The 44,728-nt window shown below is 65.8% G+C and carries 40 protein-coding genes and 1 tRNA gene (1 of these 41 only partly in view); 21 read left to right on the top strand and 20 right to left on the bottom strand.

Annotated features, from left to right (window positions below; all coding sequences use genetic code 11):
- Nucleotides 1–63: 63 nt before the first annotated feature.
- From AC1RDS_RS01750 to AC1RDS_RS01730, 5 genes are read left to right on the top strand one after another with little or no spacing between them, the layout of a single operon-like run.
- Complete coding sequence (locus AC1RDS_RS01750; RefSeq protein WP_492226646.1) at nt 64–1,248, top strand: restriction endonuclease subunit S; 1,185 nt, start codon at nt 64–66, stop codon at nt 1,246–1,248.
- A 29-nt stretch (nt 1,249–1,277) separates the two neighbouring features.
- Nucleotides 1,278–1,691, top strand: a complete 414-nt coding sequence (locus AC1RDS_RS01745; RefSeq protein ID WP_092698595.1) for a hypothetical protein — start codon at nt 1,278–1,280, stop codon at nt 1,689–1,691.
- 13 nt (nt 1,692–1,704) lie between these two features.
- Nucleotides 1,705–2,274 carry a type II toxin-antitoxin system MqsA family antitoxin gene (locus AC1RDS_RS01740; protein ID WP_492226643.1) on the top strand — a complete coding sequence of 190 codons (570 nt, stop codon included), beginning with the start codon at nt 1,705–1,707 and terminating at the stop codon, nt 2,272–2,274.
- The gene (locus AC1RDS_RS01735) at nt 2,262–2,687 is read left to right on the top strand and encodes a hypothetical protein (RefSeq protein WP_492226642.1); all 426 of its coding nucleotides are present in this window, start codon (nt 2,262–2,264) and stop codon (nt 2,685–2,687) included. The genes AC1RDS_RS01740 and AC1RDS_RS01735 overlap by 13 nt, the downstream gene beginning before the upstream one ends.
- A gap of 17 nt (nt 2,688–2,704) precedes the next feature.
- Nucleotides 2,705–2,959, top strand: a complete 255-nt coding sequence (locus tag AC1RDS_RS01730; protein WP_139285363.1) for a restriction endonuclease subunit S domain-containing protein — start codon at nt 2,705–2,707, stop codon at nt 2,957–2,959.
- 62 nt (nt 2,960–3,021) lie between these two features.
- On the opposite strand, the gene AC1RDS_RS01725 is transcribed toward AC1RDS_RS01730, so the two are convergent.
- Complete coding sequence (locus AC1RDS_RS01725) at nt 3,022–3,336, bottom strand: hypothetical protein (protein WP_287877521.1); 315 nt, start codon at nt 3,334–3,336, stop codon at nt 3,022–3,024.
- A 256-nt stretch (nt 3,337–3,592) separates the two neighbouring features.
- Nucleotides 3,593–3,677, bottom strand: a tRNA-Leu gene (locus tag AC1RDS_RS01720).
- Between the two features lie 39 nt (nt 3,678–3,716).
- Here AC1RDS_RS01720 and cysM point away from each other — a divergent pair.
- From cysM to AC1RDS_RS01705, 3 genes are all read left to right on the top strand, one after another.
- Complete coding sequence (gene cysM / locus AC1RDS_RS01715) at nt 3,717–4,619, top strand: cysteine synthase CysM (protein WP_092701008.1); 903 nt, start codon at nt 3,717–3,719, stop codon at nt 4,617–4,619.
- 90 nt (nt 4,620–4,709) lie between these two features.
- Nucleotides 4,710–5,288: an NUDIX domain-containing protein gene (locus AC1RDS_RS01710; protein WP_026434556.1), complete on the top strand. Its 579-nt coding sequence runs from the start codon at nt 4,710–4,712 to the stop codon at nt 5,286–5,288.
- A gap of 5 nt (nt 5,289–5,293) precedes the next feature.
- Nucleotides 5,294–5,521, top strand: coding sequence for a sulfurtransferase TusA family protein (locus AC1RDS_RS01705; protein ID WP_026434555.1), 228 nt, complete (start codon nt 5,294–5,296; stop codon nt 5,519–5,521).
- A gap of 63 nt (nt 5,522–5,584) precedes the next feature.
- On the opposite strand, the gene galU is transcribed toward AC1RDS_RS01705, so the two are convergent.
- From galU to hemC, 9 genes are all read right to left on the bottom strand, one after another.
- On the bottom strand, nt 5,585–6,478 hold the full coding sequence (gene galU / locus AC1RDS_RS01700) for a UTP--glucose-1-phosphate uridylyltransferase GalU (protein WP_026434554.1): 894 nt from the start codon (nt 6,476–6,478) through the stop codon (nt 5,585–5,587).
- A 29-nt stretch (nt 6,479–6,507) separates the two neighbouring features.
- Entirely contained in the window at nt 6,508–9,384 is a 2,877-nt protein-coding gene (locus AC1RDS_RS01695; protein WP_092701005.1) for a valine--tRNA ligase, read from the bottom strand.
- 485 nt (nt 9,385–9,869) lie between these two features.
- Nucleotides 9,870–10,442, bottom strand: coding sequence for a YceI family protein (locus AC1RDS_RS01690; RefSeq protein WP_092698392.1), 573 nt, complete (start codon nt 10,440–10,442; stop codon nt 9,870–9,872).
- Between the two features lie 52 nt (nt 10,443–10,494).
- Entirely contained in the window at nt 10,495–11,070 is a 576-nt protein-coding gene (locus AC1RDS_RS01685; protein ID WP_287877513.1) for a YceI family protein, read from the bottom strand.
- Nucleotides 11,071–11,103: 33 nt separating this feature from the next.
- A complete protein-coding gene (locus tag AC1RDS_RS01680; RefSeq protein WP_287877511.1) occupies nt 11,104–11,679 on the bottom strand; it encodes a cytochrome b in 576 nt (191 codons plus the stop codon).
- 242 nt (nt 11,680–11,921) lie between these two features.
- Nucleotides 11,922–13,199, bottom strand: coding sequence for a heme biosynthesis HemY N-terminal domain-containing protein (locus AC1RDS_RS01675; protein ID WP_492226641.1), 1,278 nt, complete (start codon nt 13,197–13,199; stop codon nt 11,922–11,924).
- Nucleotides 13,200–13,361: 162 nt separating this feature from the next.
- Nucleotides 13,362–14,489, bottom strand: coding sequence for a uroporphyrinogen-III C-methyltransferase (locus AC1RDS_RS01670; protein ID WP_492226640.1), 1,128 nt, complete (start codon nt 14,487–14,489; stop codon nt 13,362–13,364).
- Nucleotides 14,486–15,295, bottom strand: coding sequence for a uroporphyrinogen-III synthase (locus tag AC1RDS_RS01665; RefSeq protein ID WP_492226639.1), 810 nt, complete (start codon nt 15,293–15,295; stop codon nt 14,486–14,488). The genes AC1RDS_RS01670 and AC1RDS_RS01665 overlap by 4 nt, the downstream gene beginning before the upstream one ends.
- Nucleotides 15,296–15,302: 7 nt before the next feature.
- Nucleotides 15,303–16,241, bottom strand: a complete 939-nt coding sequence (gene hemC, locus AC1RDS_RS01660; RefSeq protein ID WP_492226638.1) for a hydroxymethylbilane synthase — start codon at nt 16,239–16,241, stop codon at nt 15,303–15,305.
- A 132-nt stretch (nt 16,242–16,373) separates the two neighbouring features.
- On the opposite strand from hemC, the gene ppc reads away from it, so the two are divergent.
- Entirely contained in the window at nt 16,374–19,163 is a 2,790-nt protein-coding gene (gene ppc / locus AC1RDS_RS01655) for a phosphoenolpyruvate carboxylase (RefSeq protein ID WP_092698378.1), read from the top strand.
- Between the two features lie 24 nt (nt 19,164–19,187).
- On the opposite strand, the gene AC1RDS_RS01650 is transcribed toward ppc, so the two are convergent.
- From AC1RDS_RS01650 to AC1RDS_RS01635, 4 genes are all read right to left on the bottom strand, one after another.
- The gene (locus AC1RDS_RS01650) at nt 19,188–20,453 is read right to left on the bottom strand and encodes an AI-2E family transporter (protein ID WP_492226637.1); all 1,266 of its coding nucleotides are present in this window, start codon (nt 20,451–20,453) and stop codon (nt 19,188–19,190) included.
- A gap of 221 nt (nt 20,454–20,674) precedes the next feature.
- Nucleotides 20,675–21,574, bottom strand: a complete 900-nt coding sequence (locus AC1RDS_RS01645; protein WP_092698374.1) for a sulfurtransferase — start codon at nt 21,572–21,574, stop codon at nt 20,675–20,677.
- 63 nt (nt 21,575–21,637) lie between these two features.
- Complete coding sequence (locus tag AC1RDS_RS01640; RefSeq protein ID WP_492226636.1) at nt 21,638–22,549, bottom strand: DMT family transporter; 912 nt, start codon at nt 22,547–22,549, stop codon at nt 21,638–21,640.
- A 131-nt stretch (nt 22,550–22,680) separates the two neighbouring features.
- Nucleotides 22,681–23,820 (bottom strand): aromatic ring-hydroxylating oxygenase subunit alpha, encoded by a 1,140-nt coding sequence (locus tag AC1RDS_RS01635; protein WP_092698370.1) that lies wholly within the window; start codon nt 23,818–23,820, stop codon nt 22,681–22,683.
- Between the two features lie 321 nt (nt 23,821–24,141).
- Here AC1RDS_RS01635 and xseB point away from each other — a divergent pair, with 321 nt between their 5' ends.
- From xseB to AC1RDS_RS01610, 5 genes are all read left to right on the top strand, one after another.
- A complete protein-coding gene (gene xseB / locus AC1RDS_RS01630; protein WP_092698368.1) occupies nt 24,142–24,384 on the top strand; it encodes an exodeoxyribonuclease VII small subunit in 243 nt (80 codons plus the stop codon).
- On the top strand, nt 24,369–25,388 hold the full coding sequence (locus AC1RDS_RS01625; protein WP_492226635.1) for a polyprenyl synthetase family protein: 1,020 nt from the start codon (nt 24,369–24,371) through the stop codon (nt 25,386–25,388). Before xseB ends, AC1RDS_RS01625 begins: the two co-directional genes overlap by 16 nt.
- Nucleotides 25,389–25,481: 93 nt before the next feature.
- Complete coding sequence (gene dxs, locus AC1RDS_RS01620; RefSeq protein ID WP_092698364.1) at nt 25,482–27,368, top strand: 1-deoxy-D-xylulose-5-phosphate synthase; 1,887 nt, start codon at nt 25,482–25,484, stop codon at nt 27,366–27,368.
- Nucleotides 27,369–27,544: 176 nt separating this feature from the next.
- Complete coding sequence (locus AC1RDS_RS01615) at nt 27,545–28,627, top strand: TRAP transporter substrate-binding protein (RefSeq protein ID WP_492226645.1); 1,083 nt, start codon at nt 27,545–27,547, stop codon at nt 28,625–28,627.
- A 202-nt stretch (nt 28,628–28,829) separates the two neighbouring features.
- Nucleotides 28,830–29,912, top strand: a complete 1,083-nt coding sequence (locus tag AC1RDS_RS01610; RefSeq protein WP_287877497.1) for a TRAP transporter substrate-binding protein — start codon at nt 28,830–28,832, stop codon at nt 29,910–29,912.
- Between the two features lie 297 nt (nt 29,913–30,209).
- On the opposite strand, the gene AC1RDS_RS01605 is transcribed toward AC1RDS_RS01610, so the two are convergent.
- From AC1RDS_RS01605 to AC1RDS_RS01595, 3 genes are all read right to left on the bottom strand, one after another.
- Nucleotides 30,210–32,039: a TRAP transporter large permease gene (locus tag AC1RDS_RS01605; RefSeq protein WP_092698360.1), complete on the bottom strand. Its 1,830-nt coding sequence runs from the start codon at nt 32,037–32,039 to the stop codon at nt 30,210–30,212.
- Nucleotides 32,040–32,059: 20 nt separating this feature from the next.
- Nucleotides 32,060–32,695, bottom strand: coding sequence for a TRAP transporter small permease subunit (locus AC1RDS_RS01600; RefSeq protein WP_287877495.1), 636 nt, complete (start codon nt 32,693–32,695; stop codon nt 32,060–32,062).
- A 182-nt stretch (nt 32,696–32,877) separates the two neighbouring features.
- Complete coding sequence (locus tag AC1RDS_RS01595; RefSeq protein WP_287877493.1) at nt 32,878–34,005, bottom strand: substrate-binding domain-containing protein; 1,128 nt, start codon at nt 34,003–34,005, stop codon at nt 32,878–32,880.
- Nucleotides 34,006–34,055: 50 nt separating this feature from the next.
- Between AC1RDS_RS01595 and AC1RDS_RS01590 the strand changes: the two genes are divergently transcribed.
- Genes AC1RDS_RS01590 through AC1RDS_RS01580 form a run of 3 tightly spaced genes read left to right on the top strand, consistent with a single transcriptional unit; the run spans nt 34,056 to nt 36,411 of the window.
- Complete coding sequence (locus AC1RDS_RS01590) at nt 34,056–34,793, top strand: ABC transporter permease (RefSeq protein WP_092698354.1); 738 nt, start codon at nt 34,056–34,058, stop codon at nt 34,791–34,793.
- The gene (locus AC1RDS_RS01585; protein ID WP_092698352.1) at nt 34,790–35,587 is read left to right on the top strand and encodes an ABC transporter ATP-binding protein; all 798 of its coding nucleotides are present in this window, start codon (nt 34,790–34,792) and stop codon (nt 35,585–35,587) included. Before AC1RDS_RS01590 ends, AC1RDS_RS01585 begins: the two co-directional genes overlap by 4 nt.
- A complete protein-coding gene (locus AC1RDS_RS01580; RefSeq protein WP_092698350.1) occupies nt 35,584–36,411 on the top strand; it encodes an ABC transporter substrate-binding protein in 828 nt (275 codons plus the stop codon). Before AC1RDS_RS01585 ends, AC1RDS_RS01580 begins: the two co-directional genes overlap by 4 nt.
- A gap of 179 nt (nt 36,412–36,590) precedes the next feature.
- Here the strand turns inward: AC1RDS_RS01580 and AC1RDS_RS01575 are convergent, their stop codons facing one another.
- Together AC1RDS_RS01575 and AC1RDS_RS01570 are read right to left on the bottom strand one after the other, a co-directional pair.
- The gene (locus AC1RDS_RS01575; protein ID WP_287877488.1) at nt 36,591–38,288 is read right to left on the bottom strand and encodes an ABC1 kinase family protein; all 1,698 of its coding nucleotides are present in this window, start codon (nt 38,286–38,288) and stop codon (nt 36,591–36,593) included.
- An 85-nt stretch (nt 38,289–38,373) separates the two neighbouring features.
- On the bottom strand, nt 38,374–40,125 hold the full coding sequence (locus tag AC1RDS_RS01570; RefSeq protein WP_287877486.1) for an ABC transporter ATP-binding protein/permease: 1,752 nt from the start codon (nt 40,123–40,125) through the stop codon (nt 38,374–38,376).
- Nucleotides 40,126–40,410: 285 nt separating this feature from the next.
- Between AC1RDS_RS01570 and AC1RDS_RS01565 the strand changes: the two genes are divergently transcribed.
- The 4 genes from AC1RDS_RS01565 to AC1RDS_RS01550 all read left to right on the top strand — a co-directional run.
- Nucleotides 40,411–40,881: a (2Fe-2S)-binding protein gene (locus AC1RDS_RS01565; RefSeq protein WP_092698342.1), complete on the top strand. Its 471-nt coding sequence runs from the start codon at nt 40,411–40,413 to the stop codon at nt 40,879–40,881.
- 18 nt (nt 40,882–40,899) lie between these two features.
- Nucleotides 40,900–43,287 carry a xanthine dehydrogenase family protein molybdopterin-binding subunit gene (locus tag AC1RDS_RS01560; protein ID WP_492226634.1) on the top strand — a complete coding sequence of 796 codons (2,388 nt, stop codon included), beginning with the start codon at nt 40,900–40,902 and terminating at the stop codon, nt 43,285–43,287.
- Nucleotides 43,288–43,442: 155 nt separating this feature from the next.
- The gene (locus tag AC1RDS_RS01555) at nt 43,443–44,234 is read left to right on the top strand and encodes an FAD binding domain-containing protein (protein ID WP_492226633.1); all 792 of its coding nucleotides are present in this window, start codon (nt 43,443–43,445) and stop codon (nt 44,232–44,234) included.
- Nucleotides 44,235–44,343: 109 nt separating this feature from the next.
- Nucleotides 44,344–44,728: the start of an AAA family ATPase gene (locus AC1RDS_RS01550; RefSeq protein ID WP_092698336.1), read on the top strand. The gene runs 542 nt beyond the window's last position; only the first 385 of its 927 coding nucleotides appear in the window; it begins with the start codon at nt 44,344–44,346; its stop codon lies beyond the right edge, outside the window.

Below are 44,728 nucleotides of genomic sequence, written 5' to 3'. Positions count from 1 at the left end.
CACGTAAGATAGTCAACCAGCTTCACGAAATCGGTGAAGGTTCAATGAGCCTCACACACAGAAATTCGGACAGGCCCGGCAAACGTTAGCCAACACGTCACCATCATTCGCGCGGTGCTGCCGGAACTTAATGCCTTCTTGCACAAGGTGCTTGTCTCTCGGCACGTTCAACAGACCGTCATGGATGTGCAGGTCGGCGTCTCACGAGAAGGCTTGAGCATTGCCAAGCTCGGCCAGTTCCTGATTCCGGTGCCGCCGTTGCCCGAACAATCCCGCATCGTCACCCGCGTCGAAGAACTCATGCGCCTGTGCGATGCGCTGGAGGCCAAGGGCCGGCTGGAATCCGCCCAGCACGCCCAACTGCTCAGCACCCTGCTGGGCACACTCACCGCCAGCACCACGCCCGAGGAGCTGGCCGCCAACTGGCAGCGCGTGGCCCAGCACTTCGACCTGCTGCTGGACCGCCCCGAAGCCATCGACGCTCTGGATCAAACCCTGCTGCAACTGGCCGTGCGCGGCCTGCTCGTGCCCCAAGACCCCACCGATGAACCCGCCAGCGTTCTGCTGCAAAAGATCCGCGCCGAAAAAGACCGCCTCATCGCCGCAGGCCAGATCAAACGCGACAAGCCCCTGCCGCCCATCACCGACGAGGAAAAACCGTTTGAGTTGCCGGTGGGGTGGGAGTGGGTGAGGCTGCAACAGGCGTATGACGTACGCGACGGAACGCACGATACCCCCAAATATCAGTCCACGGGATTTCCGCTTGTAACAAGCAAGAATCTCTATGGGGGGGTGCTTGATTTATCAGACGTAAAGCTGATTTCGCCTGCTGATCACGAACAGATATCTGCTCGTTCCAGAGTTGATCGCGACGATATTCTCTTTGCAATGATTGGCAGCATTGGAAATCCCGTCATTGTTGATATAGATACAGAGTTCAGCGTAAAAAACGTCGCGCTATTCAAGTATTACGCGGCCGCCTTGTCCTGCCCCAAGTACCTTTTGCTTGTGTTGCAGGCTGAAGCGGCGGGGATGAAAGAACGTGCTGCTGGTGGCGTGCAATCTTTCATTTCGTTGGGGCAACTTCGCTCATCCGTGGTTGCTCTTCCTCCTCTCTCCGAACAGTCCCGCATCGTCAACCGTGTCACTGCCCTGCGCCGCCTGTGCTCCGACCTGCGCCAGCGCCTGGCCGAACGCCAGTCCGTGCAGGCCCGTCTGGCCGAGGCGCTGGTGGCTTCTGTGGCGTGACGATCCCATCCTCCATATAAATTACCATAATGGTAAAAATTTTCGTCCTTTCGGAGTACAGTCTGAATCCTCCCGAGGACGGGCAGGGGCGCGTCAAGATCGCGAACGGGCCGCTGTACGAGCTGCAGCTGGTGCAGACCTTGGCACGTGATGAGAGCCGAATCAACGCCTGGACGGAGAAGTGCCGCAAGGATGTGCGCAAGTGGTTTGACGATGACTTGGAGCGCGTGGGTGATTTGATCTCGGTGCTGAAGCCGGGGGATTACATCGACTCGGAATGGTGCGAAAACGGCAAGGGTGCCTGGGCGGCCTGTGACGCCTATAGCATCAGCTTGGTAGAGACCGCTCCGGCGACGGGGCGGCCTGTTCGGATGGAATATTTTTTGAAGTTTGCTGTGAGCAAGACCGGGGCCTTGGTCCTGATCGTGTCTTGCCACGCTTGAAAGGAGTGCCTCGATGAGCGCACAAGAACTGTGCCCCATTTGCGGTGAAGGCCATGTCTTCGCATCGGTGCAGATGGTGGAGAGTGAGTACAAGGGCCACAAGGCAAACCTGCCCTTGCATTACAAGCAGTGCGACACCTGCACGTCTGATTTTGCTGGGATGGCCGAAAGCAAGCTGAACAAGCGTGTCCTGATGGCATTTCGCAAGCAGGTGGATGGGTTGCTGACCGGTGAGGAGATCACCGCGCTACGCAAACAGTACAAGCTCACCCAGGCCCAGGCGGCCAGGCTGTTTGGCGGCGGCCCAGTGGCGTTCAGCAAGTACGAAAACGACGGTGTGGCCCAGTCAGAGGCGATGGACACCTTGCTGCGTCTTGTGCGCCGCAGCCCTGAAACTTTTTGGGCGCTGGTCGAAGAGAAGGGTATGCAGGGCGAGTTCACGCAGCAGCGCAAGCCGGTGCACGTGGGCGCCAAGGTGGTCAATCTGACGGCAGTGCGTGCAGAGATGGAGCAGACCGAACCGCGCTACAGCCCTAGGCCATTCCGCCGATTCACCCATGGTGAGGCGTCATGTCAGAACTAAGCGTACCTCGCCCCGTGCTACGGACCTTCCGCGTTCTGGCCTTCTCAGGCCAGAACAAGGGGGATGCTGCCGGCATGCAGATGCAGATGAACTTGCAACAGGAAATTGACTTGGCCTTGGCCGTACCCATCGTTGCAGGGGCGGGGCTGATGTTGGGAGTCATGATCAAGCTGCAGGCCACGGCAGCGAATCCGCAGGACGCCACCGATGTGGCCACATTTTCCGGTGAGTACGAAGCAAAGTTTTTCTATTCGAGCGAGGTTTCGGAAAAGTCGGTTGCGCCTCTGCTGGAAGACAACGATTACCAGTACGTACTTGTGGCCCAGGCATATCCGCTGGCAATGACGCATTTCCGGCGAGAGCTTCAGGCCATGGGACTGGATGCGCGGGAGTTGCCGCTGGGGTTGGCCTAGGTTCTCTTGAACATCGCATGACGGCAACCTGTTGGCTCCAGTCCGACTTGTTTGTCGGTACTATCGATCCCGGCCGCAGCAACGGCGTTCCTCACATTTCCACCAAACAGGTTGCGGGGCTTGTCTTTGCATTGCCTCCCCTCGCCGAACAAGTCCGCATCGTCGCCCGCGTCGAAGCCCTGCGCCGCCTGTGCGCCGACCTGCGTCAGCGGCTGAGCGCCGGGCAGGCCACGCAGGCGCGTCTGGCCGAGGCGCTGCTTCAGGCCGCCTGAAGGCCTGGCACGCGCGGCGGCTGTGCGCCGCGCGCAGGTGCATGCGGCCCGGCACCGACTGCTCAGTCGTCGTGCCGCTTCCCGTGCTTGCCCCCATGGCCGCGGCCGCGCCAGCCGCGGTTGCCTTGGTCGTCATCGTCGTCACGCTCGCGCTGGATGTAGACGGGCCGCGGGGCCACGTAGACGGGTTGCGGCGCATACACCGGGGCCGGCTGGACATAGACCGGCGCGGGGGCATACACGGGGGCCACCGGTACGACCGCCACGCCGGGCAAGTTCACACCGATACCCACGCTGACATTGGTGCCGGCGCTGGCGGCGGCACTGAGGAGGAACAGGGCGCCGCCGATCAGGCCGTTGGCAGAGATTCGATTCATTTTCATTCGCTCTTTCATTCTTGTGCGGAAAACCGCAGCGTCAGTCAATCAGCACGTCGATGCTGCGGACGCATCCGCGCCCCCTGCCGTCCAGGGACCATAACCGAACAACGGCGGGCCGAAGGGTCGCGTTGACGCGCGGGGTGTAACCAACTGCACAGCTGCGCGCGGGCGTGAAAAAACCCGCAATGCCGGCGGGCATGCGGGTTGCTGGGACTCATGGCGCTGACGGCCAGAGCCATCTGACATGATCAGATGGTGCCCGGGGCCGGAATCGAACCGGCACGCCTTGCGGCGGGGGATTTTGAGTCCCCTGCGTCTACCAATTTCACCACCCGGGCAGAATATGTGAAGCCCTGAATTATGGCACAGTAGGGCGTATGAAATATCCGACGATTGAAGACGCGGTAGGCCAGACACCGCTGGTGGCGCTGCAGCGCATTGGGGCCCAGGACAACGCAGCGCGGGGCAATGTGGTGCTGGGCAAGCTGGAGGGCAACAACCCGGCCGGGTCGGTGAAAGACCGCCCTGCGCTGTCCATGATCCGCCGCGCCGAAGAGCGTGGCGACATCCGCCCCGGCGATACGCTGATCGAGGCCACGTCGGGCAACACCGGCATTGCGCTGGCCATGGCGGCGGCCATCAAGGGCTACCGCATGGTGCTGGTGATGCCCGAGGACCTGTCCATCGAGCGCGCGCAGACCATGAAGGCTTTTGGCGCCGAGCTGGTGCTGACGCCCAAGAGTGGCGGCATGGAGCATGCCCGCGACCTGGCCGAGGCCATGCAAAAGCGTGGCGAGGGCAAGGTGCTGGACCAGTTCGCCAACCCCGACAACCCGCGCATCCACTACGAGACCACCGGCCCCGAGCTGTGGGAGCAGACGGGCGGGCGCATCACCCACTTTGTGAGCGCCATGGGCACCACGGGCACCATCACCGGGGTGTCGCGCTTCCTGAAAGAGAAGAACCCGGCCATCCAGATCATCGGGGCGCAGCCGCAAGAGGGCTCGCGCATTCCGGGCATCCGCAAGTGGCCGCAGGAATATCTGCCCAAGATCTACGACGCCACGGCGGTCGATGAGATGGTCTATGTGAGCCAGGACGACGCCGAGGAAATGTGCCGCCGCCTGGCGCGCGAGGAGGGCATCTTCGGGGGCATTTCGGCAGCGGGCGCCTGCTGGGTGGCGCAGCAGATCGCACAGCGCGAGAGCAATGCCACCATCGTCTTCATCGTGTGCGACCGGGGCGACCGCTATCTGTCCACCGGCGTGTTTCCTGCGTGATGCCATCGGCCATGGTGGAAACCGGTTTTTGCTGAAATCGGCTTCTGGCGCTTGATGGATAAGCGCTGGTAGCTACAAAAATAATAGTCTATGCATTACGAAGCACGCCACTGCACGCACTGCGGCACCGCCCTGCAAGCCATCATCCTGGCGGAAGATGGCGGCTACAAGGAGCGGCTGCGCTGCCCCGCCTGCGGCTGGACGCACTGGAACAACCCCACGCCCGTGCTGGCGGCCATTGTGGAGATGGACGGCAAGGTGCTGCTGGCGCGCAATGCGGCCTGGCCGGGCAAGATGTTTGCGCTGATCACCGGCTTCATGGAGGCGGGCGAGTCGCCGCAGGAAGGCATTGCGCGCGAGGTCAAGGAAGAGACCAACCTCGATGTGCGCTCCACCACGCTGGTGGGGGCCTACGAGTTTCTGCGCATGAACCAGATCATCATTGCCTACCATGTGGTGGCCGAAGGGGAGGTGCGGCTGTCGCCCGAGCTGGTGGACTATCGGCTGTACGATCTGCCAGACCTCAGGTGCTGGCCTGCGGGCACGGGCTACGCGCTGGCCGACTGGTTGCGCACGCGGGGGCACGAGCCGGTGTTTTTTACGGCCGAGGAAAATGCAGAACGGCGGCGCGGGCTGGACGACCCGCAACTGCAACTGCCAAAGGATTGAAGACCATGGAAATTCACAAAGAAATCGACACCCGGGGCCTGAACTGCCCCCTGCCCATTCTCAAGGCCAAGAAGGCCCTGGCCGACATGGCCAGCGGCCAGCTGCTCAAGGTGCTGGCCACCGACGGCGGCTCGCTGCGTGACTTCCAGGCCTTCGCCAAGCAGACCGGCAATGAACTGGTGGAGCAGAAGACGGAGGGGGTGGAATACATCCATGTTCTGCGGCGGCGCTAGTCAGAATGGCTGCCAGCGCTTTTCTGGAAAACGCTGGCAGCTATCGCAAGTGAAGCGCGAGGGTTACAGCGCCAGGGCCTTGAGGTATTCGCGAAACTGCGCGCCCACCTGCGGGTGCTGCAGGGCCAGCTCCACCGTGGCTTCCAGGAAACCTTCCTTGCTGCCGCAGTCGTAGCGCTTGCCTTCGTATTGAAAGGCATACACCGCCTCGTTCTGCATCAGGCGGGCGATGCCGTCGGTGAGCTGGATTTCACCGCCCACGCCGCGCGGCTGGTTGCGGATCTCGTTGAAGATGCCGGGCGTGAGGATGTAGCGGCCGGCCACGCCCATGCGCGAAGGGGCTACGTCGGCCTTGGGTTTTTCAACGATGCGCTCGATGCGGATCAGCGGGCCGCCGGCGGGCTCGCCCGCCACGATGCCGTAGCGGTGGACCTGGTCGAGCGGCACCTCCTGCACGGCAATCACCGAGCGCCCCTGCTGGCGAAACGCGGTGGCCATCTGCGCCAGCACGGCTTCGCCACCGGGCGGGCCCACCATCAGGTCGTCGGCCAGCAGCACGGCAAAGGGCTCGTTGCCCACCAGCGCCTCGGCGCACAGCACGGCATGGCCCAGGCCCAGCGAGCGCGGCTGGCGCACAAAGGCGCAGTCCATGTCGTCGGGCTGGATGGAGCGCACCAGCTCCAGCAGCTCTTTCTTGCCGGCGGCTTCCAGCTCGGCCTCCAGTTCGTAGGCGGTGTCGAAATGGTCTTCAATGGCGCGCTTGCTGCGGCCGGTGACGAAGATCATGTGGCGGATGCCGGCCGCGTAGGCTTCTTCCACGGCGTACTGGATCAACGGCTTGTCCACCACGGGCAGCATTTCCTTGGGCGATGCCTTGGTGGCCGGCAGGAAGCGGGTGCCGAGGCCTGCCACGGGAAACACGGCTTTGCGGACGGGGGTGTTGTTGGGCTGGATCATGGTGCGTGCGGTGGGTGGTGAAAAGAGCCTTAGCCCAGGCGGGCCAGCTGGTCCCGCAGGCGGGCCAGCGTGGCGCCAAAGTCGGCGATGCGCTTTTTCTCCTGGTCGATCACGGCCGGGGGGGCCTTGGCCACAAAGGCCTCGTTGGAGAGCTTGTTGTTTGCCTTGGTGATCTCGCCTTCGATGCGGGTGGCTTCCTTGGTCAAGCGGGCCTTTTCGGCGGCCACGTCGATCTCCATGTACAGGCACATGCGGGCATCGCCCACCACGGCCACGGGCGCGGCCTGCGCCGCGGCGGCCCAGGCGGCCTCGTCGTCAAACACCTTGACTTCGCTGAGCTTGGCCAGGGCCTGCAGCACCGGGGCCACGCCGCGCATGAAGGCGGTATCGCCCACCACGAACAACGGCAGGCGGGTGGAGGGCGAGACGTTCATCTCGCCGCGCAGGGCGCGGCAGGCGTCCACCAGGCCCTTGACGCGGCCCATGTGGGCCATGGAAGCCTCGTCGATCTTCTCGGGCTGGGCCTCGGGGTAGCGGGCAATGCTGACCGACTCGCCCTTCAATCCGGCCACGGGTGCCACCGTCTGCCACAGGGCTTCGGTGATGAACGGGATGATGGGGTGGGCCAGGCGCAGGATGGCTTCGAGCGTGCGGATCAGCGTGCGGCGCGTGGCGCGCTGCTCGGCCTCGGTGCCGTTCTGGATCTGCACCTTGGCGATTTCCAGGTACCAGTCGCAGTACTCGTTCCAGACGAAGTCGTAGATCGTGTTGGCCACGTTGTCCAGGCGGTACTCTGCAAAGCCCTTGGCCACCTCGGCCTCGGTCTTTTGCAGCAGCGAGGTGATCCAGCGGTCGGCCTGGCTGAAGTGCATGTAGCTCTCGGTGCAGCCCTGGCTCGCATCCAGCCCGCAGTCCTGGCCTTCGCAGTTCATCAGCACAAAGCGGCTGGCGTTCCAGAGCTTGTTGCAGAAGTTGCGGTAGCCCTCGCAGCGCTTGCTGTCGAAGTTGATGCTGCGGCCCAGGCTGGCCAGCGCGGCGAAGGTGAAGCGCAGCGCATCGGCGCCGTAGGCCGGAATGCCCTCGGGGAATTCCTTTTGCGTGTTCTTGCGCACGGTGGGCGCCGTTTCGGGCTTGCGCAGGCCGGTGGTGCGCTTGTCGAGCAGCGGCTCCAGGGCGATGCCGTCGATCAGGTCCACCGGGTCGAGCACGTTGCCTTCGGACTTGGACATCTTCTTGCCCTGTGCGTCGCGCACCAGGCCGTGGATGTACACATGCTTGAACGGCACGCGGCCCGTGAAGTGCGTGGTCATCATGATCATCCGGGCGACCCAGAAGAAGATGATGTCGTAGCCCGTCACCAGCACGCTGCTGGGCAGGTAGAGGTTGAAATCGTCGGTGGCGCTGTCGCCCTGGTTCGGCCAGCCCATGGTGGAAAACGGCACGAGGGCCGACGAATACCAGGTGTCGAGCACGTCTTCGTCACGGCGCAGCTGCTTGCCCGGGGCCTTGGCCTGGGCCTCGGCCTCGTTGCGGGCCACGATCACGTTGCCGTTTTCGTCGTACCAGGCCGGAATCTGGTGGCCCCACCACAGCTGGCGGCTGATGCACCAGTCCTGGATGTTGTTCATCCACTGGTTGTAGGTGTTGACCCAGTTCTCGGGCACAAAGGTCACCTCGCCGCTGGCCACGGCATCGATGGCCTTTTGCGCAATGCTCTTGCCGGTGGCGTCGCCCGCGCCCACCTTGCTCATGGCCACGAACCACTGGTCGGTCAGCATGGGCTCGACCACCTGGCCGGTGCGGGTGCAGATCGGCACCATGAGCTTGTGCTTCTTGGTTTCGATCAGCAGGCCCAGGGCTTCGAGGTCGGCCACCACGGCCTTGCGCGCCACGAAGCGGTCCATGCCCTGGTATTTGGCCGGGGCGTTCTCGTTCACCGTGGCCTGCAGGGTCAGCACGCAAATCATCGGCAGCTGGTGGCGCTGGCCCACGGCGTAGTCGTTCTGGTCGTGCGCGGGCGTGACCTTGACCACGCCGGTGCCGAATTCGCGGTCCACGTAGTCGTCGGCAATCACCGGAATCTGGCGGTCGCACAGCGGCAGGTTGACCTTCTGGCCGATCAGGTGCTTGTAACGCTCATCCTCGGGGTGCACCATCACCGCCACGTCGCCCAGCATGGTCTCGGGGCGCGTGGTGGCCACCACGAGCTGGCCCGAGCCGTCGGCCAGCGGGTAGGCGATGTGCCACAGCGAGCCGTCTTTTTCTTCGTTCTCGACTTCCAGGTCGGACACGGCGGACTGCAGCTTGGGGTCCCAGTTGACGAGGCGCTTGCCGCGGTAGATCAGGCCTTGCTCGTACAGGCGCACGAAGGTCTCGGTCACCACCCTGGAGAGCTTGTCGTCCATGGTGAAGTACTCGCGGCTCCAGTCCACGCTGTCGCCCATGCGGCGCATCTGCGTGGTGATGGTGTTGCCGCTCTTTTCCTTCCACTCCCACACCTTGGCGACGAAATTCTTGCGCGCCTCGGGCGGGGTGGGGCCCATGTCGTGGCGGCTGATGCCCTGTTCCTGCAGCTGGCGCTCCACCACGATCTGCGTGGCGATGCCGGCGTGGTCGGTGCCAGGCACCCAGGCCGTGTTGTGCCCGCGCATGCGGTGGTACCGGGTGAGGCTGTCCATGATCGTCTGGTTGAACGCATGGCCCATGTGCAGCGTGCCCGTCACGTTGGGGGGCGGCAGCTGGATGGCAAAAGACGGTGCGCCGGCCTGGGGCGCGCCGGTGCCACGAACGCCCGCCGCGCCGTAACCGCGGCGCTCCCACTCGGGGCCCCAGTGGGCTTCCAGGGCGGCGGGTTCGAAGGACTTGGAGAGGCTGTCGAGGCCGGGTTGGGCAGTGGTGTCGCTCATGGCGGAATGGCAAATGAAAACGGCATCCCCTGGGAACGTGTTTGCGATCGGGCGACCACTGCTCAATCGTGAGCACGTTCTAAGGATGCCGTCAGGTTGACTGGGGGCGGGATGCGATGATTTTACCGGCCCGCCCACACAGGCCGCCCGCACCCCGGTATTTTGGGTGTGTTTGGCCGCGGTCGCTTTATCAGCACGCATCGGAAGCTATCCACTACGAAGCGCTTATGCCGTGCCCGGCGCTTGCCCGGCACCTGCCCGGGGCGCTCGTTGGTGCGCGGTTTGAGCGGATTGGCCGCCTTGACCGCGACGTGCCTCTTCGGCTGGGTGGTTTGCGTCCCGTCCATTCGCTCGCCCGCCGGATGCGGATGCGGCAGCAATGGGCGATGCCGTTGAACTGCGCGAACAATAAAAAAGGCGCCAGCCCGGGTGGGGCATGGCGCCTTCGTCCGCCTTGCGTGTGGCAGGCGCCTATTGCTAATTGCTTATTGCTTGACAGCTTCGATCTGCATTACCAGACGCACGTTCTTCGGGAAGCCCCAGTCGATGCCGTAATTCAAACCGAACGCCGTGCGGTCAATGGTGGTTTCAAAGTCGCCACCGCAGACTTCGCGCTTGAGCATGGGGTTTTCATAGCAGGCAAACTGGTTGGCCTTGAGCGTGACGGGCTGGGTGTTGCCCAGCAGCGTCAGCTTGCCATCGACAGAGGCGAGTTTGTCGCCGTTGAAGTGGAACTTGTCGGAGACAAACTTGGCGGTGGGGTACTTGGCTGCGTTCAGAATTTCTTCAGCGATCAGATCCTTGTCAAAAACAGCGGTGCCGGTGTTGACCGAAGCGACGTCAAAGGTGATCTCGACCTTGCCGCTCTTGCCTGCCTTGTCGAACTGCACGGTGCCTTGTTTCTTGTCAAAGCGGCCGCGGTTCACGGACGCGCCAAAGTGGCTGATCTCGAAAGTGGCAAAGGTGTGCGTAGGGTCAATGGCGTAAGTGGCGGGGGCTGCATGGGCGGCAGTGGCCAGCACGGCGGTGGCAGCCAAGGCGAAGAGGGATTTACGCATCAAAAAACTCCTGAAGAAAAGGTTGGGAAAACAGGGGGAACAAAAAAAGCGATCAGAACTTGCCGACACCGCTGAGTGCCAGCTTGAATTTCACCTGCACGTCGTCGGCCACCATGGAGGTGTCGGCCCATTCGTTCTCGCCGATCTTGAACGCGAGGCGCTTGAGCGGCAGCGCGCCGGTGGCCATGGTGGTGGCGCCGTTTTGCACCAGTGTGACCGGCACAACCACGTCGCGGGCCACGCCCTTGATGCTGAGCTTGCCGGCCACCTCGAATTTGCCTGCGCCCAGGGCCTTGATGGCGCTGGACTGGAACGTGGCCTGCGGGAACTGGGGCACGTTGAACCAGGTGGGCTTGGGCAGTTCGGAGTCGGTTTCGCGCGAGCCCATGGTGGCGCTGCCGGTGTCCACCGTGAAGGCGATCTTGCTGGTGGCCAGCTTGGCGGGGTCAAAACTGACCTGTGCGTCGAACTTCTTGAAATGGCCTTGCAGTGGCACGCCCATCTGGCGCGCGGTGAACTGCACTTCGCTCTGGGCGGGCACCAGCTTTTGCTGCGCCAGTGCAGGCTGGGTCGCCAGCAGGGCGGCGCTGCCCAGGGCCAGGGCCGAGAAGTAGGAAGAAACTTGCATGGGAGGCACTCCTGAAAAATGGGGCGACGGGGATCAGCGGCGACCCGGCAGCATGCGCTGCAGCAGCCCGTCGCGGTCAATGAACTGGTGCTTGAGCGCGGCAGCCACATGCGCCAGCACGAGTGCGGCCATGGCCATGGCGCTGAGCTTGTGCAATGGTTTCAGTGCATCGGCCAGATCCGGGCTGACCGGGGCGAAGTCGGGCAACTGCCACAGTCCGAGAAACACGATGGGAAAGCCCGCCGCCGAGCTGTAGGCCCAGCCCAGCAGCGGCACGGCGAAAAACAGCAGGTACAGCAGGTGGTGCGCGCCTTGGTGCGCCATCTGCTGCCACCGGGGCATGGCGTTTAGCATGCGGGCCGGCAGGTGCGGTGGCCGGTGCACCAGGCGCCAGGCCAGGCGCAGCAGCGACAGCACCAGGATGCTGACCCCGGCCCACTTGTGCCAGTTGTAGAGCTTCAGGCGCTGGGGGGAAAAGGGCAGGTCGGCCATGTACAGGCCGAGGCCAAACAGGGTGACCAGCGCAATGCCCAGCAGCCAGTGCAGCAGCATGGCGGTGTGGGTGTAGCGTGGGGCGGCGAGGGCCTGGCCGGGGTCGGAGGAAGGCATGTCGGGGAAAGCGTTGAGGGTTGTCCGTGGCGCGAGGCTGCACGGTATGCAGCAGTTGCCAGACGGATGCCGTGCAGGAATGGCTCCAGTTTAGGGAGTCATGGGACGGACGGGTTTCAGATGGATTGACGGTTCAATTCAAAAAAACTGAATTGATCGACCGTCTGCGCTCAAAGTTCCCCAATGCACGCCGTGCAGAGGGGCTGACCGCCAGGGCGGCGGCCCACTGCGCCAGCGCCGCTTCAATGCGCGAGTGCGGCCTTTTTCCAGGCGGCTGCGGCGGCTTCGCTGTCGTTGCGGCGCTCGGCCAGCTCGGCGAGATGGCGCCAGGCACTGGCGCGCAGGCCGGCGTCGGGCAAATGCGGGGTGGCCTGGGTCAGCAGTTGCTGCGCCTTGCCCCACAGCTCGCGTTTCAGGCAGGCCACGCCCGCCAGGTATTGCAGGCGGGCATCGCGCGGGTTGGCCTGCTGGGCGGATTCGATGCGCGCCAGCCAGGAGGCATCGAGCGTATCCAGGGTCGATTCGAGGGCCCGCACCAGTTTGAGCGCATGCGGGTCGGGCAGGGCTTGCGGCTGCTTGACCATGAGGTCCCAGGCCGGCAGCAGCCAGGCCCTCACCTGTGCCGGTTCGCCCCCCACGGTTGCCAGGCGCTGGGCAGCGTGGATGGCCAGCTCCGGCATGCCGCGTTCGGACTGTTCCAGGTGCAGCCAGGTCTGTTGCAGCTGGGCCGTGTCGTGCGCGCCATTGATGAGCTCGGTGGCCAGGCCGCGCACGATGCTTTGCGCGGCGCCGGCCGAGAAGGCGTGGTGCTTGCCCAGCAGGCGCGCCGTGTCCAGCGCGTCCTGCGTCTGCCGCGCCAGGCGGGTGGCCTTGAGCCGGATGCGCAGCGCCAGCGTGCGCCGGGCGGCGCCCTGCGGCAGAACGGCAAGCCGTTCGAGGGCGGCACGGGCGTCGCGGTCATCCAGCAGCCAGCGTGCGGCACGCATGTGCACGCCTTCGCGCAGTTCCTGCTCGTGCGCGGTGCCGCCTGCCGACACCTGGCCCAGGGCCTGTTGCAAATGGGTGTCGCGCGTGGCGCGGTCCTGCAGCGCGTGTGAGCTTTCGGCGGCCACCATGTGCGCCATGGTCCTCAGGTGGAGGCCGTGGGGCACGGTTTCACCGTCGGTGGTGAGTGCTGCTTCCTTGGACAGGGCCGTCAGTGCCGCCTTGCGCGAGCGGATGAAGCGACCGGCGAGCATGTGCGTCAGGGCATCCAGCATGGCGCCGTGCATGGCGCGTTCTTTTTGCTGCACGCGCCACCGCAGGGCCTGGCGCGGCAAATCCAGCAGGGCGGCCAGCGCGCTCATCGCGGCATACACCGTGACGAAGGTGCTCACCAGCAGCAGCACCACCATGTTCAGGGACAGGTCGATGCGGTAGGGCGGCCAGTACAGCGTGATGGTGCCCTGGTTGTTGCCCGCAAACAGGGCCGCGGCCACGGCCACGCCAAACAACGCCAAAAGCCAAAGTGCAGCACGCATATCAGTGATCCAATGCGCTATGCGCCGACCGGTGAAACTGGCACGGCCAAAGCCAGTGCCCCCGCGCAAGGGCCGCCCCGCCGCGCTGGGGGCGTCCCCCTCCCGCTTCGCGCAGCGAAGCGAGAGAGGGGGAAGGCGCGAAGCGACTCAGGGGGCGCTTCATCATCTTCCCGCAGCGGCCGTGGCCAGTGCAGAGAGGGTTTCGTCCAGACGGGGCTGCTCGGCGGCCTTCATGCTGGCCTGGGCGGTCTGCAGCAAGGAGGCGGCGGCCTGCGTGCGGCGCGATGCAGGGTCGAAATACTTGTTGAGTGCCGCGGTGGCGGCGGCCAGGTCGGCGCGGGCCGACTCGAACTGGCGCGCCAGCACCCCCAGGCGGGCGTTGAGCAGCTTGAGCTTGAGGTTCTCGCGCAGGAAGAAAGTCTGCTCGGGGGCCAGCAAAATGGCCTCGGGCTGGTCGATGCGGCTCACGCGCACCAGGTTGCGGGCCTCGTCGCGCACGACCTCCCAGCTGCGCTGCAGCGTGGTCTGCCACCAGGCTTGGTCACCCTGCGGGGCTGCCCCCGCGTTTGCAGGGCCGGGGGCTGCGGCTGCCAGGCGGCGCGTGGCGGCGGCCTGGGCCACGGCATTCTGCACGGGCAGTTCATCCACCTGGCGCACCAGGTCGTCGAGGCGGACCAGCAGGCCGGCGGTGTCGGTGACGGTGGCGCGGGTGAGCCGGTCGAGGTCACGGCCGATGGCGCGCTGCACCGGGGCCAGGCGGGGCTGTGCCGCGCGCTCGATGCGCTGGTTTGCGCTCTTGAGCGTGGCCACCAGGGGTTCGAGGCTGCCCGTGAGCTGGGCCTGCTGTTGCGCCAGGCGGATGGCCGATTCAATATCGACCACGAGGTTTTCGTCGCGCGATCGCGACAGGCTTTGCATGAGTTCTTCGAGCTGGCTGCGCTGCAGTGCCACCTCGCCCACCCGGGCTTCGGTCACCGAGAGGCGGGCGGCCGTGTCGCGTACCAGTTCTTCGGCCTGGCGCGCCACGGTCCGCGCTTCGACGGCCTGTGTGCCTGCATCGGCCGACTGGCGTGCCAGCTGCTCCTGGATGGTGCTGAGCTTTTGCCACAGCAGCCCGCTGCTGACCAGGGCCGCGATGGCCACCGCGCCCAGCAGGTAGGTGCCAACGCCGGTGTGTCGCGGCGTGGCGACCGGGGCGACGCCCTCCGCCGGGCCCGCGCCGGATGCGGCGCTCACCGGGGTGCCGGGGGCGGCTGGGGTGGACGGATCGATGGAGGGCTCGGGGCTCATGCCGCCGATTCTATCGAGGCCATCACGTCGTCCAGTGCGGGCCGGCATTCCTGTACCTGGCCAAAACCGGCGGCGCGTGCCGCTTGCGCAATGCGCGGGTGCGTGGCCAGGGCGCGCGCTGCCTGCAGAGCCAGGCCTGGCACGGCGCTGGCCAGGTGCGTGAGGGCTTCCGAGCTGCTGAGCAGCCACCACGATCCGTCGCTCGCGGCCGCATGGGCCAGCGCGGTCAGCTCGGGCGTGAGGCGCGGGGCGCCGCGGGTGTAGGCCACCACAAAATCCACCGTGGCGCCGGCCTGCTCGATCTGGCGTGCCAGCCAGTCCCGGCCCTGGCCCGGACCGGGAGCCGAGCCCTCGGAGCAGCCACGCACGATGAGAATGCGGTCGCCTGCGCGCACCTGCGGCGCCACCCGCTGCCACAGGGCTTCCGAATCAAACTGCAGGGCATCGGGCGCCGGGCTGTCGATGCGCTCGCGGGGAACCCCCGCATGCACCAGCGCCTGCACGGTTCCGGGGCCAGGTGCCCATGCTCTTGTTTTGATCGCTGATGGCGCAATCGCATCAGGCGCCAGAGGCGCTTCTTGTGCAAAAAAATAGTCCGCGGCATTGCCGCTGACAAACATGGCGGCGCGGTAGCGGTCGAGGTGTGCGCGGGCCTGGGCCAGCGCGGCCCGGGCAGCGGGGTCGGTGCAGGGGCCAATGGCAATCAGGGGCAGCGCCGCGGCGGCATGGCCGCGCGTGCCCAGTTGCTCCACCCAGCGCGCTGCCTCGCGCGCCGGTCGGGTGACGATGATGCGGGCGCTGGCCACCGCAGGCTCAGCCGGCCACCGGGTCAACGCCCCGGGCGCCACCGGCGCGCAGGCGGGCGGCAATCTCGACGCCCAGGGCATCGGCCGCCGCCAGCGTGGCCACCGGGGCGCTGGCGCTGGCGCGCACCAGGGGCGTGCGGCCGTCGGGGTCGCCCCAGGCGGCTTCCAGGTGCAGGGTGCCCTGCACCAGTCGGCCATGCGCGGCCAGCGGCATCGAGCAGCTGCCGCCCATGGAGCGGCTGACGGCACGTTCGGCCGTCACGGTGAGCCAGGATTCCTGGTGCGCCAGCGGTGCCAGGGCCTCCATCAGGTCCTGGCGGTCGCTGCGGATCTCGATGCCCAGGGCACCCTGGCCCGCGGCGGGCAGCATGTCGGTGGTGGCGAATTCGGTGCGTATGCGATCCTGCAGGCCCAGGCGCTTGAGGCCCGCGGCCGCCAGCACGATGGCGTCGTAGTTGCCTTCATCGAGCTTGCGCAGGCGCGTGTCGAGGTTGCCGCGCAGGGGCTCGATCCTGAGGTCGGGCCGCAGGGCCTGCAGCAGCACCTGGCGGCGCAGGCTGGAGGTGCCGACCACCGCGCCCTGGGGCAGGGCGTCGAGCGATGCGTAGCGGGGTGAGACAAAGGCATCGCGCGGGTCTTCGCGCTCCATCACGCAGGCCAGGGCAAAGCCTGCGGGCAAATCCATGGGGACGTCCTTGAGCGAGTGCACGGCGATATGGGCACGGCCTTCTTCGAGCGCCACCTCCAGTTCCTTGACGAACAGGCCCTTGCCGCCCACCTTGGAGAGGCTGCGGTCCAGGATCTGGTCACCCTGGGTGGTCATGCCCAGCAGCGATACGGAGTGGCCGCGCGCGCGCAGCAGGGCCTGCACATGTTCGGCTTGCCACAGGGCCAGGCGGCTTTCGCGCGTGGCGATCACCAGGGAGAGGGGTTGTGTCGGGCTCAATTTCGTAACCTATTTGTAATCATCGGGCAAGCAGCAATGCTAGCATCGCGCCGCACCGGTGGCTGGTGTCCGCACAGGCCTGCGCAGCAGGCGGGTAGCGGCCGGCTACCCCCTCAATCCGGAGACAAACCCATGAAACGATCCGACAAGGACCAGCCCCTGATAGACGACATCCGCCTGCTGGGGCGCATTCTGGGTGACGTGATCCGAGAGCAGGAGGGGGTGGAAGCCTACGAACTGGTGGAGCAGGTGCGCAAGCTCTCGGTGGCTTTCCGGCGCGATGCCGACCAGGAGGCCGACCGTGCCTTGAAAAAACTGCTCAAGTCGCTGTCGGGCGACCAGACGGTGAGCGTGATCCGCGCCTTCACCTACTTCAGCCACCTGGCGAATCTGGCCGAGGACCGCCACCACATCCGCCGCCGCGCCGTGCACGAGCGCGCGGGCGACACGCAGGAGGGCAGCATCGAGGTGGCCCTGTCGCGCCTGCGCTGGGCCGGCATTGCGCCCAAGACCATTGCGCAGACGCTGGCCAGCAGCTACGTGGCGCCGGTGCTCACGGCCCACCCCACCGAGGTGCAGCGCAAAAGCATCCTGGATGCCGAACGCGACATCGCCCAGCTGCTGGCCGTGCGCGACGATATCCAGGTGCGCGCGCAGCTGTACAACAGCGCCAAGGACGCGCTCACCCCGCGCGAGCTGGCGGCCAACGAAGCCCTGCTGCGCGCCCGCGTGGCCCAGCTGTGGCAAACGCGCCTGCTGCGCTACAGCAAGCTCACGGTGGCCGACGAGATCGAGAACGCACTGTCGTATTACGAAGCCACTTTCCTGCGCGAGATCCCCAAGATCTACGCAGACCTGGAGCGCGAACTGGGGCAGTACCCGGTGCACAGCTTCTTGCGCATGGGCCAGTGGATCGGCGGCGACCGCGATGGCAATCCCAACGTGACGGCGCAAACCCTGCAATATGCCTTGCGCAGCCAGTCCGACATGGCGCTGCGCCACTACCTCACCGAGGTGCATTTTCTGGGCGGCGAGCTGTCGCTGTCGGCGCGTCTGGTGGCGGTATCGCCCGAAATGCAGGCGCTGGCCCAGCGCTCGCCCGACACCAATGAACACCGCCAGGACGAGCCCTACCGCCGTGCCCTGACCGGTATCTACGCGCGCCTGGCGGCGTCGCTCAAGGACCTGACCGGCGGCGAGGCCGCCCGGCATGCGGTGGCGCCGCAGAATGCCTATGCCAGTGCGCAAGAGTTCCTGGCCGACCTGCGCGTGATCGAAACCTCGCTCCAATCCCACCACGGCGAAGCCATGGCCGCAGAGCGCCTGCACCCGCTGATCCGCGCGGTGGAGGTGTTCGGCTTTCACCTGGCCACGGTGGACCTGCGCCAAAGTTCCGACAAGCACGAGGAGGTGGTGGCCGAATTGCTGGCCACGGCCCGCATCGAGCCCCACTACAGCAGCCTGCAGGAGGCCGCCAAGCGCGCGCTGCTGATCAAGCTGCTCAACGACGCGCGCCCGCTGCGCGTGGTGGGCGCCCCGTATTCAGCCCACACGCAAGGCGAGCTGGCCATCTTTGAAACGGCCCGTACGCTGCGCCAGCGCTTTGGCCACGAGGCGATTCGCCACTACATCATCAGCCACACCGAAACGGTGAGCGATCTGCTGGAAGTGCTGCTGCTGCAAAAAGAAGTGGGCCTGATGGACGGCACGCTCGATGCCGAGTCGAAAAACCACCTCATCGTGGTGCCCCTGTTCGAGACCATCGAAGACCTGGCGCATTCCGCGCCCATCATGCGCGAGTTCTATGCCTTGCCCGGCGTGGCTGCGCTGGTGCAGCGCAGTGGTGGCGAGCAGGACATCATGCTGGGCTACAGCGACAGCAACAAGGATGGCGGCATCTTCACCAGCAACTGGGAGCTGTACCGCGCCGAGATCGCGCTGGTGGAACTGTTCGACGAACTGGCCACCAGCCACGGCATCCAGCTGCGCATGTTCCACGGCCGCGGCGGCACCGTGGGCCGGGGCGGCGGCCCGAGCTACCAGGCCATCCTGGCGCAACCCCCGGGCACCGTGCGGGGGCAGATCCGCCTGACCGAGCAGGGCGAGGTGATTGCCTCGAAGTACGCCAACCCCGAGATTGGCCGGCGCAACCTCGAAACCCTGGTCGCCGCCACGCTCGAAGCCACGCTGCTGCAGCCCACCAAATCGGCCACCAAGGCGTTTCTGGACGCCGCCGCGCAGCTGTCAAAGGCCAGCATGGACGCCTACCGCGCGCTGGTGTACGAAACACCGGGCTTCACCGACTATTTCTTCAATTCCACGCCCATCCGCGAGATTGCCGAGCTCAACATCGGCTCGCGCCCGGCATCGCGCAAGGCCAGCCAGAAGATCGAAGACCTGCGCGCGATTCCCTGGGGCTTCAGCTGGGGCCAGTGCCGCCTCACGCTGCCCGGCTGGTACGGCTTTGGCGCTGCGGTGGAAGCCTTCGTCAACCTGGAGGGCAAGGACCCCAAGACCCAGATGGCTTTGCTGCAGCGGATGTACCGCCAGTGGCCGTTCTTCCGCACGCTGCTGTCCAACATGGACATGGTGCTGGCCAAGAGCGACCTGGCGCTGGCCTCGCGCTACAGCGAACTCGTCACCGACGCCCGCCTGCGCAAGAGGGTGTTCAGCGCCATCGAGGCCGAGTGGCACCGCACGGCCGATGCGCTGACCCGCATTACCGGCGACAAGCAGCGCCTCACGCACAACACGGCGCTGGCGCGCTCCATCAAGCACCGTTTTCCCTACATCGATCCGCTGCACCACCTGCAGGTGGAACTGGTGCGCCGCTGGCGCGCAGGCCAGGGCGACGAGCGGGTGCAGACGGGTATCCACATCTCGATCAACGGGATTGCGGCCGGGTTGCGCAACACGGGTTGATTTGTGGAGGTGCTGGGCGCGCGATCAGTCCCCCAGCAGCTCGCCCACCGGCTTCAGGTCCTCCACCCGGTCGCAGACGGCCTTCACGGCCATCATCACCGGGATGCCCAGCAGCAGCCCCCACAGGCCCCACAGCCAGCCCCAGGCGAGCACGCTCACGAACACCGCCACGGGGCTCATGCTGCTGGCGCGGCTGGTGAGCCAGGGGGTGAGCAGGTTGCCGACGATGGTGTGGATGACCAGCGAGGCGCCGCCGATCGCCAAGGCCATGTCCAGCGTGCCGAACTGCAAAAAGGCCACCAGCCCCGATGCCCCCGTCACCAGCGCCGAGCCGATGTAGGGCGCCAGGTTGAGCACCGCGGCCACCACGCCCCACACCGCTGCATTCTCCAGGCCCAGCGCCCAGTAGGCCGCACCGGTTGCCAGCCCCACCAGCACACTCGTGAAGACCTGGACCAGCAGGTAGCGCTGGATCTGGCTGGTGATGTCTGCGAGCACATGGATGGTGATCTTGCGCCGCTCCAGGCTGGTGCCCGCGATGCGCACCAGCTTGTCGCGCAACAGGTTGCCCGAGGCCAGCGCAAAGTAGGTGAGAAAAATCACCACCATGAGCTGCCCCAGCGCCGACATGAGCCCTTTGGTTCCGCTCCAGAGGTAGTCGCGGATATTGAAGGGCGGGCGTTCGATGATGACCCGCTGCACGCCGCGGCGTGCCGGGGTGCTGGCGCCCGTGTCAGTGGTGGCCTGCTCGATCTGCGTCGCGGCCTTTTGCACGGTGTCCAGGGGGCTGCTGGCGCCCGTGCGGTTCTTGAGGCTGTCGCGCACTTTCTTGGCCGCCACGGGCAGCGAGTCCACCAGCTGCGCTGCACCGTCGCTGAGCGACCAGGCCGTGGCTGCCAGGCCCGAGACAATGGCAATCAGCAGCACGCCCGCCCCCAGCCAGCGCGGCACATGCCAGCGCCACAGGGCTTCCACCATGGGCCTGAGGGCCGTGGTCAGCAGCAGGCTGAGCATGATGGGAATGAACACCGCGCTGGCCCAGTGCAGCAGTGCCACGCTGGCAAACAGTGCCAGCAGCGCCAGCGACAGGTTGCGTACATCCACCGGCATCTGCAGCATCACCGGCGTCTGCTGGCGGGGTGCGGCGGAGGCGGGCTGCGCGGGTGCAGCCAGTGTGGGGGCGGGCTCGCTGGCGGCGGTGGGCCGTGCATCGGCGGGATGGGGCGGCGAGGCAGGCGGCACCGGCGAAGCCTGCGGTGGGGGCGGGATGGGCTTTGTGGGCTCGGTCATGCGCGGATTGTGCGGCAGCCGCAACCCCTGCCCTGTAGGCGGCCATCGCTTGTCTGCGGGGGCAAAGTGCACGCCAAAACCCTCGTTGCCGACCTTCCTGACCGAGTGCTGGGTCAGCAGGCTCCCAGGCGTTGCCCCCTGAATTCTGCGCAGGGTGTTGACAGCGGCTGCAAATCCTCTTTGTTGCGCTTTGGCAACCCAGGTTGCCGGATCTGGCCCTTTCAGCCTTTTTCGACGGGGCGGTCGGGGTCGGAGCACCATTCGCTCCAGCTGCCGGCAAACAGTGCGGTGGAGCCCAGGCCCGCCACTTCCATGGCCAGCAGGTTGGGCACTGCACTCACGCCACTGCCGCACTGGTGCACCACGGTGGCCGGGTTGCGGCCGGCGAGCAGTGCGTCAAACTCTGCACGCAGCACGGCCGCAGGCTTGAAGCGGCCATCGGTGCCGATGTTGTCGGCGAACGGGCGGTTAAGGGCGCCCGGAATGTGGCCTGCCACGGGATCCAGCGGTTCCACCTCTCCCCGGTAGCGGGCGCCTGCGCGGGCGTCGATCACGGTCTGGCCGGGCTGTTGCAGCCGTGCCAGCACCTCGCATGCCGTGGCCAGCTGGCGCAGGGGCGCGCCCAGCTGAAAGTTCGACTGGAAGTGCGCGGGCTCTGCACCGCTGGCGACCGCGCCGCCCGCTGCCTGCCAGGCCTGCAGGCCGCCATCGAGCACCGCCACGGCATCGTGCCCTGCCCACTTGAGCATCCACCACAGGCGCCCGCAGTAGTTGGCGCCGTTGCGGTCGTACACCACGGCCTGCATGCCGTTGGCAAAGCCCACGCTGGAGAGCCAGATGGCAAAGCGCTCGCGGCTGGGCAGTGGGTGGCGGCCGCCTGATGCGGGCTGGTCGGCCTCCTGCGCGGTGACGGTGCCGTGCGGGCCGGGTGTGCCGTGTTTGGCGCTCAGGTCGTTGTCGAGGTGGGCATACACCGCGCCGGGGATGTGGGCCTGTGCGTACTGCTGTGCACCGGCCGCTGGTTGCGTCAGGTCAAAGCTGCAGTCAAACACCATCAGCGGCGCGCCGCTGGCGATCAGGGATTGCAGGTCGGGGGCGGATACCAGGGTGGTGTAGGTCATGGGCTGTCGGGTACGCGCAGGCACCAGGGCGAAGGTGGAGGGCAATGGAGTGCCTCCATTGTGTCAATGTTCCTCGGCCGGTGCTCCGGGCGCGGCGCGGGTGCGCAGCACGGTGGCCACGATGCCGCTGCCCACGATCAGCACCATGCCGATCCAGCCCATGGGCGGAAGCTGGTCGCCAAACAGCGCCACGCTGTAGATGGCCGCAAACACGATGCCCGAATACTGAAGGTTGGCCACCACCAGGGTGCCGCGCTGGGTCTTGGCGCTGGCGTAGGCCTTGGTCATGCACAGCTGCCCGCCCGCCGCCAGCACGCCAATGGGCAGCAGCCACAGCGCGGGCCAGCCCGGCCAGGGCGAGGTGCCGGTGACCAGCAGGGCGGTGCCGCCGGCCACGGCCGAGCCCACCGCGAAGTAGAAGACGGTGCGTGACTCGGGCTCGCCCAGCCGCGACAGCGCGACCACCTGCATGTAGGCAAAGGCGGCTGTCATGCCCGACATGAGGCCGATCAGGCCGGCAAATGCCTGGTTCTGGTCGAGGCTGGGGCGCAGCATCATCACCACCCCGACAAAGCCGGTCAGCACCGTCAGCACCAGCGGGCCCTGGAACGCCGGACGTGGCGACGCGGCCGAGGGGCGCCAGGCCAGCAGCGCGCCGCCCACCAGAAAGGCGGCAATCCACACGCTGCTCATGTAGTTGAGCGTCATGGCCGTGGCCAGGGGCAGGTGGGCAATGGCATAGAACCAGGCGCCCAGCGATGCCACGCCGACCAGGCTGCGCCAGGCGTGCATGCCGGGGTAGCGCGTGGCCAGTGCCACGCGCTGTGAGCGTGCCAGCAGCCACAGGATCACGATGCCGATCAGGCCGCGATAGCAGACCAGCTCGGCGGCGTTGAAATGGGCCGAGGCGATCTTGACGCACACGCCCATGCTCGCAAACAGGAACGCGGCCAGCACCATCCAGAGGGCTTGCATGGGATCAATCGGGAAAAAGTGGGTTGAGCAACAAAAATAGCTGCCAGTGCTTGAAAAGCAAGCACTGGCAGCTATTGTAATGAGAGCGCCTGTGCGCTGTCGGGCTTATTGGGTGGGTTGGCTCGCCGTATTCAGGCCTTTGGCGTCGTCTGGCCCATGGCCTCGCGGTACCACTCATGAAAGTGCTGCATGCCGTCTTCCATGGGGCTCTGGTAAGGGCCCACCTCATTGTCTCCGCGCGCCAGCAGGGCCTTGCGGCCGGCGTCCATGCGCTCGCCGATCTCGTCGTCCTCGATGCAGGTCTCCATGTAGGCGGCCTGCTGGGCCTCGACAAACTCGCGCTCGAAGGCCGCGATTTCCTCGGGGTAGTAGAACTCCACCATGTTCAGTGTCTTGGTTGGGCTGACGGGGTGCAGCGTCGAGACGGTGAGCACATGCGGATACCACTCGACCATGATGTGCGGGTAGTAGGTGAGCCAGATGGCTCCGCGCTCGGGCATCTTGCCGCCGCGGTAGTTCAGCAGCACCTCATGCCATTTCTTGTACACGTCGGAGCCGGGCTGGCCGAAGGCCGAAGACACCCCCACGGTCTGCACCGAGTATTGCTTCTGGAATTCCCAGCTCAGGTCGTCGCAGGTGACGAAATGGCCCAGGCCCGGGTGGAAGGGGCCGACGTGGTAGTCCTCCAGATAGACCTCGATGAAGGTCTTCCAGTTGTAATTGCACTCGTGCAGCTCGATGCGGTCGAGCGCGTAGCCCTCGAACGAGAGCTCGGCACGCGGGCCCATGCCTGCGAGGTCGGCCCCGATGTCGCGGCCGTTGTCCTCGAAGAGCAGGCCGTTCCACTCGCGCAGCTGGTAGTTGTTGAGGTTCAGGCAGGGGTCGTGCGCGAAATGTGGCGCGCCCAGCAATTCGCCGCTGGCCTTGTAGGTCCAGCGGTGCAGGGGGCACACGATGTTGCCGCCCGCGCTGCCTTTTTGCTGGGTGTTCAGCGAACCGCGGCCCTTGAGCATGACCGCCTGGCGGTGGCGGCAGACGTTGGAGATCAGCTCCACGCCGCCCTGGGCGTTGCGCACCAGCGCGCGCCCTTCGCCCTCCTGGGGCAGGGCGTGGTAGTCGCCCGGATGGGGCACGGAAAGCTGGTGCCCCACATAGCGGGGCCCGCGCTGGAAGATGGTTTCCAATTCGCGCTGGAACAGCGCCTCGTCAAAGTAGCTTGAAACTGGTAGTTGGCTTGCGGCCTGCTGCAGTCGAAGACTTAAATCAGACATGGGGGACCTGACCTAAAGACTCCCCACAGGGAGGTTGTGGGAGGTGCGCCGGGGCGCATCTGGAAAAAGAAAACCGGCTAGGTGACTAGCCGGCTCGAAAGGAATGGGATTATAGGCGGTGGGGTTATTCCCGCACCCCCCTTACGTGTATTGCCAATCGCGTTAGGGCATGTGGCGGCTGCATGGCTCGGGGGTATCGGGCCGTGCGGCAGCCTGGTCTCCGGCGGGGTGCCGGGGCCTGTCGCGGGCGTGCGGCAGCGCCGTCTCATGGGTAGGCCTAAAATCGTTTGTTTTATCTGCGCAACTTCTGCCGTCCTGCCCATGCCCAAGGCCTCTGCCTCCACCGCCCCACCCGCCGAACCTGCCAGCTATGAAGCGGCGCTGGAAGAGCTGGAGCAGCTCGTGGGCCGCATCGAGTCGGGCCAGCTGCCGCTCGATCAGATGCTGGCCGGCTACCAGCGCGGTGCGGTATTGCTGGCGTTTTGCCGCCAGCGGCTCGAAGCGGTGCAGGACCAGATCAAGGTGCTCGATGAAGGCATGCTGCAGCCATGGGCGCAGGAATGATGGCGGCGCACGGCATCTCCACGGCTTTTGATCTGGCCGGCTGGAGCGGTCAGCACCTCGATCTGGTCGAGCAGGCCCTGGGGCAGTGGGTGGGCCGTGATGCGCCCGCCGGCCTGGGCGAGGCCATGCGCTACGCGGTGCTCGATGGTGGCAAGCGCCTGCGGCCGCTGCTGGTGCTGGCGGCCTATGAGGCCGTGCAAAGCGGGGCGGGCGGCGCAGCGCGCGAAGCCGCCCCATGCGCCGGCATGGACCAGGCCGCTCTGCGTGCCGGCATGGACCAAGCGGCCCTGCGTGCCGGCATGGACCAAGCGGCCCTGCGTGCCGCGTGCGCCGTCGAGCTGATCCATGCCTATTCGCTGGTGCATGACGACATGCCCTGCATGGACAACGATGTGCTGCGCCGTGGCAAGCCCACGGTGCATGTGCAGTTTGGCGAGGCGCAGGCCTTGCTGGCGGGCGACGCGCTGCAGGCGTTTGCCTTTGAATTGCTGACACCCGATGACGAACGCGTTGCTCCGGCCGTGCAGGCCGCGCTGTGCCGCCAGCTGGCGCGGGCTGCCGGATCGGCGGGCATGGCGGGCGGGCAGGCGATCGATCTGGCCAGCGTGGGGCTGGCCCTGACGCAGGACCAGTTGCGCCAGATGCACCGCCTCAAGACCGGTGCGCTGCTCCAGGCCAGCGTGATGATGGGCGCGGCCTGTGGCGCGTCAGGTGCCGCAGCGCACAAGGCGCTGGCGGATTACGGCGCGGCGCTCGGCCTGGCATTTCAGGTGGTGGACGATATCCTGGATGTGGTTGCCGACTCGGCCACATTGGGCAAGACCGCCGGCAAGGATGCCGCCAGCGACAAGCCCACCTATGTCTCCCTGCTGGGGCTTGCCCCTGCGCAGGCCCATGCGCAAGAGCTGCTGGCGCAGGCGCAAGCCGCGCTGGCCGCCTCGGGCCTGGCCGATACGCGTGCGCTGGCGGCGCTGGCCGACATGGTGGTGAACCGATCGTATTGACGCCCGGTGCTTGTCCGAACCCCATGCTTTGAATGTCAAATTGGCCTCTGGTGCTTTTGTATGAAGCGTCAGCAGCTATTCCATAAATAGTAAATGTCCATGACATCCTTTCCCCTGCTGCAGACCATCAACGACCCCGCCGACCTGCGCAAGCTGTCCCGCGCCGACCTCAAGCAGCTGGCCACCGAGCTGCGCGCGTTCGTGATCGAAAGCGTGTCCCAGACCGGGGGGCACCTCAGCTCCAACCTGGGCACCGTCGAGCTCACCGTGGCGCTGCACCATGTGTTTCACACGCCTGAAGACCGGCTGGTGTGGGATGTGGGCCACCAGACCTATCCGCACAAGATCCTGACCGGGCGGCGCGACCGCATGCACACGCTGCGCCAGCTGGGTGGTATCTCTGGCTTTCCGCAGCGTGCTGAAAGCGTCTATGACACCTTTGGCACGGCGCATTCGAGCACCAGCATCTCGGCAGCCCTGGGCATGGCGCTGGCTGCGCAGCGCAAGGGCGAAGAGCGGCATGCCGTGGCCATCATCGGCGACGGCGCCATGACGGCCGGCATGGCCTTCGAGGCCTTGAACAACGCCGGCGTGGCCGATGCCAACCTGCTCGTCATCCTGAACGACAACGACATGAGCATCAGCCCGCCCGTGGGCGCGCTCAACCGTTATCTGGCCCAGCTCATGAGCGGCCAGTTCTATGCGGCCGCCAAGAACGTGGGCAAGAGCGTGCTCAAGAACGCGCCACCGCTGCTGGAACTGGCCAAGCGCCTGGAGCAGCAGGCCAAGGGCATGGTGGTGCCGGCCACCCTGTTCGAGAAATTCGGCTTCAACTACATCGGGCCCATTGACGGACACGACCTCGATTCGCTCATCCCCACGCTGGAAAACATCAAGGGCCTCAAGGGCCCGCAGTTCCTGCATGTGGTCACCAAGAAAGGCCAGGGCTACAAGCTGGCCGAGGCCGATCCCGTGGCCTACCACGGCCCCGGCAAGTTCGACCCGGCCGTGGGCCTGGTCAAAAGCGCGGCGGTGCCGAAACAGACCTTCACGCAGGTGTTTGGCGAGTGGCTGTGCGACATGGCGGCGCAGGACGACCGGCTGGTGGGTATCACCCCCGCCATGCGCGAGGGTTCGGGCATGGTCGAGTTTGAAAAGCGCTTTCCCGGCCGCTACTACGACGTGGGCATTGCCGAGCAGCATGCCATCACCTTCGCTGCCGGCATGGCCTGCGAGGGGGTCAAGCCGGTGGTGGCGATCTACTCCACCTTCCTGCAGCGCGGCTATGACCAGATGATCCACGACGTGGCGCTGCAGAACCTGCCGGTGGTGTTTGCGCTGGACCGCGCCGGCCTGGTGGGGGCCGACGGCGCCACCCATGCGGGCGCCTACGACATCCCCTTTGTGCGCTGCATTCCCCACATGAGCATGGCCTGCCCGGCCGACGAGCGTGAATGCCGCCAGCTGCTGAGCACTGCGTTCGAGCAGGACCACCCTGTGGCCGTGCGCTACCCGCGTGGCAGCGGAGCGGGCGTGCCCACCCTGCGCGGGCTGGAAGGTCTGCCGTTCGGCAAGGGCGAGATCCGCCGCGAACGCCAGGCCGGCGAGGCCGCTGCGGGCACGCCGCGCATTGCCATTCTGGCCTTTGGCACCTTGCTGTACCCCGCGCTGCAGGCCGCCGAGGCACTGGATGTCACCGTGGTCAACATGCGCTGGGCCAAGCCGCTCGATACCGAGCTGCTGCTGGAGGTGGCGGCACGCCACGATGCCCTCGTGACGCTGGAAGAGGGCGCCATCATGGGCGGCGCGGGCAGTGCCGTGCTGGAGGCGCTGGCCGCCGCCAAGGTGGTGCTGCCCGTGTTGCAGCTGGGGCTGCCCGATGCCTTCATCGAGCATGGTGATCCGGGCAAGCTGCTGTCGCTGCAGGGGCTGGACGCGGCCGGTATCCAGGCGTCGATTGCACGGCGGTTTCCCGCTTGAACGGAGCACCTGGATAAGACCCGTGCGGCGGTGCTCGCGGGGTTGGCCCCGCAGCGGGGTAGCCGCCATTCCTACAATGCTGGCGATGGCAAGACCATGGGCCTGCGCTGGGCCCCTGGTACGTGGCCGCTTGAGGCGTCTTGTTCCTTTCCTCCGGAGACAACTTCATGAATCCCATGGATCGCCGCAAACTCATCCAGCATGCAGGCATGGCTGGCGTGCTGGCTGCAGGTGCTGCGCCTGCGATTCACGCACAGCCGGTCCTGCGCTGGAGGCTGGTGTCGAGCTTTCCGCGCTCGCTCAACACCATCTACGGTGTGGCGGAGGTCTTTGCACAAGCGGTGCGGGTGATGTCCAACGGGAGGTTCCAGATCTCGGTGCACGCTGACGGCGAACTCGTGCCGGCATTCGGTGTGGTGGATGCCGTGCAGTCCGCCGCGGTCGAGGCTGCGCACACGGCGCCGTATTACTTCTATGGCAAGAGTCCCGCTTTCGCGCTGGGCTCTGCCATACCGTTTGGCTTCAATGCCCGGCAAATGAATGCCTGGATGCTGCATGGCAATGGCCGCAAGCTCATGGATGCGTTCTATGCGGGCTACAACATGCGCAGCTTTGCAGGGGGCAACACGGGCACGCAGATGGGGGGGTGGTTCCTCCAGGAGGTCCGCAGCCCGTCGGATTTCAAAGGCCTGAAGATGCGCCTGGGCGGTGGGCTGGTGGGCGATGTCCTGGCCAGGCTGGGGGTGGTTCCCTCCAATCTGCCGGGGGGCGATATTTACCAGGCATTGCAGAAAAGGGAGCTCGATGCCGCGGAATGGGTCGGCCCCTACGACGACCAGAAGCTGGGGCTCCACAAGGTGGCACCGTACTACTACTACCCTGGTTGGTGGGAGGGCGGTCCGGAAATGGACTTCTACATCAACCTCAAAGCCTTCAATGCGCTATCGGCCGATTACCGGGGCATCGTAGAGGCCGCCGCAGCTCTGGCGCACACCGACATGCTGGCGAAGTACGACGCACTGAACCCCGCGGCGCTCAAGCAGCTGGTGGTGGCCAAGACCAAGGTGTCACCGTTCTCGCAAGGCATCATGGATGCCGCATTCAAGGCTTCGATGGAGGTCTTTGCCGGCAACGATGCCAGAAGCCCCGAGTGGAAGAAGATCTATGGAGACATGCGCAATTTCCAGCGCGACCAGATCCTCTGGTTCCGCTTTGCGGAGGCGCGGTACGACAGCTTCATGTCGGCCCAGAAAATCTGAAGCCCGTCCGTTGCTGGCCGCCATGCCGCCGATGCTTGCAAAAGCCTGAATACATGGCCTCATCGCGGTCTTGCGCGGGAAAACCCGCAAGAATAGCGGGAGGGGGTATTTCTACAATGATCGATGGCTGAAAGAGCCCCTGGAGCACGTCCGCACAACGGGCGCAACTGAGTCTTGCAATCAATTTTCGGAGATAACCCTCATGGATCGTCGTTCCATCATCAAGCACGCCGGCATTGCTGGCGTTCTGGCGGCAGGTGCCGCACCTGCGGTACACGCGCAGGCAGCGGTCCGCTGGCGTCTCGCTTCGAGCTTCCCCAAGTCACTGGACACCATCTTCGGCAGCGCTGAATTGCTCTCCAAGACGGTCAAGGCCATGTCGGGTGGCAAATTTGAAATCTCCGTGCACCCCGCGGGCGAACTGATGCCCGCTTTCGGCGTGGTCGATGCGCTGCAATCAGACACCATCGAAATGGCCCAATCGGCAGCTTATTACTTCACCGGCAAGGACCCTGTCTTTGCTTTCAGTTGCGCCGTGCCGTTCGGCCTGACCGCGCGCCAGAACACCTCCTGGAAGAAGTATGGCAACGGTGGCAAGCTGCTGGATGCCTTTTTCGAGAAATACAACTTCCGCACCGCCAGCGCGGGCAATACCGGCACCCAGATGGGCGGCTGGTACCGCAAGGAAATCAAGACCGTTGCGGATCTCAAGGGTCTGAAGATGCGCATGGGCGGCGGCGTTTTCGGTGAGGCCATGGCCAAGTTGGGCGTGGTGGCGCAGAACATGCCCGCCGGCGACGTGTACCAGGCACTCGAAAAAGGCACGCTGGATGCCGCCGAGTTCGTGGGCCCCTACGATGATTCCAAGCTGGGCATCAACAAGGTGGCGCCTTTCTACTACTACCCTGGCTGGTGGGAAGGCGGCGCCGACCTGGAATTCTTCATCAACAACAAGAAGTTCGCTGCCCTGTCGGACGAAAACAAGGCCATCCTGAACGCCGCCATGACGGTGTCCGCCACCGACATGACGGCCAAGTACGATGCCTACAACCCGATTGCACTGAAGAAGCTCGTGGCAGAGAAAACCAAGCTCACCGCTTTCCCCAAGGCAGTGATCGATGCCGGTTTCAAGGCCTGCATGGAGGTGTACGAAGAGCACACCTCCAAGTCGCCCGAGTTCAAGAAGATCTATGACGACATGCGTGCCTTCCAGCGTGACCAGATCCTGTGGAACCGCTTCTCCGAGTATCCGTACAACCAGTACATGAACGGCGTCAAGATCTGAGAGCCGTTGCTGCGGGTGGCCCGCAAGGGCCCCCACATGTATTCAAGCCGCGCATGTCGCGGCTTTTTTGTTGGTGTTCCACGGGCGCCTGGCAGATGCATCTGGGTGCCAGGATTTGCAGGGGCGGCGTGGGCTGCACCACTCGTCCCTGGCTGGTTGTTCCTGTGCTGGTGGTTTGCAAAAAACCAGGAGGAGGTGCCGGCGCACAAGAAAAAGGCCCCGAAGGGCCTTTGAGGAGGTTGGCGTGGCGCATCGGGGGCGATGTGCACCGGATCCGCGCGGACCCGTTGCCGCGCGTCAGTTCGCCGGTTTCTTCAGCGCATCCTGCATCGCCTTCATCGGGTCGTCGGCAGGGGCTTCTTGTGCAGGTGCGGGGGCCGGGGTTTGTGCATCGGGGGTTGCGTCCGGGGCCGGGGGTGCGGTGGGCTCCTCGCTGCCGCCAAATGGTTCTTCGCCATAGGTTTCGCTTCCGGCGGGTCCACCCAGGGTGCCGCGCATCTGGTCGCCAATGCTCTCCATGTTGTATTCGACCTTGGCATCCAGCGCGCCGGTGACAATTTGCGGGAAGGCAATCAGCACGCCCACCATGGTCAGCTGGATCAGCAGGAACGGAATGGCGCCACGGTAAATCTGCATCGTCGTGACGGGTTCCATGGTCTTGCGCGTCACGCGGTCGACGTAGGGCTTGTCGGGTGCCACCGAACGCAGGAAGAACAGCGCAAAGCCGAACGGCGGGTGCATGAACGAGGTCTGCATGTTCACGGCCAGCAACACGCCGAACCAGATCAGGTCGATGCCCAGCTTGTCGGCCACGGGCGCCAGCAGGGGCACCACGATGAACGACAGCTCGAAGTAATCGAGGAAGAACGCCAGGAAGAACACCATGATGTTCACGGCGATCAGGAAGCCGACCTGGCCGCCGGGCAGGTTGGTGAGCAGATGCTCCACCCAGACCGGGCCGTCGGCGGCCTGGAACACCAGGCTGAACGTGGTGGCGCCAATCAGGATGAACATCACGAAGCTCGACAGCTTGGTGGTGGAGGCGAGGGCCTGCTTGAGCAGCTTCATGTCCAGGCGCTTGCGGCTCCAGCCCATGATCAACGCGCCCATGGCTCCCATGGCGCCCCCTTCGGTGGGGGTGGCGATGCCCAGGAAGATGGTGCCCAGCACCAGGAAGATCAGCAGCAGCGGCGGAATCAGCACAAAGGTCACACGTTCCGCCAGGCGCGAGAGCAGGCCCAGCTTGAAGCCCTTGTTGATCAGCGCAATGACCAGTGCCACCGCCGTGCCACCGCACATGGCCACCACGATTTTTTCGTCGGTGGCCACGGAGGTGACCAGCTTGCCTTGCCACCAGCTGTGCACCTCGGCCATGTGGCGTGCCAGGAAGACCGACACGGTGGCCGACAGCGCGGCCAGAACGGTCAGCGAGGTGTAGCCGCCACTGCCATTGGGTTCGCGGTAGGTGCGGGCTTCCGGGGGCAGGGCCGGCACCTGGTGGGGCTTGAAAATCGCCAGAAACATCACGTAGGCCACGTACATGCCCATGAGAAGGAAACCGGGGAGGAAGGCACCCTTGTACATGTCGCCCACGCTCCTGCCCAGCTGGTCGGCCATCAGGATCAGCACCAGCGATGGCGGAATGATCTGTGCCAGCGTGCCGGACGCTGCAATCACACCGCTGGTCAGCCGGCGGTCGTAGCCGTAGCGCAGCATGATGGGCAGCGAGATCAGGCCCATCGAGATCACCGACGCGGCAACCACCCCTGTCGTTGCAGCCAGCAGGGCGCCGACAAAAATCACAGCCAGGGCCAGACCACCGCGCATGGGGCCAAACACCTGGCCCACGGTATCGAGCAGGTCCTCCGCCATGCCGCTGCGCTCAAGAATCAAACCCATGAGCGTGAAGAAGGGGACCGCCAGCAAGGTGTCGTTGGCCATGATGCCAATCAGGCGCTGGGGGAGCCAGGCCAGCACCGAGCTGGGGAAAATGCCCATCTCGATACCCACAAAGCCGAAGAACAGGCCGCAGGCGCCGAGGCTGAAGGCCACGGGGAAACCCAGCAGCAGGAACATGATCAGCCCCGCAAACATGAAGGGGGCGAAATTGGCAGCGAAGAATTCCATGATGAAGATGCTCCGTGGGCTCAGCGTGCGGGCGTGGCGGGTGGGGGGGTGCCCGCGGCACTGGCGGCGGCAGCGGCTTCTTGCTGCTGGCGCAGGATTTCCGCCAGTTCTTCTTCGGCTGTCTTGTCGACGAGGCGCCCCATGGGGTCGGGGCCCTGGCCGCGCAGGAAGGCGATGCGCTTGATGAGTTCCGACCAGCCCTGCAGCATCAGCAGCGTAAAGCCGACGGGCAGGGCCATCCACACGGGCCAGCGGATCAGGCCACCGGGGTTGCCCGACATTTCGCCGGTCTGGTACATCTGCACGACCAGGGGCCAGCTCAGGTACAGCACCACGATGCACAAAGGGGTGAGAAAGAGTGCAAAGCCCACGATGTCGATCCACACCTGCACGCGCTTGGGCAGGCGGCTGTTGACCACGTCGATGCGCACATGCTCGCGGTGCAGCAGCGTGAACCCGGCAGCCACCAGGAAAGACCAGGCAAACAGGTACCACTGTGCTTCCAGGAACGCATTGGAGCTGACCCCGAAAATCTTGCGCACCAGCGCGTTGACGGCGCTGACAGCGGTGGCGGCAAAGATCAGCCAGATGACGTACTTGCCGACAAAGGCATTGAGCCCGTCGATGGCGCGTGAAAATTTGAGAAGAGCCTGCATGGTGTCTCCAATGGAAAGGCTGTGCGTGCGACATCCCTTCCGCCCCGCGGGTAGGCGGGATGGCGGGACACATTTTTACAAAGGCGCGATTTTACGTAGCACTATAGTGGGAGCCTGACGGGAGTGTGACGGTGTAATCCCTTTGCACCGACTTGGCTTTTGTGCTCTTATATATATAGCAATCAGGGCTGCTTCCGGGGCAGCGGAGCGCGTTTCTTGCTTGCAAATTGCCACCATGGAAGCACCGTGCTCATGGCCAGCACTTCGCCACAGTGCAGAGGGGTGTAGCCCGGCAGTGCCTTCATGTGTGCCTGCCACTCGGGTGTTTGCAGCAAGCGGCGCAAGGCCTGCGTGGCGGGTTGGTCCAGGCTGGCCTTCAGGCAGGCCAGGTGGTAGCGCTCCTGCACCAGCGGCACGAAATCCAGCCCCCGGGTGCGCGCAGCCACCTCGATGCCCATGCCCACATCGGCCGCACCGGCCGCCACCGCCTGGGCAATGGCGGTGTGCGACGGTTCGTTGCGCATGTAGCCCGGGATGGCCTGGGCGTCCACACCCGCCTGGGCCAGCAGGTCATCGAGCAGCACGCGCGTGCCGCTGCCGAGTGGCCGGTTGATGAAGCGGGCGCCGGTGCGCACCACGTCCGCCAGGCTGTGGAGGCCGAGCGGATTGCCCGGGGCCACGATGAGGCCTTGCGTGCGCTGGGCAAAGCCGATGATCTTGTGCAGCCCGGGCTGCAGCAGGGGCTTGTAGGAGCGCGCTGCCACAGAGTCGGCGGCGGGCTGATCCACCGTGTGAAAGCCGGCCAGCGTGCAGCGCCCCTCGTTCAGTGCGCGGATTGCATCCACACTGCCGGTGAAACGGATATCGAGGTGCAGCGCTCCGGCATCGGCCTGCGTGGCCGCATGGGCACGCAGCGCCACCAGGGCATCGTCGTGGCTGGCGTACAGGGTGAGCACATGGGCATCGGCGTCAAAGGCCACGGCAAAGGCGCGCTCCAGGTCGGCATGCAGGGCGGCGATCTGCGGCGCCAGGCGCGCCTGGGCCTGGCGCTCGGCCCACAGCAGCTTGGTGCCGAATTCGCTCAACTGGGCCGACTGGCCCTTGCCCCAGGTGACGAGTTCCCCGCCGAGCTGGTCTTCCCAGCGCTTGAGGGCACCCCACACATGGCGATAGGACAGCCCCAGAGAGCGCGCAGCGGCCGAAATGGAGCCTTGCTGCGCCACGGCCTGCAGCATCTCGGGCAAGGGGTTGCGGATCAGGGCGTCGCCGGCATCGCGGCTGAGCGTGTAGTGGAGTTGGACCCTATGCACAGGTGTTCATATCGCTGGAGATTGATTCGGTGCATACGATAGTCGAATCCATGTCCACTCTCTCTGAAAGCGTCCTCACGGCGCTGCATCTCACGGTTTCGGCCGACCCTGCTTTGTGGACCATCGTGGGTCGCTCCCTTGCTGTCAGCGGCACGGCCTGCCTGCTGGCCTGCGGCGGTGGCCTGGTGCTGGGCGCGTGGCTGGGCGTGGCGCGGTTCGCGGGCCGGGGGGGCGTGCTGGCCTGGCTCAACACCCTGCTGGCAGTGCCTTCGGTGGTCGTCGGACTCGTGGTCTATCTGCTGCTGTCGCGCAGCGGCCCGTTGGGCGCCATGGGATGGCTCTTCACCTTCAAGGCCATGGTCATTGCCCAGACCCTGCTGGTGCTGCCGGTCGTCACTGCCCTGACCTGCCAGTCGGTGGCCGATGCCGAGCGCAGCCATGGCGAGCAGTTGCAATCGCTGGGAGCGGGCCCCGTGATGCGCAGCCTGTTGCTGGCCTGGGACGAGCGCTATGCCCTCCTGACGGTGCTGATCGCATCGTTCGGGCGCGCCATTTCCGAGGTGGGCGCCGTGATGATCGTGGGCGGCAACATCGACGGTTTTACGCGCGTCATGACCACCGCCATCGCCCTGGAAACCAGCAAGGGCGATCTGCCACTGGCCCTGGCGCTGGGCCTGGTGCTGCTGGCCGTGGTGCTGGCACTCAATGTGCTGATTGCCGTGCTGCGGCGCTGGCGGGAAGGCGTGGACGGCACCTCGCAGGGCACCATGCCGGGGGTGCTGGCATGAGCGCAGTGCCCGCCGCGGGCGCGGCTGCGTCCTGGCCCGATGGTGTGAAGGTGGCGCGGGCGTCGTTGAGTCCGCCCGATCATCCCCCTGTTTTTTCCCTGCACGGCGTGGGTGTGCGCTATGGCCGCGTGCAGGCGCTCCTGGGTGTGAATCTGTCGGTGGCCCCGGGCGAGCGCGTGGCGTTGATCGGTGCCAATGGCTGTGGCAAGAGCACGCTGCTGCGCGTGCTGCACGGCCTGGCCAAACCCAGCAGCGGCCAGTTGCTGCGGAGCGATGGCCGCCGCCAGGCCATGCTGTTCCAGCGCCCGCACATGCTGCGCACCAGCGCCCAGCACAACGTGGCGCTGGGCCTGTGGCTGCAGGGTGTGCGCTGGCGTGACGCGCGCGCGCAGGCGTTGCTGGCATTGCAGCGCGTGGGGCTGGAGGGCATTGCGGCGCAAGGCGCGCGCACCCTCTCGGGCGGGCAGCAGCAGCGGGTGGCGCTGGCGCGGGCCTGGGCGCTGCGACCCGATGTGCTGCTGCTCGACGAGCCCACCGCCAGCCTCGACCCGCACGCCAAGCGCGAGGTCGAGCTGCTGATGGCCGACCTGGCCGCCAGCCACGGCCAGGCGGGCCCGGCCCACCCCGTGACCATGGTCTTCAGCAGCCACAACCTGGGCCAGGTCAAGCGGCTGGCCAGCCGGGTGATTTATCTCGAACACGGCGCTGTGCTGGCCGATTTGCCCGTGCACGACTTTTTCAACGGCCCCCTGCCCGACGCCGCCCGGTTGTTTGTCAAAGGAGAAATGGTATGAAGAACATGCAGTCTTTTGGGCTTCTGACGCTGACTTGTAAAGCGCTTTCAGCCATTGTTTTGGCCGTTTGTGGAGTCGCCAGCGCGCAGTCCATCACCATGGCGTCCACCACCTCCACCGAGCAGTCGGGCCTGTTCGGTTATCTGCTGCCCGAGTTCAAGAAGGCCAGTGGCCTGGACGTGAAGGTGGTGGCCCTGGGTACGGGCCAGGCGCTGGACACGGCGCGCCGCGGTGACGCCGATGTGCTGTTCGTGCACGACCAGGTGGCCGAGGAAAAGTTTGTGGCCGATGGCTGGGGCGTGAAGCGCTACCCCGTGATGTACAACGACTTCATCCTGGTCGGCCCCAGGAACGATCCCGCCGGTATCAAGGGCAAGGACATCGTGGAAGCGCTGAAAAAGCTGGCCGCTGGCAATGGCGAATTTGTCTCGCGTGGCGACAAGAGCGGCACCCACGCCGCCGAACTGCGCTACTGGAAGCTGGCGGGCGCCGATGCCGCCAAGGGCAGCGGCTACAAGGAGTGCGGCTGCGGCATGGGCCCGGCGCTCAACATTGCCGCCTCCAGCGGCGCCTATGTGCTGGCCGACCGGGGCACCTGGCTCAACTTCAAGAACCGCGCCGACCTGGCCGTGCTGGTGGAGGGTGACCAGCGCCTGTTCAACCAGTACGGCGTGATGGTGGTGAATCCCGCCAAGCACCCGCATGTGAAGGTGCAGGCTGCGCAGAAATTCGTGGACTGGGTGGTTTCACCCGTGGGCCAGACGGCGATCGCCAACTACAAGATCGGTGGTGAGCAGTTGTTCTTCCCGAACGCAGCGAAGTGACCCCCTGGGCCGCGTCGAGGCATCCCCTATGGGGACGCCACCAATGGCACGGCGCAGCCGGTTCCTCGGTGGCACTGGCATGGGCCATGCCGACTTTGTGGCGGTGGGGCCTTGTTTTGGGTAAGCAGCCGTAGCGCTTTGCGGGGCTGCTGCCTTAAGGGTGATCTTGCAGATCCTCCTCAATCCTCGTCTCTATGGTGGCTGCTGCGCCAGATGGCGCGCACCAGCCACAGCCCGCAGACCACGGCACCAAAGAAGCCCAGGAAGCCAAAGGCCGGTAGCCCGAACAGCGTGGGCCCGCCCTGCACGGTCATCACGATGGATGAGCCGATGATGAGGGCCGAGATGATGAGCGCCATCGACAGCCGGTTGGCAGAGCGGTCGATCTGGTCGCCCACCCGCTTGAGATGGGCCAGCTCGATACCCACCTGCAGGCGGCCCCGGCGCGCGTTGCGCAGCAGGCGCGCCAGGTCGTCGGGCAATTGCTCGGCGGTGGCCAGCGCCCGGCGCAAGGCCTGCCAGGCACGGCCGGCCAGTGCGCGCGGTTCATACCGTGTGCGCACCACCTGGTGCAGCAGCGGCAGGGCCTCGGTCGCCATGTGAAAGTCCGGGTCCAGGTTGCGGCCCATGCCTTCCAGCGAAATGAAGGCCTTGATGAGCAGGGCCAGGTCGGGTGGCAGGCCCAGGTGGTGCTCGCGCAGGATGGAGGTCACATCGGCCAGCATCTGGCCCAGCTGCAGTTGGGCCAGGGGCACGCCGTGGTACTGGTCGACAAAGGCCTCCACCTCCACCTCCAGTTGCCCCAGGTCCACGCCGTGGGCATCGCCCGCCCAGTCCAGCAGCACCTCGGCCACCGCCTGTGGCTGGCGCTCTACCAGGCCCAGCAGCATCTGCAGCAGCTCGTCGCGTCGCCGCTGCGACAGGCGTCCCACCATGCCGAAGTCGATGAAAGCGATGCGGTTGCCTTCCAGGTAGAACACATTGCCGGGGTGCGGATCGGCGTGGAAGATGCCGTCCTGCACAATCATTTTCAGCACGGCCTGGGCGCCGCGCCGGGCCAGTAAGGCGCGGTCAAAGCCGGCTTCGGGTGTCAGCACATCCAGCTGCCCGCCGGACACGCCCTCGATGAATTCCTGCACGTTGATGCGCTCACTGGTGTGCTCCCAGTAAACGCGCGGCACCACGATGTGGGGCAGACTGGTGAGGTTGCCGGCAATGCGCTCGGCGCTGCGGCATTCGCCCGCCAGGTTGAGTTCGCGCCGCAGTGAGCGGGCGAACTCGCGCACCAGCTGCTGCGGGCGGTAGGGCTTGAGGGTGGCCAGTTCGGCTTCGGCCAGCGCGGCCAGCCGCTCCAGCAGGCGCAGGTCGGCCTCGATCACCTCGCTGATGCCAGGCCGGCGTATCTTGACCACCACCTCGCTGCCGTCGGGAAGCTGTGCGCGGTGCACCTGCGCAATCGAGGCCGCGGCCAGCGGCTCGGTGTCGAAGCGCGCAAAAACTGCCTCGGGCTCATCCCCCAGGTCCTGGCGCAACTGGGGGCGCAGCGCCTCCAGGGGCACGGCCGGGACATGGCTGTGGAGCTTTTCAAACTCGGCGATCCAGTCGGGTCCGAACAGGTCGGCACGGCCCGCCAGGAGCTGTCCGAACTTGACGAAGGTGGGGCCCAGCTCTTCCAGTGCCAGCCGTACCTGCACGGGCGGTTCGACGCGGGCCAGGTTGCCCGCCAGGTTCCAGTGGAGTGCCTGGCCGGCGCGCTCCAGCTTGTCGGCCAGGCCAAGGCGGCGCACGGTGTCGCCAAATCCGTGGCGCACCATCACGCCCAGAATCTCCTTCAGGCGCCCCAGGTCGCGCGCGGTGTCCAGGGTCTCGATCAGCATGGGGCGATGATAGTCCGGTGCCTGCACTGCCTTCCTGCAGGGCAGTGCCATGGCGTTGCGGTGGAGCGGGAGTGTGACCGGGCCTTCACGCCCAACGGTAGTGATCCGCCGCATGCAGGGCCCAGCGGCCGTCGCCCGCGAGTTCCAGCACCTGGTGGTGGTAGCCCAGCACGCTCTGGTGGTGGCTGACGCTGACCGGGGTGATCGACAGGCCCGTCAGTTGCCCATACAGCAGCGCTTCATTGGCAGAGTCGAGCGCACTGGTGGCTTCGTCCAGCAGCAGGTAGCGGGGCTTGGCCAGCAGCGCGCGGGCAAAGGCCAGGCGCTGCTGCTCGCCGACCGACAGCACCTTGGCCCAATCAAGGTGGGCTCCCAGCCCGCCGAAGCGCTCGGCCAGTGTGGGCAGGTTCACCCGCTCCAGCCATTGCTGCAGCTCCGCGTCCGTAATTTCGCGTTCCGTCTGGGGGTAGAGCAGCTGGCAGCGCAGGTCGCCCAGAGGCAGGTAGGGGTTCTGGGGCAGAAAGAGCATGTCGGGGTCGGCGGGGCGCACCACTTCGCCAGACCCGGTGGCCCACAGCCCGGCCACCACGCGCAGCAGCGAGCTTTTGCCCGCGCCGCTGGGCCCCACGATCAGCAGGCCCCGGCCAGGGTGCACGCGGAGCGTGAGGTCGCGCAGCAGCAGGTGTTCGCGGTTGGGGGTGAGCACCGTCAGCTGCGTGACCCCCAGTTCGAAGCCGGGCACGGTGTGGATATGGACCGCGGGTTCGAGGCTGGGCTCGCTGGTGCCCTGCGGTGCGGGGGGCACGGGGGGCAGCGCCTGGCCTTCGAGGGTGGTGGCAAACGCATGCAGCCGGTCCACGCCGGCCGAGAAGCGGCTCAGGCTTTCGAAATGCTCGACGATCACCGTCAGCGCGCTCAGGATGGCCGCAAAGGCGCCTGCGGCCTGAATGGCCCGCCCCACCTCCAGGTCGCCCGAAAGCACCTGGTTGGCAATGATCACGCTGGGCAGCACGATGGTCAGGAAGCTGTGGGTGTACTGGAACAGGTTGAGCCTGAACTGCCAGCGCAGCACCTGCTGGTAGTTGGCATACAGGGCGTCAAAAATGCGTCGCAGGGTGGACATTTCACGCTGCTCGCCACTGTGAAAGGCGATGGGCTCGGCATGCTCGCGCACCCGCACCAGGCTGAAGCGGAAATCGGCCTCGCGCTGCAGCTGGCGGTAGTTCAACCCGATCAGGCGCTGGCCAAAGACCTTGGCGGTGAACACGGTGCTGAAGATGGCGTAGCCGATCAGAAAATAGACCAGCCCCTGCGAGATGGCCCACAGCACACTGGCAAACGCAATCAGCTGGATCACCGCGCCCAGCGCGATCATCGAAAAATACAGCGACTGCTGCGTGAACGCGTTGATGTCTTCCGCGATGCGCTGGTCGGGGTTGTCGATGCCCACGATGGCATTCAGCCGGTAATAGGCCCGCTGGTCGAAATAGCGCGCCAGAAAATGCTGCGTGAGCCAGCGCCGCCAGCGCAGGCCCAGGGTGTCGCGCACGTAGTAATACAGCGCGTAGATCGGCACGGCCGCTACCAGGATGAGGGTGTAGCGCCGGATGGAAGCCCAGAAGCGGTCTGCATCGTGCGCCGCCAGCGCGGACGTGAATTCGCCGGTTTCGTGGTTGAACCACACATTGAAGGCGGTCTGCCCCAGCAGCAGCAGCACCAGCAGCGCCAGCAGACCGCGCGAGCGCCAGCGCTCCTCGGATTGCCAGTAGGGCCGTGCAATCTGCACGAAACGGCGCCACAGGCGGGCGTTGAAGCCTGATGGATTTTCGTGGGGCATGGGTTGTTCGGGGTGGTGCGCGGCTTGCTCTGGGGGATTGTCGCCGCAGCCCGGCCTGCCGTACGCAGGCCGCAGGCCGGGGGCCTTGCGGACAGCAAAAAGAATCAGGCAAGCTATCAAAAATATAGCTAATAGTTCTTGTAAATAAAGCGCTACGGCCACTTTCTACCAAAGTACCCCCTGCGGACCTGCGAAAACCAAGGGTTCTCCCTAGGGATCGCGCCGTGCGCGCGGCCCAAGATGCGGTTTGCAGTTCCAGCCAACACCGCTTCAGGAGACAGCCAGATGCAAGTCCAGTTCACGGTCAACGGGCGTGCCGCCCGTGTTGACGTTCCTCCCAACACCCTGCTGGTCCATGCGCTGCGCGAGCACCTGCTGCTCACCGGCACCCATGTGGGCTGCGACACCAGCCAGTGCGGCGCCTGCACCGTGATCGTCAACGGCCGTGCCGTCAAATCCTGCGCCATGCTGGCCGTGCAGGCGCAGGGCGCCGAGGTACAGACCATCGAAGGCCTGGCTGCACCCGACGGCACCATGCACCCCATGCAGGCGGCGTTCAAGGAGTGCCACGGTCTGCAGTGCGGCTTCTGCACCCCCGGCATGGTGATGAGCGCCGTGGACCTGTGCAAGAACCACCCCCACGCCAGCGAAGGCGAGATCCGCGAGCTGCTCGAAGGCAACATCTGCCGCTGCACGGGCTACCAGAACATCGTGCGCGCGGTGCAGGTCGGCCAGAAGGCCATGGCGTCGGCATAAACACAGGGGAGAACAACCATGGGTGCATCCGACTTTTCCAAGCTGCCGCACATCGGCGAATCGCTCAAGCGCAAGGAAGACTACCGTTTCCTGACCGGTGCGGGCCAGTACACCGACGACGTGGTGCTGGCCGCGCAAAGCCACGCGGTGTTCGTGCGCTCGCCGCACGCGCACGCCAAAATCAACCGCATCAACGCCAGCGCCGCCCAGGCCGCGCCGGGCGTGCTGGGCGTTTTCACCGGCGCCGATGTGGCCGCCGACAGCATCAACGGCCTGCCCTGCGGCTGGCTCATCACCAGCACCAACGGCGAGCCCATGAAGGAGCCGCCGCACCCCATCCTGGCGCAGGGCAAGGTGCGCTACGTGGGCGACCATGTGGCCATGGTGGTGGCGCAAACCCAGCAGCAGGCGCGCGACGCCGCCGAGCTGGTGGAGGTGGACTACGACGTGCTGCCCGCCGTGGTCAACGTGGCCGATGCCGCCGCCGGCAAGGTGGCCGGGGCGGTGGTGCACGACATCGCTGCCGACAACCATTGCTTCAAATGGGCGATCGGCGACAAGGGCGCGGTGGACGCCGTGTTCGCCGGCGCCGCGCATGTGACGAAGCTCGATCTGGTCAACAACCGCCTGATCCCCAACGCCATGGAGCCGCGCGCCGCCATTGGCAGCTACAGCCGTGCGAACGACGAATACACGCTGTATGTGAGCAACCAGAACCCGCATGTCGAGCGCCTCTTGATGACGGCCTTTGTGATGGGCCTGCCCGAGCACAAGGTGCGCGTGATCGCGCCCGATGTGGGCGGCGGCTTCGGTTCCAAGATCTTTCTGTATGCCGAGGACGTGTGCCTGACCTGGGCCGCCAAAAAGCTCAACCGCAACATCAAGTGGGTGGCCGACCGCAGCGAGTCCTTCCTCTCGGATGCGCATGGCCGCGACCATGTCAGCCACGCCGAAATGGCCATGGATGCCAACGGCAAGTTCCTGGCCCTGCGCGTGCACACCGACGCGAACGTGGGCGCCTACCTCTCCACCTTTGCCAGCGCGGTGCCCACCATCCTGTATGCCACGCTGCTGGCCGGGCAATACAGCACACCGCAGGTCCATGTGGAAGTGGATGCCTGGTTCACCAACACGGCCCCGGTGGATGCCTACCGCGGTGCGGGCCGGCCCGAGGCCACCTACCTGCTGGAGCGCCTGGTCTCGCGCTGCGCCTGGGACATGGGGCTGGCGCAAGACGAGATCCGCAAGCGCAACTTCATCACCAGCTTCCCCTACCAGACGCCGGTGGCGCTGCAATACGACATTGGCGACTACCACGCCTGCATGGCGCAGGCCGAGCAACTGGCCGATGTGGCCGGCTTTGCCGCACGCCGGGCGGCCAGCGAGGCGAAGGGTTTGAAGCGTGGCATCGGCTACAGCAGCTACATCGAGGCCTGCGGCATTGCGCCGTCCAACATCGCGGGCGCCCTGGGCGCGCGCGCCGGGCTGTTCGAATGCGGCGAGGTGCGCGTGCACCCCACGGGCAGCGTGACGGTGTTCACCGGCTCGCACAGCCACGGCCAGGGGCACGAGACCACCTTTGCGCAGGTGGTGGCCGCGCGCCTGGGCATCCCGGTGGAAAACGTGGACATCGTGCACGGCGACACGGGCCGCGTGCCGTTTGGCATGGGCACCTACGGCTCGCGCTCCATCAGCGTGGGCGGCGCGGCCATCATGAAGGCGCTGGACAAGATCGAGGCCAAGGCCAAGAAGATTGCCGCGCACCTCATGGAAGCCAGCGATGCCGACATCGACTTCAGCGGCGGCGAATTCACCGTGCGCGGCACCGACAAGAAGATCCCCTTCGGCCAGGTGGCGCTCACGGCCTACGTGCCGCACAACTACCCGCTCGACAAGCTCGAACCGGGTTTGAACGAGACCGCGTTCTACGACCCGACCAACTTCACCTTTCCTGCGGGCACCTACATCTGCGAGGTGGAAGTGGACCCGGCCACGGGCTTGACCCGCGTGGACAGGTTCACTGCGGTGGACGACTTCGGCACCATCATCAACCCCATGATCGTGGAAGGCCAGGTGCACGGCGGCCTGGTGCAGGGCATCGGCCAGGCGCTGCTGGAAAACTGCGTGTACGACCGCGAAACGGGCCAGCTGCTCACCGGCAGTTTCATGGACTACGCCATGCCGCGCGCCGACGACTTTCCCACCTTCCAGCTCGGCCATGTGTGCACGCCCTGCACGCACAACCCGCTGGGCACCAAGGGCTGCGGCGAGGCCGGGGCCATTGGCTCGCCGCCTGCCGTGATCAACGCCGTGCTCGACGCCCTGCGCCCGCTGGGTGTGCGCGACTTTGACATGCCCGCATCGCCGCACCGTGTGTGGGAAGCCATCCAGAGCGCCAAAACATGAAACACCCCCTGAGTCGCTTCGCGCCTTCCCCCTCCAGCGGGACGCCGCCAGCGCGGCGGGGCGGCCCTTGCGCGGCGGCCGCTGGCCTTTGCCGCGCGTTTTTCACCGGTTGCGAGCCTTTGCTGTCGCAGCATGAAAACTGACAGGAGTTCCCTATGTACGCATTCACCTTTGAGGCGCCTTCCTCCACCGCCGCTGCCGCGCAAATCATCGCCCAGGGCGGCAAGCTGCTGGCAGGCGGTCAAAGCCTGCTGCCGTCCATGCGCCTGCGCCTGGCCCACCCCGAGAAGATCGTCGATCTGAACCAGATTGCCGAACTGGCGGGCATCCGCCGCGAGGGCAATGCGCTGGTCATCGGCGCCATGACGCGCCACGCCGACGTGGCGGCGAGCAGCGAGGTCAAGGCCGCCATTCCCGCGCTGGCCGACCTGGCCGCCCACATCGGCGACCGTCAGGTGCGGGCACGTGGCACGCTGGGAGGCTCGGTGGCCAACAACGACCCCGCCGCCTGCTACCCCAGCGCGGTGCTGGGCCTGGGTGCGACGGTCATCACCAACCAGCGCGAGATCGCGGCCGACGACTTCTTTGTGGGCATGTTCACCACGGCGCTGGATGAGGGCGAGATCATCACCGCCATCCGCTTCCCCATCCCCAAGCGCGCCGCGTACATGAAGTTCAAACAGGCGGCATCGCGCTTCTCGCTGGTGGGGGTGTTTGTGGCGCAGACCGACAGCGGCGTGCGCGTGGCCGTCACCGGTGCGGCCAGCAGCGTGTTCCGCCATGCGGGGCTGGAGGCGGCGCTGAACCAGAGCTTCACGCCGCAGTCCGCCGCCAGCGTGAAAATCGACGCGAGTGATCTGAACGCGGACATCCACGCCAGCGCTGCCTACCGCGCCAACCTGATCAGCGTGCAAACCCAGCGCGCTGTGCAGCAGATGCTCGGATGAAGTGAAGACAACCCCACCACTGCGGTGCGGCACCCGGTGGCGGGTTTTTGAGTGAAATTGGCTGCTAGCGCTACAAGCATATGTGCTGGTGGCTATCAATTGGATAGCAATGAACTCGTTGAACGCCGCGCCGGTTCCGGCTTCCATCGACGCCCTGGTAGAGGCCCTGCAGAGCGTGGGCTATTTTGCCGACCGTCGCCTGGCCACGGCGGTGTTCCTGGCGCTCAGGCTGCAACGGCCTTTGTTGCTGGAGGGTGAGCCCGGCGTGGGCAAGACGGCGCTGGCGCAGGCGCTCTCCAAGGTGCTGGCGCGCAGCCTGATCCGTCTGCAGTGCTACGACGGCCTGGAGCAGCGCGAGGCGCTGTACGAATGGAACTACGCTGCCCAGCTGCTGCACATGCGGGCTGCGGAGGGGCAGGGCGGTGCCGACATGGCGCAGGTGGAGCGCGAGGTCTACCAGGACCGCTACCTCATCCGCCGCCCCCTGCTGCAGG

It is taken from the genome of Acidovorax sp. GW823-FHT02H02 (genome assembly GCF_058797075.1).
The sequence above is the reverse complement of the archived record's forward strand: the minus strand, read 5'-3'. Positions and strand labels throughout refer to the sequence as shown.

What these genes read in the sequence shown, in the direction of transcription:
- AC1RDS_RS01745 (WP_092698595.1), top strand. Translation starts at nt 1,278, where the DNA reads ATGGTAAAAATTTTCGTCCTTTCGGAGTACAGTCTGAATCCTCCCGAG.
- AC1RDS_RS01740 (WP_492226643.1), top strand. Translation starts at nt 1,705, where the DNA reads ATGAGCGCACAAGAACTGTGCCCCATTTGCGGTGAAGGCCATGTCTTC.
- AC1RDS_RS01735 (WP_492226642.1), top strand. Translation starts at nt 2,262, where the DNA reads ATGTCAGAACTAAGCGTACCTCGCCCCGTGCTACGGACCTTCCGCGTT.
- AC1RDS_RS01730 (WP_139285363.1), top strand. Translation starts at nt 2,705, where the DNA reads ATGACGGCAACCTGTTGGCTCCAGTCCGACTTGTTTGTCGGTACTATC.
- AC1RDS_RS01725 (WP_287877521.1), bottom strand. Translation starts at nt 3,336, where the DNA reads ATGAATCGAATCTCTGCCAACGGCCTGATCGGCGGCGCCCTGTTCCTC.
- cysM (WP_092701008.1), top strand. Translation starts at nt 3,717, where the DNA reads ATGAAATATCCGACGATTGAAGACGCGGTAGGCCAGACACCGCTGGTG.
- AC1RDS_RS01710 (WP_026434556.1), top strand. Translation starts at nt 4,710, where the DNA reads ATGCATTACGAAGCACGCCACTGCACGCACTGCGGCACCGCCCTGCAA.
- AC1RDS_RS01705 (WP_026434555.1), top strand. Translation starts at nt 5,294, where the DNA reads ATGGAAATTCACAAAGAAATCGACACCCGGGGCCTGAACTGCCCCCTG.
- galU (WP_026434554.1), bottom strand. Translation starts at nt 6,478, where the DNA reads ATGATCCAGCCCAACAACACCCCCGTCCGCAAAGCCGTGTTTCCCGTG.
- AC1RDS_RS01695 (WP_092701005.1), bottom strand. Translation starts at nt 9,384, where the DNA reads ATGAGCGACACCACTGCCCAACCCGGCCTCGACAGCCTCTCCAAGTCC.
- AC1RDS_RS01690 (WP_092698392.1), bottom strand. Translation starts at nt 10,442, where the DNA reads ATGCGTAAATCCCTCTTCGCCTTGGCTGCCACCGCCGTGCTGGCCACT.
- AC1RDS_RS01685 (WP_287877513.1), bottom strand. Translation starts at nt 11,070, where the DNA reads ATGCAAGTTTCTTCCTACTTCTCGGCCCTGGCCCTGGGCAGCGCCGCC.
- AC1RDS_RS01680 (WP_287877511.1), bottom strand. Translation starts at nt 11,679, where the DNA reads ATGCCTTCCTCCGACCCCGGCCAGGCCCTCGCCGCCCCACGCTACACC.
- AC1RDS_RS01675 (WP_492226641.1), bottom strand. Translation starts at nt 13,199, where the DNA reads ATGCGTGCTGCACTTTGGCTTTTGGCGTTGTTTGGCGTGGCCGTGGCC.
- AC1RDS_RS01670 (WP_492226640.1), bottom strand. Translation starts at nt 14,489, where the DNA reads ATGAGCCCCGAGCCCTCCATCGATCCGTCCACCCCAGCCGCCCCCGGC.
- ppc (WP_092698378.1), top strand. Translation starts at nt 16,374, where the DNA reads ATGAAACGATCCGACAAGGACCAGCCCCTGATAGACGACATCCGCCTG.
- AC1RDS_RS01650 (WP_492226637.1), bottom strand. Translation starts at nt 20,453, where the DNA reads ATGACCGAGCCCACAAAGCCCATCCCGCCCCCACCGCAGGCTTCGCCG.
- AC1RDS_RS01645 (WP_092698374.1), bottom strand. Translation starts at nt 21,574, where the DNA reads ATGACCTACACCACCCTGGTATCCGCCCCCGACCTGCAATCCCTGATC.
- AC1RDS_RS01640 (WP_492226636.1), bottom strand. Translation starts at nt 22,549, where the DNA reads ATGCAAGCCCTCTGGATGGTGCTGGCCGCGTTCCTGTTTGCGAGCATG.
- AC1RDS_RS01635 (WP_092698370.1), bottom strand. Translation starts at nt 23,820, where the DNA reads ATGTCTGATTTAAGTCTTCGACTGCAGCAGGCCGCAAGCCAACTACCA.
- xseB (WP_092698368.1), top strand. Translation starts at nt 24,142, where the DNA reads ATGCCCAAGGCCTCTGCCTCCACCGCCCCACCCGCCGAACCTGCCAGC.
- AC1RDS_RS01625 (WP_492226635.1), top strand. Translation starts at nt 24,369, where the DNA reads ATGGGCGCAGGAATGATGGCGGCGCACGGCATCTCCACGGCTTTTGAT.
- dxs (WP_092698364.1), top strand. Translation starts at nt 25,482, where the DNA reads ATGTCCATGACATCCTTTCCCCTGCTGCAGACCATCAACGACCCCGCC.
- AC1RDS_RS01615 (WP_492226645.1), top strand. Translation starts at nt 27,545, where the DNA reads ATGGATCGCCGCAAACTCATCCAGCATGCAGGCATGGCTGGCGTGCTG.
- AC1RDS_RS01610 (WP_287877497.1), top strand. Translation starts at nt 28,830, where the DNA reads ATGGATCGTCGTTCCATCATCAAGCACGCCGGCATTGCTGGCGTTCTG.
- AC1RDS_RS01605 (WP_092698360.1), bottom strand. Translation starts at nt 32,039, where the DNA reads ATGGAATTCTTCGCTGCCAATTTCGCCCCCTTCATGTTTGCGGGGCTG.
- AC1RDS_RS01600 (WP_287877495.1), bottom strand. Translation starts at nt 32,695, where the DNA reads ATGCAGGCTCTTCTCAAATTTTCACGCGCCATCGACGGGCTCAATGCC.
- AC1RDS_RS01590 (WP_092698354.1), top strand. Translation starts at nt 34,056, where the DNA reads ATGTCCACTCTCTCTGAAAGCGTCCTCACGGCGCTGCATCTCACGGTT.
- AC1RDS_RS01585 (WP_092698352.1), top strand. Translation starts at nt 34,790, where the DNA reads ATGAGCGCAGTGCCCGCCGCGGGCGCGGCTGCGTCCTGGCCCGATGGT.
- AC1RDS_RS01580 (WP_092698350.1), top strand. Translation starts at nt 35,584, where the DNA reads ATGAAGAACATGCAGTCTTTTGGGCTTCTGACGCTGACTTGTAAAGCG.
- AC1RDS_RS01575 (WP_287877488.1), bottom strand. Translation starts at nt 38,288, where the DNA reads ATGCTGATCGAGACCCTGGACACCGCGCGCGACCTGGGGCGCCTGAAG.
- AC1RDS_RS01570 (WP_287877486.1), bottom strand. Translation starts at nt 40,125, where the DNA reads ATGCCCCACGAAAATCCATCAGGCTTCAACGCCCGCCTGTGGCGCCGT.
- AC1RDS_RS01565 (WP_092698342.1), top strand. Translation starts at nt 40,411, where the DNA reads ATGCAAGTCCAGTTCACGGTCAACGGGCGTGCCGCCCGTGTTGACGTT.
- AC1RDS_RS01560 (WP_492226634.1), top strand. Translation starts at nt 40,900, where the DNA reads ATGGGTGCATCCGACTTTTCCAAGCTGCCGCACATCGGCGAATCGCTC.
- AC1RDS_RS01555 (WP_492226633.1), top strand. Translation starts at nt 43,443, where the DNA reads ATGTACGCATTCACCTTTGAGGCGCCTTCCTCCACCGCCGCTGCCGCG.